This window comes from Cardiobacterium valvarum, assembly GCF_900460955.1.
Classification (GTDB): Bacteria; Pseudomonadota; Gammaproteobacteria; order Cardiobacteriales; family Cardiobacteriaceae; genus Cardiobacterium; species Cardiobacterium valvarum.
This window is the reverse complement of record NZ_UFUW01000001.1, coordinates 113,619-170,144: the sequence shown is the minus strand read 5'-3', so window position 1 is coordinate 170,144 and position 56,526 is coordinate 113,619. Positions and strand designations below refer to the sequence as shown.

The following is a 56,526-nucleotide window of genomic DNA, read 5'->3' as shown; positions in this document are numbered from 1 at the left end:
CGAGCAGCGCGCGCTGATTGCCGCCTGGCGCGCCGCCGATGATCCGGCGGGGCAGGACGAGCGCGATTACCGTCTCTACCACGAACTCAAAGCCCTGCGCGCGGGCAAAACGCCGACTGCGACCCGTCTGCCGCCGTGGTTCTACCCCTTTGCCCTCTTTGCCGTCGCGACCGCCATCGCCCTGTGGCAGCAGGCCGACCGTAACGGCGACCGCTGGCACAACCTGCAACAGCAACTCGCCCCTGCCCTCATGCGCAGCCAGTACCTCGGCGACATTGAGCGCGTGCCGCAAGAAAGTCTCGCCATCTACTGTCAGGCCTTGCAGGCGCGCATTGACCGCCGCGATCCTGCGCAACTCGGCACCCTTGCCCGCTGTTACAGCCGCAACGAGCAATACCCGCCGGCGGCGCAGATTTACGCCCGCGCGCACAGCCTCGCCCCCGATGACGCCGCCATCGCCCTCGACTACGCGCAGACCACCCTCTTTGCCTATCCCGACAAGCCCATGCCCGCCGATATTGAGGCCATCCTGCGCGCGCAAAGCGCCAACCCGCTCGCCAAAGTCCTGCTGGCAGCGGGTTACACACAAAGCGGCAAGGCTGATCTCGCCGCGCCGCTGTGGGCGGAACTGCGCCGCGACCTCGCGCCCGACCATCCGCTCTACCGTCTCATCCCGCCCGCCGCAGACGGCAAGGTAGCCGCCGCACCAACCATCACCGTGCATATCGCGGCGGACACGCTTGCTGCCCTGCCGGATAAAGCCCGTCTCTACGTCAGCGCCAGCCTGCCGGGCGAAAAAATACCGCTCGCTGTGCGCGCCCTCGCCCCTGCTGCCCGGCAAAGCATCGAGCTCACCGACCGCGACAGCATGACCGGCGAGAGCATCAGCCAGCATCCGCAGCTCACCTACCGCGCGATTTTGAGCGCCGATGGCAACGTCAGCGGCACCCGGGTGGCTGAAGCGGAAACGACCGCTGCCGGCGACGCCGCTGTGATGATCGAACTGCCTTAACCGCCTTGGGGCGCGTGATTGCGCCGCTTGGCAGCTTTATTCCCCCCTTCCGCCCTTCGGGCACCTTCCCCCGTAAACGGGGGAAGGGATATTGCACTGACGCGCAAAGCCTATTGCCGTCGCTTGGCAGGGTCTGTGTTTATCCCGCTTGACGGATCCAGTGTTTACACCGCTTGGCAGCATCGTAGGGTGGGCTTTAGCCCACCGAGCAGGCATCGCCTGCTTCTTGCGTTATCTCTTGCTCACCGCCGTCAATCCAGTATTTATCCCGCTTGGCGCCATCCGGACGAAATGGCTCACTACGCCACCCCGCGCCGCCACCGATATAATGCCGTCATCTTTCCGTCCGGTGTTCCTTATGCAAATCGTCCTCGCCTCCGCCTCTCCCCGCCGCGCTTTTCTCCTGCAAATGCTCGGTCTGGATTTCACCACCGCCGAACCTGCCATTGATGAAAGTGTGCTGGCGGGTGAGACTGCGCCGGAGCTGGTGCTGCGTCTGGCCTGTGCCAAGGCGGAGGCGGTCGCCCCTGATTTTCCCGACGCGCTCATCATCGCCGCCGATACGGTCGTTTCCTGCGACGGCGCCATTCTCGCCAAGCCGCAGGACAACGCCGAAGCGCTCGCCATGCTGCGTCAGCTTTCCGGACGGCAGCATCAGGTCTTCACCGGCCTTGCCATGCGCTGCCGCCATGAACGCTTCACCCACGTCGCATGCAGCAGCGTTACCATGCCTGAGCATCCCGACGCCCTCCTGCGCGCCTATCTTGCCAGCGGTGAATCGCTGGGCAAGGCGGGCGGCTATGGCATTCAGGGGCGCGGCGGCGTGCTGGTTTCCGCCATCACCGGTGATTTTTACAACGTGGTGGGGCTGCCGCTGCAAGCGCTGTGGCAGGGTTTCTGCGAGCTGGGTTGCAGCGGCGAGTTTTTGCAGGCGCTAGGGAGTTGACATGGCAGACAACGTAACGGCGAGCACCGAGATTCTCATCAACCATACTCCCTATGAAACCCGCGTCGCCTTGCTCGGCGACGGCGTGTTGCAGGATATTTTTGTCGAGCGTGAGCGCAAGCGCGGCATCGTCGGCAACATTTACAAAGGCAAGGTGCAGCGCGTCCTGCCGGGGATGGATGCCGCTTTTATCGACATCGGCCTGGAACGCGCCGGTTTCCTGCACGTCAAGAACGTGGTGCGGCGCGGCGACAAGCCGCCGACCCGCATCAGCGAGGTGATGCGCGAAGGGCAGTCGCTGCTGGTGCAGGTGCTGAAAGACCCCATCGGCAGCAAGGGCGCGCGGCTGACCATGGAAATCTCCATCCCCTCGCGTTTCCTCGTCTATCTGCCGACCGCCGAAGACATCGGCATCTCGGCAAAAATCTCCTCCGAAGAACAGCGGCAAAGCCTGCGCGAAGCCGTCGCCGGTTTCCACGAAGGCAAGCAGGGCGGCTTTATCGTCCGCACCGCGATTGAGTCTGCCGGTCTCTGGGCGATGCGCGCCGATATGCAATACCTGCAACGCGTCTGGGAAAACATCCTCTGCCAGCAGCGCCACTCCCGCCCCGGCACCCTCATCTACGGCGAACTGCCGTTGTATCAAAAAGTGCTGCGCGACTACGTCACCCCGGAAGTGCGCCGCATCGTGGTTGACCACCCCGACGCCTACAAACAGATGCGGGCCTTTGCCGACAACTTCCTCGGTAACATGGCGGCCAGCCTCGAACTCTACGACGGTGACCGCAGCCTGTTCGAGCGCTACGGTATCGAGGAGGAGATCGCGCTGGCACTGAAACGCCACGTCGCCCTCAAATCCGGCGGCTACCTCATCATCGACCAGACCGAGGCGATGACCACCATTGACGTCAATACCGGCGCCTTCGTCGGCAAACTCTCGCAAGACGACACCATCTACAAAACCAACCTCGAAGCAGCGCGCGCCATCGCCCGGCAACTGCGCCTGCGCAACCTCGGCGGCATCATCATGCTGGATTTCATTGACATGAACACCCCCGAACACCAGCAGGGCGTGATGGACGCGCTGCTTGACGCACTCGCCGGCGACCGCAGCAAATACACCATCAGCCCGCTCTCACCGCTGGGCATCATCGAAATGACGCGCAAGCGCACGCGGGAAAGTCTGCGCCAGGTGATGTGCGAACCCTGCCCCGCTTGTCAGGGGCGCGGCTATGTCAAAACCATCGAAACTATCGCCTACGAACTCTTCCGCGACCTCATGCGCGAGGCGCGCGACTTCAAGCCGAAGATGATGACCATCGTCGCCGCGCTGGATCTCATCGATTTCATCCGCGAAGAGGAATCGCTGACCTTCTCCGACCTGCAAGCGCTCCTGAAAATCCCCATCCGCCTGCAAGTGGATGCGGGCTACCGCTACGGCCAATACGACATCGCACTGGGGTGAACAGGCAGCGGCATGAAAAAAGCGGGGCGAACCCCGCTTTACCTTTGCCTGTGTGCATCTGCTTCGAGTTTCCGCATACAGTCACAGGATTTTGCCGCGACTATTCCCGAATAGTGATATGGATAGCGACCGTATCCGCCGCTGCACCTGCCGTGAAGTGGTGCCGTCCGTTGAAGGCGAAGGTATCGCCCGCGTGCAGCGTGTATTTTTCGCTGTCGTTCAGGACGACGGCTGACAGTATCCCGGCCGGGGTGCTTGTGGTGCGCAATGCTGTCTCCTTTTGCCAGGATGATGCGTTCGATCTCGCCGTGGCGGTTGGCCAAGGCTTCACCTTCGCCGCTCAGGACGGTACCTGATTGATTGCTCATCGCATCCTCCGTTAGTGGCTGTTCGCCTTATTCTTTAACCAGGGTGATGACAACCAGCGTGTCATCGGTTGCCTCCCCCGCAATGAAGTTTTTGCCGTTAAAGACGAGGGCGTCGCCCGCTTTCAGTTCATGCTCTTCGCTATCGTTCAGGGTGATTTTGATCGCGCCCTGCATGACGTTGAAGATGATGTCTTCGCCTTCGTGGTTGTGCCTGTCAATTTTCTCGCCTTTTTTCAGCGCCTTGCGTACTACTGTGCCGTGGCTGTTTTTAAAGACTTTACCTTCACCAGCAAGCACCTTGCCGACAGGTTCGGCGGCGAGGCCAGGCAGGGTGAGAGCAGCAATGGCGGTGGCGATCAGGACTTTTTTCATGGGATGGCTCCGGTTGTGAATGAAGACCTGACTATACGACTAAATGCGAATTTCTGACATTTACATTTATCAGCTGCGCTATACCGCATGCTGTTTCTCCTGTGGATACAGGCGGGTAATCAAGTTGAAATTGCGCATGGCCGTGCTTATTGTCACAATATCGGTTCTTATTTACTGAGTTGAATCCCATGACCTCCCTCCGCCATCTTCTCCTTCCCCTCTTTTTCCTTTGCTGCCTGCCTGTCTTTGCCCAGGATTATCGTGCTTTTGCCGAGGACATCGCCACACGGCTGGATGCTACCAACGAACTCTATCAGGCGGACAAGGTTGATGAGGCCAAGGAAAAAGTACAGATGGCCTATTTTGAGGTCTTCGAGAATCTGGAAGGGCCGATCCGTATCAATATTTCCGCGAAGAAGAGCGCCGAGATGGAAGCGGAATTTGGCGCCATCCGCCGCATGATCAGCCAGGGTGAGCCGAAAGACGCCGTCGCCGCCCGCCTGCAAGCGCTGCGCGACGAAGTGCGCGCGGTGGTACCGACGCTGGAAAGCGGGCACAAGCTGGTGGCGCACGGCGCGCATAGCGCACTGGAAGGCATTGACCCCGGCTGGGCGGCGGCGTATCAGGCGATGGATGACCATCTTGCCGCCGCCGTCAGCGCTTTTGAGAAGAAGAATCCCGCTGAGGCGAAGGCGCGCGTGCAACAGGCGCAGTACGACGGCTTCAAGAACAGTGACATGGAAACCACCATCCGCATGCAGAAATCGGCGCGCGCAGCGGAAGTCATCAACCGCAAATTCGCCGCGCTCATGAAGCAGGCAGAATCGGACGACAATATCAGCAGCTTTGGTTACAGCGTGACCACACTGCTGGATGACGTGCAAGAAGCGCTGCAAGACGTCCCCGCACCGGTCACTGCCGTGGCAGCAGATGATGCTGCCGCTACCGCCGATAGCGGTAAGGATTGGACGGCGGTGCGCGGTGAGCTCTTCACTGCTCTGGGTGGGGCGAAGGCGACCTATCAGGCAGGGGATACGAAAAAAGCGGTCAGCCAGGTGCAGGATGCCTACTTCGATGTTTTTGAGGCGAGCGGCATGGAAAACGCCATCGGCGCCCGCGATACTGCTTTCAAAACTGAGCTGGAAGGCCACTTCACCAAACTCGTTGGCCTGATGAACGCCGGCAAGGACGAAGCCGCCATCCAAGCCGAAATTACCGCCTTCTCCGTCAACATGGACAAGGCGATGGACATGCTCGGCGGCAGTACCACCGGCTTCGCCCTCTTCATCGCCAGCCTCACCATCATCCTGCGTGAGGGGCTGGAAGCGCTGCTCATCGTCGCCGCCGTCATCGCCTACATCCACAAAAGCGGTCATGGCGACAAGCAAAAAATTATCACCGGCTCGGTGTGGTGGGCGCTTGCCGCCAGCGTCGTGACCGCCCTGCTCTTCAAATGGCTGCTCGCGAACGCCGCTGCCGGGCGGGAGATCCTCGAAGGCGTCACCATGCTCATTGCCACTGTCATGCTCTTCGGCATGAGCTACTGGCTGCTCTCGAAAGTCGAGGCGCAGCATTGGAAAGCCTACCTCGAAAAGAAAATCGGCACCTCGCTCAGCCAGGGCTCGCTCATCGGCCTGTGGCTGACCAGCTTCCTTGCCGTCTATCGTGAAGGCGCGGAAACCGTCCTCTTCTACTTCGCCCTTGCCGCCGAAGCGAAAACCGCGCCGGATTACGGCTATCTTGCAGGCGGTTTCGCCGTTGGCGTCGTCATCCTCGCTGTCATCTACCTCATCATGCGCTACAGCGTGGTGCGCCTGCCGCTCAAACCCTTCTTCATGTTCACCGGCATTTTCATGTACCTGATGGCTTTCATCTTCGCCGGCAAAGGTGTCGCGGAGCTCATTGAGGGCAAAGCCTTCACTCCTACCCTCATCGGCGACGGCACCGCCATTCCCGCCTGGATGACCAACTGGCTCGGCATCGCGCCTTACTGGGAAACCCTCTTGCCGCAAATCGTGCTGCTGCTCGCGGCGCTCTTTGCACTGTGGGTGCTGTTTATCCGCAAACCGAAAGAATCTTCCAACCGCTCGTAAACCTTATAGGAGGTACCCATGAGCATCAAAAAAACCGCACTGGCTGCTGCCATGCTGCTGACCGCTACCGGCGCCTATGCCTTCACCGAATACCCGGCGGGCGAACCGCAAACCATCAACGAGATGGAAATCGCCGCCGTGTACCTGCAACCGGTCGAAATGGAACCGCGTGGCATGGGACTGCCTGCCGCAGAATCGGATATCCACCTCGAAGCGGACATCCACGCCACCAAAGGCAACAAGAACGGCTTTGGCGAAGGTGAATGGATGCCGTACCTGACCATCTCCTACACTCTGGAAAATCTTGACACCAAAGAGAAACAGGAAGGCATCTTCATGCCGATGGTCGCCAGCGACGGCCCGCACTATGGGCAGAACATCAAAATGCTCGGCGTGGGCAACTACAAAGTGACCTACCACATCGAGCCGCCGCCGAAGGCCGGCATGCACCGCCACACCGACGAAGAAACCGGCGTGGGCAAATGGTGGAAACCGTTTGACGTGTCCTACGAATTCAAATACACCGGCCTCGATAAGGACAAAGGTCAACCGTCGCCGAAAGTGAACAACTAAGCGGCACGGCTGCATAAAAAAACGGGCTTTGCGCCCGTTTTTTTGTTGCCCGTCCGCCGTTACGGCAGGAAGCGGAAGATGCCGAACGCACTGTCCACATGAAAGTCCGGCTGTGGCGTGTTCGGGTTGACCCACGAGATCCATTCCATCACCGGTTCCGCACTGCCGCTCGGCGAGAATTCGGCGCGGAAAACGCCGGTGCGCATGGTGCCATCGCGCAGCAGTTTCAGGTCTTGCAGGGTTTTCAGCGGGATTTTGCCTTCGACGCTGTAACCGTTTGCCGTCAGCTCGGCTTTGCTTTCCAGCCCCGGCAGGTTCCAGCTGCTGTCGAATTTGCGGTAGTAATCGATGGCATAGTCGTGCACCCGTCCCTGGGAATCGACTTCAATGGCGTAGTAGCGGCTCATGCCTGCTTCGCCCGGACGGTCAATCGGTTCACCTGCAAAGAAAAGTTCGACCCGGTCTTCGCCGTCCACGGTGCTTTCATCGCTCCAATGCTCGCTGGTAAGCACCTGCTTGTCGCTGACGACAAAGCTGAAATAGAAGTTCTCGCCATCGCTGAAAGCCTTGAAGACGGTTGCCGGGGCTTCTTTTTCCGCCCAGGGGTAGTGGAAACTGCCGGCCAGAGCGGGAATTTGCTCCCAGACGTCTTCATTGATTTTGCCATCCAGTGCAACGGCTTCGCTGCGCTTCACCACGTCGTATTGGCTCATGCCGTAATTCGGGCTGATCACCGGGGTGTGCGCGGCCCAAGCGGCAACACCGCCGCTGAGCAGGGCAGCAACAAGCAGGTAACGGTAGTTCGGATTCATGTGTTTCTCCTGATTAAGAGATGGGAATACGTCCCAAGCGGGGCGTCGGACGGATTATAGAACGCTTGGTAGGAGTGCTTAACCACTTCCCCCAAAAGTCCCTGACGTTCGTTGCATCGCCGCTTGAGCGGTCTTTTCCGCTTCGCAATGCTCTCGTGACGGCGAATCAGGTTTGCCGCCTGCCACTCATGGCTGGTGGCAGGCGGTGGAATCAGCAGCTGTAATAGAGCTCAAATTCAAGCGGGTGCACTTGCAGGCGCATCCGTTCGACTTCCTGGCGTTTGAGTTCGATGTAGCCGCGCAGCAGGTCGTCGTTGAAGACGTCGCCCTGTTTGAGGAAGGCGTTGTCCGCTTCGAGCGCATCCAGTGCTTCTTCCAGCGAGAAAGCGACTTGCGGGATGTTGTCCGCTTCTTCCGGCGGCAGGTCGTAAAGGTCTTTGTCCATCGCCTCGCCCGGGTGCAGTTTGTTTTTGATGCCGTCAAGACCCGCCATCAGCAGCGCGGCGAAGGCGAGGTAGGGGTTCGCAGTGGAATCCGGGAAGCGGATTTCGATGCGCCGCGCTTTCGGATTGGTGATGTAGGGGATGCGGATGGAGGCTGAGCGGTTGCGCGCGGAGTAGGCGAGCATAATCGGCGCTTCGAAGTGCGGCACGAGGCGTTTGTAGCTGTTGGTGGAGGGGTTGGTGAAGGCGTTCAGGGCGCGCGCGTGCTTGATGACGCCGCCGATGAAGTAGAGCGCCATGTCGGTGAGGCCGCCGTAGCCGTCGCCGCTGAAGAGGTTTTTGCCGTCTTTGTAGAGCGAGATGTGGACGTGCATGCCGGAGCCATTGTCGCCAACCAGCGGTTTGGGCATGAAGGTCGCGGTTTTGCCGGCGGCGTAGGCGACGTTATGGATGATGTATTTGAGCTGCTGGACTTCGTCGGCTTTGCGCACCAGGGTGTTGTAGCGCATCCCGATTTCGCATTGGCCGGTTGCGACTTCGTGGTGCTGGACTTCGACGCCCTGGCCGACCTGGGTCAGCAGTTCGCACATTTCGGCGCGCAGGTCGTGCAGGGAATCTACCGGCGCAACGGGGAAGTAGCCGCCTTTGATGTTCGGGCGGTGGCCGCTGTTGCCGTTCGGCAGGTCGGCAGCGCTGTTCCAGATGCCTTCTTCGCTGACGATTTCAAACATGACTTTGTGCATGCTGGTTTGGTATTTCATTTCGTCGAAGACGAAGAATTCGTTCTCGGGGCCGAAGTAGGCGGTGTCGGCCAGGCCGGTGGATTTGAGGTAGGCCTCGGCGCGACGGGCGAGGGAACGCGGGTCGCGGGCGTAACCCTGCATGGTGTCCGGCTCGATGATGTCGCAGGTGATGTTCAGGGTTTTTTCGGCGTAGAAGGGGTCAATGTAGGCGGTCGCCGGATCGGGCAAGAGGATCATGTCGCTGTTGTGGATGCCTTTCCAACCGGGGAAAGAGGAGCCGTCGAACATTTTGCCTTCTTCGAAGAAGTCTTCGTCAATGTCGGCGGGATAGGTGACATGGTGTTCTTTGCCTTTGCTGTCGGTGATGCGCAGGTCAAGGTATTTGACGTCTTCGTCGCGGATGAGGCCGAGGATGTCGCTGGGGGTCATGATGGGCTCCGGTTGGTTTGAAGCGCGGTATTATGCATGAATCCGCCTCAGGCGGGGTGCGCTACAATGGCGCCCGTTTTTTGTTTTTTTGTGAGGTTTTTATGGTTGTTACGCGTTTTGCCCCCAGCCCGACCGGCGATTTGCATATCGGCGGGGTGCGCACGGCTTTGTATTGTTGGCTGCACGCCCGGCAGCATCAGGGGACGTTCCGCTTGCGCATCGAGGATACGGACCGCGAACGCTCAACCGAGGCGTCCACACAGGTGATTCTCGACGGACTGAACTGGCTCGGTCTGCATCATGATGGCGAGGTTGTCTATCAGAGCCAGCGTTTTGACGCATACAACGCGATTATTGACGAGATGATTGCGCGTGGGCAGGCGTATTACTGCTGGTGTACGCCGGAGGAGCTGGACGCGATGCGCGAGGAACAGAAGCGGCTGGGGCTGCCGCAGCGTTATAACGGTAAATACCGTGATGGCGGCGAGCCGGTGCCGGGAGTGACGCCGGCGGTGCGTTTCAAGAATCCAACAGAAGGCAGCGTAACCTGGCATGACAAGGTACGCGGCGTAGTGACGGTCAATAACAGCGAACTTGATGACTGGGTCATCCGTCGCTCGGATGGTGCGCCGACGTACAATTTCTGTGTGGTGGTCGATGATGCGGCAGCGAAAGTCTCGCTGGTGATTCGCGGTGAGGACCATGTCAGCAATACGCCGAAGCAGATTAATTTGTACCGCGCACTGGGTTATGACGTGCCGGATTTTGCCCATGTGCCGATGATTTTAGGCGACGATGGCAAGCGTTTGTCCAAGCGGCACGGTGCAACAAACGTGCTGGATTATCGCCGCGAAGGCTATTTGCCGCCGGCCATTTTGAATTATCTGGTCCGCCTCGGTTGGGCACATGGCGATCAGGAAATTTTCAGCATGGACGAGATGTTGCGGTTTTTCCGTATCGAGGACGTGCACAGCGCCGCTTCCACGTTCAATACGGAAAAGCTGCGCTGGCTGAACCAGCATTATATGAAGGAAGCTACGCCTGCCGATTTACTGCTGCAGTTGTTACCGCACTTTGCCCCCCTCGGCATCACGCCGGATGAAGCGGTCGTGCTGCGCGCCATCCCGCATTATCAGGAACGCGCCAAGACCTTGAAGGAAATGGCGGAAAACATGGCCTGGCTGTTCCAGGCGCCGCAATCGTTCCCGCCGGACGCGGCGAAAAAGGCATTCAAGGGCGCAGATACCGTGCAGTTGTTGCAGGATTTACAGTCGCGCATTGAGACATTGACGGTAGTGAACGAGGAAACCTTGCATGATGCGGTCGCCGCTTGCGTGGAAGCCAACGGAGTCGGCTTTGGCAAAGTCGGACAACCTGCGCGTCTCGCTGTTACCGGAGGCGCGCCATCTCCCGATTTGGCCCTCACGCTATCGCTGCTTGATAAAGAAGAAATCCTGCGCCGCCTGCAATTTGCATCGGAATATGTCCTGAAAAATCAGGTATAAATAAAATTCTTCGTACAAGATAAATGTGAACCGTTGACGAAGGCGCGGTTTCTGCTAGAATGCGCGCCTTCCCGAATACGGGGCTATAGCTCAGCTGGGAGAGCGCCTGCATGGCATGCAGGAGGTCAGCGGTTCGATCCCGCTTAGCTCCACCAAATGTCCCCATCGTCTAGAGGCCTAGGACATCGCCCTTTCACGGCGGTAACAGGGGTTCGAATCCCCTTGGGGATGCCAATTCGGCATTACGTCATTTTGGGAATCCTCAAACCAAGTAGTTTCTATCACATTTTGTCCCCATCGTCTAGAGGCCTAGGACATCGCCCTTTCACGGCGGTAACAGGGGTTCGAATCCCCTTGGGGATGCCAAACGGTTATCCACGAAGCACGCATTAGCGTGTTTTTTATTGCCCATATTCTCTATTTCGAGCCACATTGCCGAAAATTATGCGGAAGCGTATATTGCCCGCTTCCAAAGCAGTCCACGTCTTTCATCATTTTCGGAGAAACCATGCGCAAAATCGGCAAATCGCACAAGCTGGACAATGTTTGTTACGACATTCGCGGCCCCGTTCTGGCGGAAGCGATGCGGATGGAGCGACAAGGCTACGACATCATCAAACTCAACATCGGTAATCCCGCCCCATTCGGCTTTAATGCTCCCGATGAAGTGCGTGAAGACTTGATTGCTAACCTTGCCAAGGCGCAGGGATACAGTGAATCCAAAGGCGTTTTTGCCGCACGCAAAGCCATCATGCACGAGACACAACGGCTTGGTATAAAAGGTGTGACGGTAGACGACATCATCTTGGGTAATGGCGTATCCGAGCTTATCGTGATGGCCATGCAGGCATTGCTAGACAGCGGCGACGAAGTCCTGATACCGATGCCCGATTACCCGTTGTGGACAGCGGCGGTCAATCTTGCTGGTGGACGGGCTGTGCACTACCTGTGTGATGAAGAAAACGGCTGGAATCCTGCCATAGATAACATTCGCGCCAAAATAAATGCCAACACCAAAGCCATCGTCATCATTAACCCGAATAACCCGACAGGAGCCGTGTACAGCCCGGAAATCCTACGCGAAATCGTGACCATTGCCGAAGAACATGGCTTGGTCGTTTTTGCTGATGAAATCTACGACAAAATCCTTTACGAAGACGCCAAACACACGCCGACTGCCTCTCTCGTCGAAAACACCCTTTGCGTGACCCTCAATGGTCTATCCAAGGCTTACCGTGCTGCCGGCTTTCGCTCCGGCTGGATGATTCTGTCCGGCAATCTGGCAATGGCGAAAGGCTACATTGAAGGACTGGAAATGCTGTCATCTATGCGTCTTTGTGCCAACGTCCCCGCGCAATACACTATCCAAACTGCCTTGGGCGGCTACCAGAGCATCTACGATCTTACCCGCCCCGGCGGACGGTTGCGTGAGCAACGTGATCTTGCCTACGAAAAAATCAGCGAAATTTCGGGGTTGTCTATGGTCAAGCCAATGGGTGCGTTATACGGTTTCGTCAAAATGGATACCAAACGCTTCGGTATTCATAACGACGAACGTTTCATTCTGGATTTATTGCGTAACAAACAAATCCTGCTGGTGCATGGTCGCGCCTTTAACTGGCATGCTCCGGATCACTTCCGTATCGTCTTCCTGCAATACAAAGATGACCTCAGCTCCGCATTAGACAAATTGGCCACATTCCTGAAAATTTACCAACAAAAATAGCTTATTGTGAAAATAGTCAAATACTTGCTTGACGGTAAAGGGCGAGCTGCTTAGAATGCGCCGCCTCAAATGTATTCCCCGATAGCTCAGTCGGTAGAGCAAGTGACTGTTAATCACTGGGTCGGCGGTTCGAGCCCGTCTCGGGGAGCCACATTTTTCCTTCTAGATATTTTCATTATTCCCCGATAGCTCAGTCGGTAGAGCAAGTGACTGTTAATCACTGGGTCGGCGGTTCGAGCCCGTCTCGGGGAGCCACAACGCGTTCATCCTCCATTGCCGCTTGTGAAAGCGGCGATTTTTTGTCTTTACACTTATCCGTTCGTGCGTCTTTGTGACGTCATAGAGAAAACGCATAATCAAGGCGAGCCAATACCATATCGGTTCTACTGGAAACTGACTATAAAAAAACGTCGCCTGCCGGTATGTCGCAACTAATCTCAAAGAATAGGCTTGCCTCGCCGTACCACCTTCTCACCTTGCAACCGAGATTGGCATCATTCAGTCAATTTTTGCCCGTTTCAGCCGCATCGCATTGCCCAGCACGGAGATGGAACTCAGCGCCATCGCCGCGCCGGCGATGATGGGATTGAGGTAACCGAGTGCGGCAAGCGGGATACCCAGCACATTATAGATGAAGGCAAAGAACAGGTTTTGTTTGATGCTTTTCAGGGTGGCACGACTAATGAGCAGCGCATCCACCAGTTGATTGATGCTGTGCTGCATCAGGGTTGCTGAAGCGGTGTGTGCGGCGACATCCGCCCCGCCCTGCATGGCGAAACTAACGTTAGCGGCGGCAAGTGCGGGCGCATCGTTGATACCATCACCGACCATTGCGACTACCTTTCCAGCAGCTTTGAGCGCCTGTACGGCGGCGGCTTTGTCACGCGGGCTCATGTCGCCATTGGCCTGGGCAATGCCGAGTTGGGAAGCGATGTGGCTGACGGTGTTTTGCGTGTCGCCGCTCATGATGTGTGTGGCAATGCCATGCGCGTGCAGGCGGGCAATGGCGGCGGCGCTATCGGCTTTCGGGATGTCGGCAAGGGCGAAGGCGCCAAGCGGGCAGTCGTCCACGGCGACGGCGACGATGCTGGCTGTCTGCCAGATGGAGTCAAGCCCGGCGGGCAGCTGCAGGCCACAATAGTCAGGTTTCCCGGCTTTGACGCTGCCGACGCCCACGATCTGTGCATGAATGCCTGCTCCAGCGTCAGTTTTGGCGTCATAGGTTTCCGGCAAGTCGAGGCCGCGCGTTTGTGCCGCTTGCACGATGGCACGGGCGAGCGGGTGCGCGGCGTGTTGTTCGACGGCAGCGGCGAGGCGGTAGAGATTGTCTTCGTCGCCAGCAGGCGTGTAGGCGGCAACAATACTGGGTTTCCCTTCGGTCAGGGTGCCGGTTTTGTCGAGGACGACGGTATTGACGTGCGCGGCTTCTTCCATCGCAGCGGCGTCTTTGTAACGGATGCCGCACTGTACGGCTTTGCCCATGCCGACCATGATGGCGGCGGGGGTGGCGAGGCCGAGGGCACAGGGACAGGCGATGACAAGCACGGCAACAGCGTGCATCAATGCGCGCGTCCAGTCGCCTTTAATGAAGCCGGTGAGGATGAAGGTGGCAACGGCGATGGCAACGACGGTCGGCACGAAGATGGCAGCGGTTTTGTCGGCGAGACGCGCGATCGGCGCTTTGCTGCCTTGCGCTTCGGACAGGGCGTTCATCATGTCGCCGAGCAGGGTGTGGCTGCCGAGCTGTTCGGCGCGGTAGGTAATACTGCCATCGCTCATCAGCGCCCCGGCAAGGACGCGGCTGCCCGCTTCTTTGGCTTCAGGACGCGATTCGCCGGTGAGGTGGCTTTCGTCCGCCCAGCCGCTGCCACTCTCGACGGTGCCATCGGCAGCGATACGCTCACCATGATTGGCGCGGATGTGGTCGCCGGTTTGCACTTGATCCAGCGGCAGGGTTTGCCAGTGGCCATCGCGCTCGACCATGACTTGCGGCGGGGTGAGTTTGAGCAAGAGACTGAGGCTGTTCAGGCTGGTCTTTTTGACGCGGTGTTCGAGGTATTTGCCGAGCGAGACAAAGCCGATAACCATCACCCCCGCCTCGAAGTAGATTTGCCCGCCATGCGCGTGGCCATGTTCGCCGAGCGGGACAAGGAAGAGCATGGCGGTGGAATAGGCGTAGGTAGCGACGGTACCGATGCTGACCAGTACGTCCATGTTGGCCAGTCCGCCCTTGATACTCGCCCAGGCGCTACGGTAAAACGGCACGGCGAGCCACAGTTGCACCACGCTCGCCAACGCAAACTGCCACCAAGGTGGCAGCATCCAGTCATGCCGCCCGATCAGCATCCCCGCCATTCCGATAAGGAAGGGGATGTTGATGGCAAAGAGCAGCCACAGCCGCCAACCGATATGCGTTTCTGGTGCGGCTTGTGGTAACTCGTCCGTTTTTTCCTGCGCACCGTAGCCGGTCTTCTGGATAACGGCGATGATGTCGGCGATGCTGGTTTTACTGTCGTCAAACGTGACCTGCGCCTCTTCACTGGCGAAGTTCACCCCCGCCGTGACGACGTAGTCTTTTTTGTTGAGGACTTTTTCGATGCGCGCGGCGCAGGCCTGACAGGTCATGCCGGTAATTTGAAAACGGGCTTTTTGTTGCATGGGATTCAGGGTTAGGTATAGGTATTTACAATCTTGCAGGGCAAGAAAATATCTTTAAAAACAGTGGGCAATCCCTCCTCTCCCCGCTTGCGGGGGGAGGTGTCGCGCTGTGACGGATGGGGTCGTCTTCCGCATCGTCCTGCGGACGAACACCCCCCACCCCAGCCCTCCCCCGCAAGCGGGAGAGGGGGCTTTCCTTTGATAATTAAAGATTTTTCCACGGAGAAAGATGGGCAGGCGCTGATGGTTTGCGGAAAACCCACATCACGCCCCCGTCCGCAAGGCGCCCATTTCGGCGACCAGTTGCGGATAACGCGCACGCAGGGCGCTGCCGTGCAGCGGTTCGCGGGCAAGGGCAAAATCGCCGTCGTCATAGCTGAGTTCGGGGGCGGCATCATAAGCGGCATCACGAATAGCATCTTCCTCCTCGCCGTGCGTTGCCGCATAGGCGTTGTCTGTCACATACAACATTCCTTCACCGTCACAGCGGGCAATATCGAAGCTGTAACCGCCGCTCACGAAGCGGTTGATGTCGGCACGCATATCGTCGCAAAACGCCTTGCCCTGCAACAGCATCCAGCAGCGGAAATACAGGAACATATCATCAGAAACATAGCCGTCGAAATCATAGCCCGCCTTGGTCGGCGTACATTCGCCCCAAACGACGGTATAAAACTCGATAATCTCGGCGGTATAAAGTCTGGCCAGCTCTTGACGCATCGTCAGCTCGAATTGCAGCAATTCCTCCTGATTCCAAGTAGCGAGGTGATCGGTCAATAACGCGATCTGCTCGTCCGGATCGTATTCTGACCAATGCGCGCCTTTCCAATGATGCGCGGTATCGATTGCCTGCCAGAAACGGGATTCATTGAACTGAGTCATCAATTACCTCCCTATAAAGACGCGTCATAACCGCCGTCTTCCACGGCGGCAATCAGCGCTTCGGGGCTGGTCTTCGCCGCATCAAACGCCACCTCGGCGCGCTTGTCAGCGAGGCTGACGGTGGCACTAACCACGCCGTCCACGCCTTGCAGGATTTTCGTGACGCTGGCGACGCAGCCGTTGCAGTTCATGCCGTCAATATTCAGGGTGATGTGTTGCATAAAAACCTCTTGAAAAACAAACTGAAAAGATGACGCGCGCTTGCATGCCCCATGCGTCGGGCGGCACTATAAACCTTTACCCGCAGACAAGGTCAACCCCCATGCACATCAGCGCTGCCGCCCGCCACACGGGTCTATCCGCCAAACAAATCCGCGATTACGAAAAACGCGGCCTGCTCACCCCCGCCACGCGCAGCGCCGCGGGCTACCGCAGTTACGACAGCGCCGACCTCGCCCGCCTGCACTTCATCCGCCACGCGCGCGCCGTCGGCTTCTCCCTGCAACAAATCGCCACCCTGCTGCGTTTGCAGGAAAACCCCGCCCGCCACGCCGGCGAAGTGAAAGCGCTCACCGCCGCACACATTGCCACCCTGCGCGCACAAATCGGTGACTTGCAGGTGATGGTGGCGGAATTACAGCGCTGGCACGATGCCTGCCACGGTGACGACACACCCGCCTGCGCGATTCTGGACGGCTTGCAGCAGGATGACCCGCAGGGAGCGGAGGCATAGGCTTCATCAAGCGGCGTAATGGCTGGGTTCGCGCAAAAGAAATCCGCCGCATTGCAGCGGATTTCTTTGTTTTCGCCAAGGCGAAAGATGCCGGCGTTTATTGGCGTTGCAACATTTCCTCGTTGACCTTGATCTTGGCGTGGCGGTAGAGCCAGTCGCCGTAGCTGTTGTAGGTCGTCGCCATGTCCTGTTGCTGCCAGGTGAAGGCAGCGCCCTGGCGAATGTTATCCGGCAGGGCTTTGATGTCGCCGTCGCGCACGCTATCGAGGCGGGCAATGATGAGGTCACCGTTGGCGCTTTTCTGGGTGCTGATGCGCGCCGGGTTTTCGAAGAGTGCCGGCACGATCGGGTTGTCGCTGAAGCGGTTAGTCGGCTCAAGGGTGAGGGTTTCCACACCGTATTCCCGCGTGAGTTTTTCGACTTCGTCGCGATTGTTCTCGCTGAGGGCTTTTTGCAGGGCTTCGCCGCGTGTTTGCAGGCCTTTTTCCGCCTCGGCATTGCGGTAGTCACGTTCGACGTCGTTTTTCACCTCGGCGAAGGGGCGCGGCTGCGGTTTTTCGCGGCGGGTGACGGTGAAGAAGACGGTTTGTTGCGGCGCAATTTCGACTGGGTCGGCGGTTTTATTTTCCGCCAGCGGTTTTTCGCCGAAGAGTTGTTCACGCACTTTCGGGTTTTGCAGCCAGGCGGCATCTGTACTGGCGGCGGTGATGTTTTTCAGGCTGGCGATGTTGCCGCCGGTGATGCCGGTGATGGCGGGCAGCGGCTGGCCGTTTTGCGCGGCGTCGAAGGCCTGGTTGGCACGGCTGTCGTAGGTGGCGAGGTTTTGTTGGGCGGCGAGGCGGCGCAGTTCGTCGTCGCTGAGGGAGCTGGCTTCGATGTTGCCGAGTTCGATCAGCATGTCGCCGTATTCGCTTTTGATGACAGGGCTGGTGTCGCCGCTTGCCGCCAGGGCAAAGAGGGCTTCGCCAATTTCCGGGGTCACGCTTTTGTCTTTGCTGGCGGGGTCGAGGGTGCCGGTTTCGCCGGCGGTGGTTTTGTCGGTAACGGCCTGCCAGTAGTCGGCGAAGGTTTTTTCGCCTGCCTGGATGGCAGCAGCAGCGTCAGCGGCAGTTTTACTGTCGTCAAAGATGATGTAGCGGCCACTACGTTTTTCACTGGCCTGGCGGGCAGCGGCGATTTGTTCGTCGCTCGCGCCGAGGTCGGCGATGTCGTAGAGGGTATAGTCGATGTCCACCGCTTCCGGCGTGGTGTAGTTATCTTGATGGGCGTTGTGGTAGGCATGCAGGGCATCGTCGCTGACGCTAACAGCCTCCGCCAGCGGTGCACGCGGCAAGGTGTAGAGGGTGTAGCCGCGTTCTTGTGCCAGCGTTTGCAGGTAGGATTGCAGGAGCGGGTGGTTATCGCCTGGGTCACTCAGCAGGGCACGGTAGTAGGCGGCAACGGTTTGTTCGTTGCGCACACTGTTCTGGTAGGTTTCGGCGCTGAGGTGGTTTTGTGTCAGCCATTGCTGGTATTGGGTGTTGTCGCCAAACTGGCTTTTGATGATGCGGTAGAGGGCGGTTTCCGGCAGGATGTAACGACTGTCGAGGGCATGCTGCTGGAAGAGGTTTTGCGTGATGAGGCGGCGCAGGGTGCGGGCTTTGGTCTCGGCTTCGCCCAGATCCGGGGCTTGCTGCTGTATTTCCCGGTAGACGTTGTTGTAGGCACTGATCGGGATGCTGTGGCCGTTGACGGTAGCGACGGTGGCGCGCTCTCCGCCCGGCTGGTTAAAGAAGGGAACGCCGATAAACAGCATGCCGATACCGGCGATGATGACGAGGGCGTAGGTGATGCGGTTGGTCTTTTTTTCGCGGATGTCTTCGAGCATGGGGTTTTCCGTGGGTTGGTGTGGGCGCGGATTGTATAGTGCGCCGGGAGATGTTGCCACCGGCGGCAGCCGCCTGTTCAGGTGGTCGGGCCGCTTTTGATGGCGATGATGTGGGTGTTGTCGGCGGTGGCGCGGATGCTGTGGGTTTCCAGCGGTGCGAGGCTGATGATGCGGTCCGGCAGCAGGGTTACCGTACTGCCGTCAACGCTGCTGTGAATTTCCGCGCTGCCGCTCAGGGTGATGAGGATGATGGTCGCCGGGCTTTGGTAGGGCGGGATTTCGTTACCCGCACGCAGGCGCATTTCGACGATTTGGTGCCGCTCGCTTTCTTCAAGGATGCCGCCGAGCGGGCCGCTGTGGTGCAGGGGCAGGGTTTGCATGGTCGCCTTCTTTATTCGGGCAGGTTAAGCAGGGTTTCGATGAGTTCCGGTGAGCCCGCTGTGTGCATGAGTTCCTGCGGGGTCAGGTATTTCAGCGCTTCGGCATAGTGCTGTGCTTCTTGCAGTTTGGCCTTGGCGGTGATGTGCAGCAGACGGTCTTTGGTGCTTTGCGGCGCGTTCAGGTCGAGGGCGGCGATATGGGCGGCGGCCAGGGCGCGGTCGCGGCCCAGTTCATGGATGCGGCGGCTGCGGCAGGCGGCAAAGGCGGTGCTGTTTGCCTCAGCAGCGGTCTCAATGGCCGGTGGGCTGGTTTCTTCGGGGATGAGCAGGATGTGTTTTTTTGCGAGCCAGCCACCCAGGCGGGTGTTGCCGCTGTGGCGCGACAGCCACGGCGAGAGGAAGAGGCCGATGATGATGGGCGAGAGCCAGATGATCTGGTTCGGCGCCTGCCAGATGAGGCCGCAGAGGACGATGGTGGCGATGGCGACGTAGAGCAGGTTGCGCTTGATGGCGTCTTTCCACGGCAGCAGGGCACCTTCGCGGTTTTGCGTGCGCCAGCCGCTGTCGCGGCCAAGGAAGATATCGATAACGTGCCGCGTCTGGATAAGCATGAGCAGCGGCGCGTAGAGGGTGGAGATGATGAGTTCGACGATGAAACCCTGGGTGACGGCAAGGGTGCCGCCAAAGGCGCGGCGGCGTTTGCTGCTGATGAGGACGCGGATCCAGCCGATGAATTTGGGCAAGAGCAGCAGGCTGATGGCGGCGAAGAAGAGCCACAGCATCCGTTCGGGATCGAAAGTCGGCCAGTCGGGGAAAAGCTGGCGCGCGCTGGTGAAGTATTTGGGCTTGGTAAAGAGGGTTTGCGCGGTGATGCCGGTACCGACGATGAGCATGATGAGCCAGATGGGGCTCATGATGTAGCTGGCGATGCCGATGAGGAAGTGGATGCGACTCGGCCAGCGCAGGCCTTTGCTGCCGATGATGCCGAGGTGCTGCATGTTGCCCTGCGCCCAGCGGCGTTCACGGCCAACGAGATCGTCCAGGGTCGGCGGCAGGCCTTCGTAGCTACCACCAAGATCGGGATCCATGCGCACGTGCCAGCCGGCGCGACGCAAAAGGGCGGCTTCGACGAAGTCGTGGCTCAGGATGTGGCCGCCGATAGGGTTGCGCCCGCGCAGGATGGGCAGGCCGCAGCTGTCGGCAAAGGCCTGGACGCGGATAATGGCGTTATGCCCCCAGTAGTTGCCGTCTTCGCCCTGCCAGGCGGCGACGCCGCGCGCGACGATGGGGCCGTAGAGGGCACCGGCAAACTGGATGGCGCGGGCAAGCAGGGAGTTGCCGCCGATGAGGCGCGGCATGGTTTGCAGCAGGCCGAGGCGCGGTTCGGCGTCCATGCGCGCGACCATTTCGACCAGGGTGTCGGCTTCCATCAGGCTATCGGCGTCCAGCATGATCATGTAGGCGTAACGCCCGCCCCAACGGCGTACGAAGTTTTCGACGTTGCCGGATTTGCGCCCGCTGTTTTGCGCGCGGCGGCGGTACCAGACGGGGAGCGGCGATTTTTCGCGCAGGACGTGCAGGGCGGCGGTTTCGCCCAGCCAGGCGTCGGGCTTTTGCGTGTCGGAGATGATGAAGATTTCGGCGCGGTCGGCGAGCGCGGTGTGGCTGAGTTCTTGTGCCATCGCCAGCAGTGCGGCGTGGGTCAGCGCCGGATCTTCGCCATAGACGGGCATAAGCAGGGCGACTTTACCGCCTTGCGGGTCAAGCCTGCCCTGGTGACGGCGCTGCGGTAATAACCCCGCGAGGCAAGCGGTAGTGGAAAAGGCAACCCAGTAGAAAGTGAGCGCGAAGAAGACAAACAGGATGTATTGCAACAGGGTGCTGCGTCCGTCGCCGAAAGCTTTGAGCATGTGCCAGCTGCCGAAGGTACCGATGGCGAGCGCGCCACCGAAGGCGACGAGGCGGGCAAGGTGGGTACGCAGCGGGGTGTGGATGGGCGGCCGGCCGGGTGCTTTGCGCAGGGACTGAACCCGCATGTTGAGCGGGGCTTCCGGCGGCACGGCGGGGATGGTGGTGTTCATGGAATCTAGGTTCAGGTGATGTTATATGGCATGAAGGCGGGCTGATGCCCGCCCTTTCTAGCCGATACCCTTACTTCCCCCTGCGGGGTTGGCGAGCCTCGCCGTACTCATTTGTACTGTCTTCGGCTCGCCGCCTTGCATTGAGAAAGCAATGGAGTCAGCTATGGCTTGGAATAGTGTTGCCTCAGAGCGGCACCCAGCGGTAGAACCAGCTTTCGGCGACAGGGACGCCGTTAGTATCAGTGAGGCGCAGTTGCAGCTCGGCCATGGTGTTGCTTTTCGGCTGGTAGTCGAAGGCGGCGCGCAGTCTGCCGCCTTCCGGCAGGCGGACGAGGTGAACGGCATGGATTTCACCGGCGCTGGCATTGGTCGCAAGTTTCAGGGTATCGGGATCCAGCGGAGCGCTGCCTTCGGGCATGGCGAAGTCCACGGTGAAGGTAAAGCGTTCGGGGTTGTTCACCGCCGCACCACTACGGGTGCCGACGATACGCGCGCGCCCGGAAAATTCGGGGCCGGCCTGCGACCAGGTAAGGTCGTAGGCGAAGTCGTGACGCTGCCCCGCTTTGAGCGGTTCGGTGGGCGACCAGAAAGCGATGATGTTGTCGTTAAATTCGTTGGTAACGGGGATTTCGACCAGTGAGACGCTGCCTTCGTCCCATTTGCCGCGCGGGGTGACCCAGGCGGAGGGGCGTTTGTCGTAGCGGGCTTCGGCGTCCTGGAAGTTGTCGAAGGCGCGGGCGCGCTGCAAGAGGCCGAAGCCTTTCGGGTTGTCGTCAATGAAGGCGGAGAATTGCAGATCGCGCGGGTTGCACAGCGGTCGCCACAGGCGCGCTTCGCCGCCGGTGTACATGGCTAGGCCGTCGTTATCGTGTACGGCGTTGCGGTAATCGTTGATGGCGGCGCGGCGGCTGGGGCTGAAGAAATACATCGACGTGAGCGGCGCGATGCCGTAGTGCTCGATATCCTTGCGCGGGAAGAGGCTGGCCTTGATGAGGAAGACGGTTTCCGCGCCGGGGATGATTTCCATCGCATAAGCGCCGGTGAGCGACGGACTTTCCAGCAGGGCTTCGAGGCGGATGCTGCGGTCGTTCGCTTCCGGCTGGTAGATCCAGAATTGGGTGAAGCGCGGAAATTCTTCGCCGCCCGGGCCACCGGTACCGAGGGCGAGGCCGCGTGCCGAGAGGCCGTAGAGGGTATCGCGGGCGATGGCGCGGAAGTAGCTCGCGCCCTGGAAGACGGCAAATTCATCCATGTAATCGGGCGAATTGATGGCGTAGCGCAGACGGAAACCCGACCAGCCGAGTCCCTGACGCACGTCGTCGGGGAATTCAAGTTTAGCGGCATCAAACAGGTTCGGATCGAAGTCGAAGGCGCCCGGATCAAAGGCAATTTCTTCGGCCTTGCCGCCTTTGACGAGATGAATGCGCACGCGGTCTTTATAGAAGAAGCCGGGCGGCAAGAGGTCGAGGCCAAACTGGGAGTTGGCGTTCGCGGCGTGGATGGGATCAGCTTCACGACGGAAGCGGATGCCCCGGTATTGATCGTAGGTCAGGTCGGAAAAGATGCCACCGAATCTGTATTGCTCAGGGTTATCGGGGCTTTTGGCGCGTTCTTGCGCGAGGGTGATGACGCGCCCGAAACTGTGCACATCAGCTTCGGCTTGTTGGGGATTGTCCTGAGCGAAGGTTTTGCTGCTGAGTACGGCGGCACCGATAGCACCGGTGGCGGTGATGAAATCCCGTCTGTTCATTGTGAAATGCTCGTGATGGTGTGGGTTTCTTGAGGCGCGCGAGTATAGCATGTTTGTAATGTAACGGTTTTGCCCTCTGGACACGTTTTTTCCCTTCTTTTGCGGGAAGTTGCGCGTTTTTACACTACCCGTTCAAGCACAAAAAAGCGACAGCCGGGAGCTGTCGCTTGGATCAGGCGGGCGATGTCAGGATTTCGCCGGAGCATCTGACGGCGGTGCCCCGTCCTGCCCTGCCGGAGCAGGCGGCGGTGGAGGCAGTGGCGGTGCGGCCTGTTCTTCCTGTTGCAACACCTCAGCGGCATCTGCCGCATTCGGCGGCACGATGGGCTTGCTGCCGCGCAGGATTTTGCCGTCATCGGCGCTGATCTCGGCGAAGTAGCGTCCACCGTCAGCGGCCAGCAGCTTGACTTCGTACACCAGTCCCTGACGGCGGCCTTCGAGTTCGGCGTCAATCACTTTCGCGCCCACTTCTTTTTCGGCCGTTTCTATCGCCTGGCTCAAGGTCACAGTAGCGTAGCGCGGCATGTTTTTTTCGTACTCGCTTTCGCGCTTGATGATCTCACCGTTCGTGGCATCAATGCGGAATTCGTGTTCCTGCTTGTCGTCACGCAGGTCAATGTCATAAACGGGGCGACCCCGTTTCATTTCCAGCTCAATGTTATCAGCACGTGCACCGCTTTCTTTCTCGGCGATGGCCACGGCTTGAGCGGCACTGATTTTGCTTTGCTGCAAGGCCTGGAACAGTTCGCGGTGCGGACCGTGCGGGCCGGGGCCACGGTGTCTGCCGTGGTCATTATCGCCTTTGGCAGCGGCTACACCGCTTGCAAGCAGTATGGCGAGGCCGAGCGGGGCAAGGATGGTTTTTTTCATAAGGTTCTCTCCGCTTGTGAAATAAAGGAAATGGCTATGGAATTTTCTGCATCGACAGGTCCCTCACTTCCTGCCGATGGCGCGCATTGTAGGGAGAGAGATTTAGGGAAAAATTAGGGCGCGTTTTTACCGCCTGCGCCTGAACGCCGCTTGGCGGCTTTTTCACGGCAGGAAAAACAAAAAAACGCCGTACTTTGTGGATATTGCGTGGACTTGTGTTTACAAACTGTAAGAAAGTGATAATGTGCGCTTGATATTCCTCAACCCAAAGGTGCATCATGAGCTTAATTATCGGTTTTCTCACCATTTTTCTGGTGGGCTATCTCATCATTCGCGGCTATAACGCCAAGGGCGTGCTCTTCGTCGCCGGTGTGGCATTGATGCTGTTTGCCGTGGCTTTCCTCGGCAAACCCATCGGCGGCGAGAAGGCGACGGGACTGTTTTACGTCGATATCAGCAACCTCATCTACAACCTGATGGCGAACCGGGGCGGCGGTCTAGGCCTGCTCATCATGGTGCTCATCGGTTTTTCCGCCTACATGTCGCACATCGGCGCAAACGACACCGTCATCCGCATCCTCTCGCACCCGCTCGGCTACATCCGCTCGCCGTATGTGCTGATGATCGGCGGTTTCTTCATCGGCAGCCTGCTCTCGTTCGCCATTTCTTCAGCAACCGCGCTTGGCGCCTTCCTGATGGCGACACTGTTCCCCATCCTCACCAGTCTCGGCATTTCCCGCCCCAGCGCGGCAGCCGTCTGCGCCACCACGGCAATGATGACCCTCGCGCCAACCGCGCCGGATGTGGTACTCGCCGCCGAACAGGCGCACATCTCGGTGAAAAGCTACGCCTTCACCTACATGATCCCGATGAGCGTGCTCGCTATCCTCGCCACCGCCGTCGCCCACTTCTTTTGGCAACCCTTCTGCGACCGCCGCGAAGGCCTCGTCAGCCAAAGCAGCGGCGAACGCGTCAGCATGGACCTTTCCACCCTGAAAAAGGCGCCGTGGTTTTACATGCTGCTGCCCTTCCTGCCGATTGCCGGCATGCTCATCTTCGACGGCAAAATCGAAATCGGCGGCCGGGTCATGCCGGAAATGTCGCTCGGTGCGGTGGTCGTGCTCACCCTCATCATCAGCCTCGTCATCGAATACATCCGCAGCCTTTACCACCGCTGCAAAGGCGAACAGCAAGGCTCAGGCGCCAAGGCACTCTACGAAGGGCTTGAAGTTGCCTACCGCGAAATGGGCGCAGCATTTGCCGGCGTGGTCATCCTCTTGATCGCCGCCGGCGTGTTCTCGGAAGGACTGAGCAGCATCGGCTTCGTCAATGACATGATTGCGCTGGTGGAAAAGAGCGGCTCGGCAGCGACCATCATGATGCTGGCACTGGTCGGCATCACCCTGCTGGTGGTGGTGGCTTCCGGTTCCGGCAACGCGGCATTTTATTCCTTCGTGGAAATCGCACCGAAACTGGCGGACAAACTCGGCATCAACCCCGCCTACCTCATCCTGCCAATGCAACAGGCCTCGAACGTTGGCCGCACCCTGTCGCCGGTATCAGGCGTCATCGTCGCGGTGAGCGGCGCGGGCAACCTCTCGCCGATGCTCCTGGTCAAACGCACGTCTGTCCCGACGCTGGCCGCCCTGACCGTGGTCATCGTCTATACGCTCGTTTTCGTGCCGCTGCATCTGCCAACCTAAGCGAAAGAAAAAGCGGGGCCTGCCCCGCTTTTTTATTGCCTCTGCGCCGCCTGTGGATTTCCCCCGGGAAGCGGCATACCCTGTGGCGACGCGAACCTATCATTCACAGCCATGCTCAACAAACACACCGATACAGCCCCGCCCGACATCCGCCTGCGCCCGCTCGAACGCGGCGACCTCTACTTCGTGCACCGCCTAGACAACAACGCCAATGTGATGCGCTACTGGTTTGAAGAACCCTACGAAACCTTCGACGAACTGACGCACCTCTACGACGAACACATCCGCGACCAGCGCGAACGCCGCTTCGTCATCGAATACGGCCCGGACGAAGGCGGCAAACGCAACAACATCGCCGGCCTGGTCGAACTTGTCGAAATCGACCATATCCACCGCCGCGCCGAATACCAAATCATCGTCGCACCCGACCATCAGGGCAAAGGCATCGCCACCCGCGCCACCGAACTGGCACTGGAATACGGCTTCAGCGTGCTGAACCTCTACAAAATCTACCTCATCGTTGATGTGGAAAACGCGGGCGCCCGGCACGTGTACGAGAAAATCGGCTTTCAGGCCGAAGGCACCCTGCGCCACGAATTCTTCATCAACGGCCAGTACCGCGACGTCACGCGGATGTGCCTCTTCCAGCACGAATATCTGCAACGCGTGCTAACGGCAAACCCCTGACCACGCGGCAAGCTGCCAAGCGGGATAAAACCTGGTTTTTTATTCCCCCCTTCCGGCCTTCGGCCACCTTCCCCCGCAAGCGGGGGAAGGGATTTTTTCGTGCACGATTCAGGCTTGGACGCGCGCCAAGCGGATAAACACTGGCCTCGTGGACAGCCGTCAAGCGGGATAAATACTGGGCTCGCGGGCAGCCGCCAAGCGGAATAAACACTGGCCTCGCGGACAGCCGCCAAGCGGGATAAATACTGGCCCCGTCAAGTGGCGTATTTGCTGGGCCCACCAAGCGGGACAAATACTGGCCCCTACCAAGCATAAAAAACCCGCCTTACGGCGGGTTTTTTGTTGGCTGCGGTGGCATCAGGCGGGGTTCTGATTTTGCGCCGCTTTGGCTTTTTCCCGTGCCACCAGTTCGCGGCGCAGGATTTTGCCGACGTTGGATTTCGGCAGTTCGTCGCAAAATTCATACACCTTTGGCCGTTTGTAGGCGGTGAGGTTGGCACTGGCGAATTTTTGCAGCGCTTCTACCGTCGGCTTCGCGCCCGCACGCGGCACGATGAAGGCTTTGACTTTCTCACCCGAGCCTTCGTTCGGCACGCCGATGCACGCCACTTCCAGCACGTCCGGATGTTGCGCCAGCACGGCTTCAACTTCGCTGGGGTACACGTTGAAGCCGGAGACGAGGATCATGTCTTTTTTGCGGTCAACGATTTTCAGCGCGCCGTCCGGCTGCATCTGCGCGATGTCGCCCGTTTTCAGCCAGCCGTCCTGCATGGCGCGGCGGGTTTCCTCTTCATGGCGCCAATAGCCTTTCATTACTTGCGGACCGCGCACCCACATTTCTCCTGGCTCGCCCAGCGGCACAAGCTTGCCGTCGTCGTCGCGCAGGCTGACGTCGGTGCCGGAAATGGGGTAGCCGATGGTGCCGTTGTAGGCCTTGGTGTCCATCTGGTTGACGCTGATGAGCGGCGAGGTTTCGGTCATGCCGTAGCCTTCAACGATGATGTTGCCGGTGAGCTGCTGCCATTCGTCCGAGACGGTTTTTTCTAGCGGCATTCCGCCTGCAATCACGAAGCGCAGGCGCGAGAAGTCGAGGCGGCGGAAGTCTTTGGTGTTAAGCAGGGTTTTGAAGAGGGTGTTGACGCCGGTCAGCATGGTTGGCGGGTGGCGGCGCAGGATGGTGATGAAGGATTTGATGTCGCGAGGGTTCGTCACCAGCACGGAATGCGCGCCGCGCCCGCTGAAGGCGATGCTGTTAATGGTGCAGCAGAAGATGTGGTAGAGCGGCAGCGCGGTGATGAGGACGTCATCCGGGCCGATGTTGTACGAGCCGATCCACAGGTTGATTTGGGCGGCGTTCGCGAGCAGGTTGGCGTGGGTGAGCATCGCGCCTTTGGCAACGCCGGTCGTGCCGCCGGTATATTGCAGCATGGCCATGTCATCCGGCGCGGCCTGGTGCGGGGCATAGGGCAGGCAGCGCCCTTTGCGCAGGGCTTTTTTGAAGGCGATGACGTCCGGCAGGTAGTAAGGCGGCACAAGTTTGCCGATGTGGCGCACGTAGAAATCAACGATGGGCGACCAGAACCAGCCCATTTCATCGCCGTAGCAGGTAACGATGATGTCTTTGAGCCCCGGCACTTGCGGGCGCACTTCGGCGACGCTGCGGGTGAAGTTTTCCGCCAGCACGATGCCGCGCGCGCCGCTGTCGTTCAGCTGGTGCTCAAGTTCGCGCGCGGTGTAGAGCGGGTTGACGTTGACGACGACCACGCCCGCCAGCATGCAGCCGTAGAGGCAGATGGGGAATTGCAGGATGTTCGGCATCATCAGGGCGAGGCGGTCGCCGGGCTGGTAGCCGAGGTCGTGGCGCAGGTAGGCGGCGAATGCACGGGCGCGTTCGCCGATTTCGGCGAAGCTCAGGGTGCGGCGGAAGTTGCTGAAGGCAGGCAGCGCCGCATGGCGGGCGAACATGGCTTCAAGGAAGGCGGCAAGGTTTGGGTATTCGCCACCCGCACAGTCGTGCGGGACTTCAGCGCGGTAGCTCGCCAGCCACGGGCGGGGGATGTCGTCTGTCGTCGTCATGGGAGTCCTTTGTAAACGGTGGTTGAGTAGGCCGCTGCAATGTCCGCCAGAGCAGCGATGAGGGCTTTGCGTTCGGCACGTTTCAGGCGGCCGATGTTGCTGAGTTCGGTGTCAAAGGGCACGGTCTCGCTGCCGTCTTTGGGAGCAAAGGCAAGGATACGTTTAACGGGTAAATGGTTTTTCACCGCCCGACGGATGATGGCGGGGCTGTCTTTGAATGGGTCTTCGATATTCAGGTTTTTGTCGTACTCGGCAAGCAGTGTCAGCGGCATGGCGTCATTTTCGACATACCACCACGACAGGCTGTAATTTCTGTCAAACGCCAGCACCACGCGGCGGGGGGTGCCATGAATGCTGGGGAAATAGGCAATGCCACCCAATTCCAGTACATCCACAACGGTTAGCCACCACGGGTAGGCACCGCGACGGTTCAGCGCTCCGGCCAATATCCGTTGCCGCCTCAGGTTAATAAAAAACATGAGGGCCGGTGTGAGCAGGAACAGCAGGATGCAGCACAATCCACCAATGGCGTAAAAGACACGCCGCGTCAGGGTCTCGATGGCATGATCAATGGTGATGCGGCTTCCCCGCGCATCTGTCAGCCTGATGGCCTGGGCATCACGACCGTTATCCGCCATCCTGCCGAGATAGCTGAAATTCCCTTCTATGCTGATGCCCTTGTAGTGCACGGTGTAGCGGTATTCTGTGCTGAAAATACCGCTTTTCCGTTCGCTGGAAACGGTGGCCTGTGCCAGCGGTGTGGCGGTATGCCTGGCCTGATAGTCATCGTAAATATCGCGAAATGTCTGGAAATTTCCCTTGCCGACGTAATAGACCAGGCAGAACAGCAACAGAACCATCAATTCGTGGAAAAGAAAGGTATAGCGCCCGAACCGCCTGATTTTCAGCGGACGGGCGGGTAATTCGATATCAATGATTTCCATACGGGGGCTATTGACCGCTGATGCGTTCGAGTTCGGCGATCAGTGCCTGCCGCTCGCTTTTGTTGAGGCCGCCGATGGTTTTGAGTTTGCGGTCAAACGGCACGGCCGCCCCGCCGTCGGCAGGTGCGAAGGCGAGGAGGCGGGCGGTATCACCGCTCACGTCCAGCAGCCACGGTTCCATTTTTTTGCCGAAACTAAACGTTATTTTGCGCTCCGTGCCATGGATATCGACCATGTAGTGTTTGATTTTGTCGTCATCCACAAACGCATCTATAGTGGTTAACTGCCACGGCTGGGCGTCTGCACGGTTCAAGCCACGCAAAAGAGCGCTGATACGAGACCTGTCAATAAAGGCGCGATAAAAAGCAAAACTAATACAAACAAGGCCGACTCCGGCAACGCATAGGGCAAAAATCAGGCGATTGATGGCTTTATCGGCAGCGAGGCTGAGCGTGATTTGATCGGAGCTATTATCGGGCGCGATGGCATAGACGCTGTAGTCATCAAAACTGAGGTCGAAGAAGGCAAAATGTTTGTCCAGCGTCTGGCTATCGGTACGGATCTTGGTATCACAAATGGTCAGGATATAAGCATGGGCCTCACATTTCCCGTCAATATCGGCCCCCGGCACGATGTGATGTGGTCCTCGCTGAATTTGGTAGTCCGTATATGCAGAGCGGGCGAGGTTATTTGCCCACCAGAAAATACCGGCAGCGAGGAGCAATAAAAAGAGCGCGCCAATAATCATGTTCGATGGCGTTTCGGCAAATACAGCCTTCATTTTCAGGTGCTTGTCGGGAAGGCTGAGGCTGAAGTCGGTCATGGAGATTTCCGGTTGGTGAATGAAGGGCAATATTGTAAGCGAGCTTGGCAGACAGCTAAATCGTCCGCATGGTGCCCCCATGTCGGCAGGACGTCAGCACGTTGAACGGAAAAACGTGCGGCGGATTTTTGCATCCACCAGCGACGGTTCTCTTCATCATGATTTTTAGCGCCACTCTACAGTCGCTTTGCTAGAATAAGCGCTCACGTTACTGTTTGTTTATCCATCGCCATGTTACTCACCAAACGTCAATTTCTGAGCCGCAGCGGGATGCTCGGCCTCGGTGCCGCACTGCCGCTTTCCGCTCATGCCGCTACGCCACTCGAACAGGCCATCAATGAACGCGTGCAGCAATTGCGCGCGGAAGGTCGTCTGGCAAGCGATGAACGTACCGCTTGGCTGGTGCATGATTTGGTTGCCAACCGCCCACTGGCGCAAATCAATGCCAATACGCCGCTGCAATGCGCCAGCCTGGTCAAACCGTTTGTCATCCAGGCCTATCTGCTAACCCATTTTGTGAAAGATGCTGCTCTCTATCCAATGAGCGAGCGGGTGCAAAACGAAATGCGCGGCATGGTGGTCTCCAGCAACAACGAGTTCACCAACCATCTCTTCAAACGCCTCGGCGGGCCGGAAGGCGTGCAGTGGATGCTGAAAAAACAGGCTCCACAGATTTTCCGCAATATTCAAATCGTCGAGAATATTCCCGCTCAGGGACGTACTTACCGCAATCGTGCCTCCGTCGCTGACTATGACCGTTTCCTCCGCGCCATGTGGGCGAATCAGCTGCCCGGTGCACAGTTCCTGAAACAGATCATGTCCATCCCCAATCCCGACCGTATCCGCTCGAAAACACAGTTCGTGCCACAAACCGCTACGGTGTACGACAAAACCGGCTCTACCGCGATGCTCTGCGGCAATTTCGGCGTCATCGAATGCAAGGCAAACGGCCGCAGCTACCCCTACACGATTTCCGCCGTTATCGAAAAGGGCACCGCGGCGGGAAATTATTCGAGCTGGATTACCAGCCGCAGTAATGTCATCCGCGAAATTTCGGATATTGTGTACCTGCATTTTGCAGCCAACCATCAGATTGGCTAGGATTTATCGCTTTGACAGCCCAAAATGTTGAGAGTATGATGCGCCACCCTGCGACCCCGCCGTTACGGCATTTTGACCCATGGGCATATGCCAAAAACCGTTGCCGTGATTCCGGCACACTGCCACTGGCAGAAACGGAAACATTGCGACAATGGACGGGGACGCGCGATGACGTCGTGCACTACACCCTTGAAGGACAGATCGACAAGCACGGACAAACCCGTTTAAGCGGTGATGTGCGTGCTGTCTTGCATACCGAATGTCAGCGTTGCCTAGAGCCGCTGGAGCTTACCGTTGATCATGACTTTGATTATGTCCTGATTCGGGACCAATCTTTGGAAGATAGAGTGGCCGATGGCAGCGAAACCCTGATTTGCGCCGGGGACGAACTGGACTTGGCGTGGTTTATTGAAGAAGAAGTCCTGCTGGCGATGCCGATGATTGCCAAGCATGATAATTGCAGCCTGCCGCAGATCGGCGCGCAAGACCCCCTGCCGCAGGCAGACGCGCAACCCAATCCGTTTGCGGCTTTGAAAGACTTACTGGAAGCTAAGGAGAATTCTCATGGCCGTTCAACAGAATCGTAAAACCCCCTCAAAACGCGGCATGCGCCGTGCCCACGACGCTCTTACCGGTAAAACTATTTCTACCGACAGAGCCAGCGGCGAGCATCACCTGCGTCACCACATTACTAAAGATGGTTTCTATCGCGGCCGTCAAGTCATTGTCCGCGCCAGCAACAAACAGATTGATATCGAAGAATAAAATCTGCCTGCGCCATGAGCACGCACAAGCCGCCCGTCATTGCCATTGATGCAATGGGCGGCGATATCGGTTTGGACGTAACGCTGACCGCTATCGCCCTCATCCAAAAGCGGCATAACGACGTTCATATGCTGATCGTCGGCGATGAGATCGCCATCCGCGCCCACAAAGCCTTCCCCGCCATTGATGACGGGCGTATCTGTATTCGTCATACCACCCAGGTTGTTGCCATGGACGAGGCACCTGCCAGTGTGCTGCGTCATAAAACCGATTCCTCTATGTGGAAGTCAATTGAGGCAGTACGTGATGGTGACGCGCAGGCCTGTGTCAGTGCCGGTAATACCGGCGCGTTAATGGCAAGCAGCCGTTACATCCTAAAAATGCTGCCCGGTATCTCACGCCCCGCCATCTGTGCGGTAGTGCCTTCGCGTGGCGGTCATGTGCACTGGCTGGATCTTGGTGCAAATGTTGATGCCAAACCCGATCAGCTGGTGCAATTTGCCGTGATGGGTTCGGAGCTGGTTAAGGCGGTGGATGAGAAAGCGCAACCGATCGTCGGTTTGCTCAATATTGGCGAAGAAGCCATCAAAGGCAATGACATCGTCAAGGAAACCAGCAAGCTGCTAGAACAAACCGGCCTCAATTACTGCGGTTTTGTGGAAGGCAACGACATCTTCCTCAAAGAACATTTGGATATCGTGGTTTGTGACGGCTTCGTTGGCAACGTTGCCCTGAAATCCGTCGAAGGTATCGCCAAATACATCCAGACCACCTTGGAACAAGAATTCCGGCACAGCATCTTCAGCAAAATCGCCGCACTCTTTTCCCTACCGGTTTTGCGTCGCACCAAACGCCGCATCGACCCACGCACCTACAACGGCGCTACCCTGCTCGGTTTGCAGGGTATCGTTATCAAAAGTCACGGTAATGCCGACGCTTTTGCCTTTGCCAATGCTATTAACGTCGCGCGTCTAGAAATCACCAACGGCATCATCGGTCACATTCGTAAGCAACTCGAACAACCGCAACCCCGCATTCCGGCAGAAGATACCCCTGCATGATTTATAGCAAAATACTCAGCACTGGCAGCTATCTGCCACAGCAGGTCATGACCAATCATGACTTTGCCGAGCGGATGGATACATCCGACGAGTGGATTCGTACCCGCACTGGCATCGAACAACGCCATATCGCAGCGGCCAACGAAAGCAGCACCGATCTCGCTTACTACGCCGCACGTGATGCCCTGCAAGTGGCGAATATTGATCCCGCCAGCATTGACCTGATCATTGTCGCCACTTCCACACCGGAACACCTTTTCCCCAGTAACGCCAGCCAACTGCAAATGCGCTTGGGCTGCGGCAACATCCCGGCTTTTGACATGCAGGCAGCCTGCTCGGGCTTCGTCTTCGCTCTGGCTACAGCTGACAATTTCATCCGCGCGGGCAGCAGCAAACGCGCCTTGGTTATTGGTGCAGAAGTCTTCAGTAACATTCTGGACTGGAGTGACCGTAGCACCGCCATTCTGTTCGGTGACGGCGCCGGTGCTGTCATCCTTGAAGCTTCAGATACCCCCGGTATTCATGGCTCCGTGTTGCACAGTGATGGACGCTACAAGGACCTACTGCTGGTGCCACGCGGCAGCGGTTCCCCGGCAGACAGCCTTGCTGACCGTTTGCCTTTCATCCATATGGAAGGACGCGAAGTCTTCAAAGTTGCCGTGCGCACGTTATCTGGACTGGTGGGTGAATTGCTTGAGCAACAACACATGCAAGCGGAAAATATTGATTTTCTCATCCCGCATCAGGCCAATCTGCGCATCATCAAGGCGACTGCAGAGCACCTCAACCTCCCGATGGAGAAAGTCATCCTCACCGTGGCCGAACACGCCAATACATCCGCCGCATCCATCCCGCTGGCATTGGACTATGGCATTAAAAACGGTACGATACAGCGCGGCCACAAACTACTGCTGGAAGCCTTTGGCGGCGGATTCGTTTGGGGCGGAAGTATTATTACCTACTAAAGAGGAGCGTATATGACCACCATCGCACTCATCTTCCCTGGGCAAGGTTCACAAAGCGCCGGTATGCTCAAAGAGCTGGCCACAGTCTATCCTGCCGTACAACGCCGTTTTGTTGAGGCCTCTGACGTCCTCGGACTCAATTTGTGGCACATATCCCAAGAAAACCCAAGCGGTGAACTGGATCAAACCGCCATCACCCAGCCCGCCCTGCTTGCCGCCGGTATTGCCTGTGCTGATATCCTGCATGAAACCTGCGGCATCACTGCGTCTTACATGGCGGGACATTCCCTAGGTGAATACACCGCGCTGTGTGCAGCGAGTGCCATGACCTTTGCCGAAGCGATACAACTTGTGCACATGCGCGGCAAAATTATGCAGGAGGCTGTCGCCACAGGCGAAGGCGCCATGGCAGCTATCCTGGGGCTGGACGATGAAGACGTTATCAGCGTCTGCAACCGCACCCCTGGTAAAGTAAGTGCCGCCAACTTCAATTCCCCCGGACAAGTAGTGATTGCCGGCGAAGCCAAAGCCGTTGCTACAGCAATAGAGAATGCCAAATTGGCGGGTGCCAAACGAGCCGTCCCGCTCACCGTCAGTGTTCCTTCACACTGCGAACTGATGCGCGCTGCTGCTGCGCAACTCAGCCTGCACCTCAACAAAATCAACTGGCAACCGACAAACGCCGTCATCATTCACAACGTGGATGCCAAGCCCCGCGATACCGCGACCGGTGTTGAAATAGCGCTCGGCGCCCAGCTCTACCAGCCCGTGCGCTGGGTAGACTGCATTGAGGCGCTCGCTGCGCACGGTGCTGACCTCTTCATTGAGGCCGGCCCCGGCAAAGTTCTGACCGGTCTGAACAAGCGTATTAATAAGAATCTGCGCACTATCGCCTTTGATCACCCTGACAGCGTCGCCGCCGTACGACAAGCCCTGGAGACAGCATGAACCTGCATAATCAAGTTGCCCTTATCACCGGTGCCAGTCGTGGCATTGGTCGCGCCATTTTAGATGTGCTTGCCCAAGCGGGTGCTACCATCATTGGCACGGCCACCAGCGATAGCGGTGCAGAAGCCATCAGCCATTACATCGCTGAAAAAGGCTATCAGGGTAGCGGTAAAAAACTGCTGGTCAATGACAACGATGCCGTTGAAACCCTCATCAAAGAGATTGCCGCAGAATTCGCTCCCGTCGCTATCCTTGTCAACAATGCCGGTATCACCCATGACAACCTGCTGATGCGGATGAAACCGGAAGAATGGGACAAGGTCATTGATACCAACCTGAGCAGCGTGTACCGCCTCAGTAAAGCTGTGCTGCGTGACATGATGAAAGCCCGCTGTGGCCGTATCATCAATATCACGTCGGTGGTCGGCATCATGGGCAACGCCGGCCAAACCAATTACGCCGCTACCAAAGCGGGACTTATAGGTTTTTCCAAATCCCTGGCCCGCGAAGTCGGCTCACGCGGTATTACCGTCAACTGCGTCGCTCCGGGTTTTATCCAGACCGACATGACCGATAAATTGCCGGAAGAGCAAAAAGCCCAGCTTGCCGCGCAAATCCCGCTGGCAAAACTTGGCCGGGTTGAAGACATCGCCGAGGCCGTCCTCTTCCTTGCCCAGGCTGATTACGTTACCGGCGAGACCATCAACGTCAATGGTGGTATGTATATGGTATAAAGCCGCTCTGTGGCAAACACCCCCCAAACCTTTTACAATGCACCCCTCAATCACAACCTAGGAAAAAACACACCATGAGTAATTCAATCGAAGAACGCGTCATCAAAGTGATCGCAGAACAACTGAGCGTTGATGAAGCACAGATCAAACCCGAAGCTGCCTTCATCGATGACCTTGGCGCCGATTCCCTTGACCTCGTAGAGCTCGTTATGTCGCTGGAAAAAGAATTCGACTGCGAAATCCCTGACGAAGACGCCGAAAAAATTACCACCGTGCAAACCGCCATCGACTACGTCAAAGCCAACAGCTAAGCGGGTCGAAAGGCAAGCCACGGTAGTACCCACTGCTGTGGCTTTTTTTATATCCCTTAACGGCAGAAACACATGACGCAACAAACTACCCACAGAGCCATACCTCGTGTCGTCGTGACCGGCATGGGCATCATTAGCCCCGTCGGCAGCAGCATCGCCAGCGCATGGGACAACATCCTCGCAGGCAAAAGCGGCATCACCCCTATCACCGATTATGACCCGTCGGCATTGCCCGTGCGTTTTCGCGGTTCCGTGCAGGGATTTGACCTCACCCGCTACCTGGACGCCAAAGAAGCCCGCAAAATGGACAGTTTTATCCACTACGGCTACGCCGCAGCGGTAGACGCCATCACAGACAGCGGCCTTGATTTCAGTAACAACTCCACCCTGCGCGAGCGCACCGGTATCATCATTGGCTCCGGCATCGGTGGCCTGCCTGGCACCTTGGACGGTTACCGCGAATTCCTGGAGCGCGGCGCCCGACGTGTCTCGCCTTTCTACGTCCCGCGTAACATCATCAACATGATTGCGGGCAACATCTCTATCCATTACGGCATCACCGGCGCGACCCTTGCTACCGTTACTGCCTGCGCCAGCGCCACCCATTCCATCGCCCAGGCCTACCGCATGATCCAGATGGGAGATGCCGATGTGATGATTGCAGGAGGCGCAGAAAGTGCCGGTAACGACATGGGTATCGCCGGCTTTGCCGCTGCCAAAGCCCTCTCAACCCGCAACGACGCTCCCGAACAGGCCTCACGCCCGTGGGACAAAGACCGTGACGGCTTCGTCCTCGGTGACGGTGCCGGCGTCATCATCCTCGAATCCCTGCCACATGCTCTTGCACGCGGTGCCACTATCTACGGCGAAATCATCGGCATGGGCATGAGCTCGGACGCCCACCACATGACCGCCCCATGCGAAGACGGCTCAGGTGCAGCACGCTGCATGGCCCTGGCCCTGGCAGATGCGGGCATCGCCCCCGAAGACGTGCATTACATCAACGCCCACGGCACCTCGACCCCGGCCGGCGATATTGCCGAGACCCGCGCGATTAAAAAAGCCTTTGGCGACTACGCCTACAAACTGGCAGTGAGCAGTACCAAATCCATGACCGGTCACACCCTCGGCGCAGCGGGCGGTCTCGAAGCCATCTTCACCCTGCTCGCCCTGCGCGATCAAACCGCCCCGCCGACCATCAACCTCGATAATCCCGGCGAAGGCTGCGATCTGGATTACGTCCCGCACCAAGCCCGCCCGATGCTCATTGACATTGCCCTGTCCAATTCCTTCGGCTTCGGCGGCACCAACGCCAGCATTCTCTTCCGGCGGTATGCGGCATGAAGCGCCTGCTGCTCAACCTCTTCCTCACCATCATCCTGCTTGTCGGCTGGGGGGCAGGCATCTTCTACCTGCAATACCAAAAAACCCTGAATGCCCCGCTCGTTGCCGAAGGCGACGGCATCGTCACCGTCAAGCGCGGTGATACCCTAGCCACGCTCAACCGCGAACTCATTCGCCGGGGTATCATCAGTGGCAGCGACTGGGTACTGCCGCTCTACGCCCGCCTCAACCCGCAAGCTGCCAATATCAAAGCAGGCGACTACCGCATTGACGAGAACGCCACCCTGCCATCGCTTATCAACGACATCACCAACGGCAAAGTCGTCGTGTATAGTGTCACCGTCATCGAAGGCAAAACCTTCAAAGACCTGCGCGAGACCCTCAGACAGACCGCCGGCCTTGAACACACCCTGAACAGCAAGACCGATGCGGAAGTTGCCACCCTGCTTGGCCTGCAAGGCAACCCCGAAGGATGGTTCCTGCCTGAGACCTACCAGTTCAACCGGGGCACGACCGACCTCGACATGCTGAAGCGCATGTACGACGAAATGCAGCGTACCCTCGAAAAAGCCTGGGCAAGCCGCGCCGAGGGCCTGCCGCTTGCGACCCCCTACGAAGCACTTATCCTTGCTTCCATCATTGAAAAAGAAACCGGCGTCGCTGCCGAACGTCCGCAAATATCAGGCGTCTTCACCCGCCGCCTGCAAAAAAACATGCTGCTGCAAACCGACCCGACCGTTATCTACGGCGCGGCAGACTACCACGGCGACCTCACCCGCAAACACCTGCAAACCGACACCCCCTACAACACCTACATCAACAAAGGTCTGCCACCGACCCCCATCGCCCTGCCCGGCAAAGCCAGCATCGAAGCGGCACTGCATCCGGCAGACGGCGACAGCCTTTACTTCGTCGCCGACGGCACAGGTGGCCACACCTTCAGCGCCACCTATGAAGAACACCAACAAGCCGTCGCTGACTACCTGAAAAAACAACAAAACAAACCATGAACGGTCGCTTCATCACGCTGGATGGCGGCGAAGGCGTCGGCAAAACCACCCAACTCGCCCACATCCGTGCGTGGTGCAGCGCCAACCATATCGAAGCCTGCTTTGGCCGCGAGCCGGGCGGTACCCCCTTTGGTGAACAACTGCGCGCCATCCTGCTTGACCCCGCCACCCACGCCGACCCCATCAGCGAACTGCTGCTCATCCTCGCCGCCCGCCGTGCCCACCTCGAACAAACCATCCTGCCCTGCCTCGCGCGTGGCGCGTGGTACATCAGCGACCGCTACCGCGACGCCACCTATGCCTACCAGCACTACGGACGTGGTATCCCCGCCGCTACCATTGCTACTCTTGAACAGGCAAGCGGCACCGACCGCGTCCCCGATCTCAGCCTCATCCTTGGCAGCAGTAGTTCCACCGCGCGTGACCGCCTGAGCGGACGTGGGCAAAGCGCCGACCGCTTCGAAAACGAAAACAGCGACTTTCATGCCCGCGTCGCCGCCGGTTACCGCGCCCGCGCCACCGCGCCACACGCCCGCTGGATAGATGCTGAAGGCGATCCGGATACCGTCTTCGCCCGTATCCGCCCGCATCTTGAAGCCCTGCTCCCCTGAAGCGGAAGGCATCAAGCGAGATAACCGCGCATAGCGCAATAAACCCCTCCCCGTGGGGAAGGGATGGGATAGGAGCATTCGTCCGCAGGACGAAACCTCAGATGAACCACTTAACTCAAACCCCAATCAACACATGCCCCTGCCTTGGACTGACCTGCACTATCGCGGCCTGGACCGCCTGGCCGACAACCTGCCCTCCACCCTGCTCCTGCTTGACCCGCAGCGCGGTAACGCTGACGACATGGCAGACGCCATCATCCGGCGCACCCTCTGCCTTGATCCTGCCGCCCGCCCCTGTGGTCACTGCAAAAGTTGTCACCTGCTCGCGCAAGGCACCCATCCTGACACGGCGAGCTACTACGAGCCTTGCAAAATTGAAGACATCCGCACCATCGGCGACACCGTACAAACCACCCCCGCTATCGGTCGCCAGCGCCTCATCTACCTTGGCGCCATCGACAACTACAACCCTTACGCGCTGAACGCCCTGCTCAAAACCCTGGAAGAACCGCCGACGCACAGCCGCTTCATCCTCAGCGCCACCAACCGCCGCGCCGTGAAAGCTACCATCCTCAGCCGCAGCCACATTGTCACCCTGCCCAAACCCAGCTACCAACAGGCACACGACTGGCTGATTACCGCGCACCACTTCACCCCCGAACAAGCCGACGCCGCCCTCAACCTGCACCACGACAACCCACACCGCGCTGCCGCCCACCCTGACGCGCCTGACCCCATGGCCGACATCGGCGAACTCATCGCTTACCTTGCCAACCCGCAGACAGCGACCGCTTACCTGCACCGTCTTGACCGTCTGAAAGACAACCAGAGCAACGACTACCTGCAAAACCAGCTGCACGCCCTCATCGCCTACCGCCAACTGGACACCCATGGGCAAACTTGGCACAATCGCCTGCGCGAACACGACGCAGCCCTGCAAGGACTCGACCTGAACCGCCTGCACACCCTCAACGCACGCCTCAGCGAACTGCGCCGTCCGGACCGGCAACAAATCGGGCAAACCCTGAACATCAAAGCCCTGCTGCTGGAAACCTACGACAAAAGGAACCACACACTATGAGTGAACCCGCTCCGGCCACCCAAGGCCAATCCAAACTCAAACAGGGTGTCATCAAAGTCAACATTGACGACCTCAAAGACCTCTATCAATACTACATGCCCTACGTGGATGGCTGCGGCATCTTTGTTCCCACCGAAGAAACCTACAGCCTTGAGCAGGAAGTCTTCATCTTCCTCAAACTGCCGGGCGACCTCGGCAAATTCGCCGCCTCTGGCCGCATCGTCTGGCTCAACCCGCCGAAAAAAGCCTCACGCCGCATGCCCGGCGTCGGCGTTCAGCTCAGAGGCAAAGAAGCGCCGCGCATCCGCGAAATCATCGAAGCGGGGCTCGGCAAATCACTCGCCAGCGGACTACCGACGGCTACCATGTAAAAACCGAACACCACCAACCAATACCCATCCCGGGAATTAAGCTGATAAGGCTGCGCGCCGCAGACAGAAAGTGTCAAAGGCGCGCTAACACACGCAGATTCTTTTCCGGGACTGGTATAAAACCAAAGGGCGGTAAAGGATGACCCCACATCCCTTACCGCCCTTTATCGTTGCCAATCCAAAAACTGGAGCTCACCATGCAAAAGACCCTTCTCATCACCGCCCTCGCTGCCGCGACCATCGCCACGAGCGCCCAGGCGGATACCACGGCTGTGCCAGACGGCTACAAACTCGAAAAAGCCGTCATCCTCAGCCGTCACGGCATCCGCGCCCCGCTCATCGGCTATGGCAGCGCGCTGGCAGACGCCACCCCGCACACCTGGCCGACCTGGAAAGCTGAAGGTGGCCACCTCACCACGCGCGGCAGCGAACTCGAAACCCGCATCGCCCACTACGTCCGCACCTGGCTTGATGACACCGGCCTGACCAGCAAAGACAGCTGCCCGACCAAAGATGACCTGCTTATCTACACCAACAGCCTGCCGCGCACTATTGATACCGGCAAAAGCTTCGTCAAGGGAGCCTTCCCCGGCTGCGACCTGCCCGTCCACAATCTTGAAGAAGTGGGCAAAATGGACAACACCTTCAACCCCATCGTGCGCAGCCCTGTTGACGACGCTTTCACCGCCAAGGCTGAAAAATCCATCGACGAGATGCTCGGTGCGGGCGGTTTCGCAGACATTAACCAACGCCTTGCGAAAAACTACCAAATCCTCGAAAACGTGCTGGATTACGACCATTCCGCCACCTGCGAAAAAGAAAAACAGTGCGACCTCGACAAAATCAAAAACAGCCTGAGTTTCGCGCAAAATAAAGAACCCGGCACCAAAGGCCCGCTGCGTAACGGTACCGGCGCCGCCGACAGCTTCATCCTGCAATACTACGAAGGCTACCCGGAAACGGATGTCGCCTGGGGCAAAATCAAGACGGCCGAAGAATGGCAGGCCATCGTGGATCTCAAAAACATCTACACCGATGTCCTCTTCACCTCACCGGTGCTCGCCAAAGAAGCCGCTTCACCGCTGCTTGCCTTCATCCAGAACAGCTTTGCCGACCACGGCTACGACCACCCGCTCATCAAGGATGCGCAAAAAGCGCGCACCGTGCTGCTGGTTGGCCACGACTCCAACGTCGCCTCGCTGCTGGCACTGCTGAATGCCGCTCCCTACCAACTGCCCGACCAGTACGAAAAAACACCGATCAGCGGCAAAGTGCTGTTTGAACAATGGCGCGACAAAGACGGCAAAGCACTGATGAAAATCGAGTACCTCTACCAAAGCACGCAACAACTGCGCGACGACAGCGTACTGGACGAGAAAAACCCGCCACAGCGCGTCACCCTGAAACTGACCGACTGCCCGACCGACGCCAACGGCTACTGCCCGATGGACGACTTCAACCGCATCGCCAGCGCCGCCCTCAAGCCCTGAGGCTGCATGCGCAAAAATCCCCGCTCAGGCGGGGATTTTTTATGCCCAAACGTCGTCGTCATCAACACGCATCAGGCGGAGACATGCTTCTTACTGTTAGCCGCCAGCAGGGCATCCAGTTCGGCTTTGGTCGAGGTGCCTTCCATCGGCCCGACGCAGGTCACGGCGCGGGCGCCGGCGGCGTTGGCGTAGCGCAGGGCGGTCGCGATGCCCGCGCCGTTTTTGCGGAGGGCGATGTAGGCGCCGCCAAAGCTGTCGCCGGCACCGGTCGGGTCGGTCTCTGTCACGTTATGTGCGGCGATGTCCACGCGGCCTGCCTGGCTGTAATGGCTCGCGCCCGCTGCACCGCGTTTGAGGATGATTTCCGCGATGCCGCGCGCCAGCAATTCGGCTATCGCTTCTTCTTCGTTTTGTGCGCGGGTGAAAAGGTAGAGCTCGTCGCCGGAGGGCAGGAAGATGTCGGTGTGCGCCAGGGTTTGTTGCAGGGCTTCATGCAGGCCGGGGGTGTCAAGCAGTTCGCGGCGCAGGTTGGGGTCAAACGATATGCTGCCGCCGCGCGCTTTGATGGTGTGCAGGGCATCAAGGGCGAGGGCGCGCATGCCGGGGGCGGCCAGGGCGCTGCCCATGAGGTGCAGGTGGCTGCATTCGTGGATGAGGTCGGCGGCGGCCCGGGTTTTTTCGAGGCGGCCACAGGCGCTGTGCGCGATGTTGAAGACGAAGCGGCGGCTGCCGTCTTCGCGGTAGCGGACGAAGGCGCTGCCGGTGCTTTCGCCGGGCGCGATGGCGATGCCGTTGGTGTCAACGCCGTCCGCAACGAGGCGGCGCAGGTTGAGGGTGCCGAAGTCGTCATCGCCGACGCGCGAGATGATGGCGCAGGCGGCGCCAAGTTTGCCGACCTGGTCGATGAAGATGGCGGGCGCGCCGGAGGGGTAGGGGCCGGTGAGGGGTTGGGCTTCGAGGAAGCCGTCGCCTTTGGTTGTCGCGACGATTTCGACGAGGATTTCGCCGATGGTGAGGATTTTTGTGGGCATGGGTTAGTCCTTGCGTTGTTTGGCGCGCACATCCAGCCAGACGGCGACGAGGATGACCACGCCTTTGACGACAAGCTGGATGAAGTAGTGTATGGAGAGCATGTTCATGCCGTTGTTGAGGACGCCGATGATGAGCGCGCCGATGAGGGTGCCGGGGATGGTGCCGACGCCGCCGGAAAGGCTGGTGCCACCGAGAACGGCGGCGGCAATGGCGTCGAGCTCGTAGCTCACGCCGGCGTTGGTCTGCGCGGAGTAGAGGCGCGAGGAGAGGAGGATGCCGGCGATAGCGGACATGATGCCGGATAGGGTAAAAACGATGATTTTCACGCGCCCGACGCGGATACCGGAGTAGAGCGCGGCTTCGCGGTTGCCGCCGGTGAGGTAGGTCTGCCGCCCGAAGACGGTCATGGAGAGGGCGATGTGGTTGGCGAGGAAGAGGATGAGCAGTATCCAGATGATGAGCGGCAGACCAAGGAAGCTGCTGGCGCCGATGGCCTGCCAGTTGCTGTCGCTAATCATCGCCGGAGCGCCGCCGGTGGGCAGGCTGACGAGGCCGCGATAGATGCTCATGGTGGCGAGTGTGACGATGAAGGAGGGCAGGAGGAGGCGGGCGGTGAGGATGCCGTTCACCGCGCCAAGCAGGGCACCGGCGGCGATGGTGAGGAGCAGGGCGAGCGGGAAGCCGGTGCCGAGGGCAAGGGCTTGGGCGCCGACCATGCCGGCGACGGCGATGATGGAGCCAACGGAGAGGTCGATTTCGCCGAGGAGGATGACCCAGGTCATGCCGAAGGCGGCGATGGCGACGACGGCAACTTGCTGGAAGATGTTCATGAAGTTCGCCAGCGTCAGGAAGCGGCTGTTGCTGAGGGCGAAGACGGTGCAGAGGACGATGAGGGCGATGATGATGCCGCCGTATTGGCGCATCAGGCGGTGCAAGGTGGGGTTAAGGGCTGGGGCTGACATGGAGTTGTCCTGTGGCGGCGGCCATGATGGTTTGCGGGTTGAAGTCGGCCTGGGCGAGGGTGGCGCTTTGTGTGCCTTCGTGCATGACGATGATGCGGTCGGCAAGGCCGGTGAGTTCGGGCAGTTCGGAAGAGATGAGCAGGATGGCGGTGCCTTCGGCAGCAAGCTGGCGGATGATGCGGTAGATTTCGTATTTCGCGCCGACGTCCACGCCGCGCGTCGGTTCGTCGAGGATGAGGACGTGCGGGTAGGTGCCAAGCCATTTGGCGAGAACGATTTTTTGCTGGTTGCCGCCGGAGAGGGTTGCCGCTGCCGCTTCGAGCGAGGCGGTGCGGATGGCAAGCCGGGCGACTTCGCCTTGTGCAGCCTGTTTTTCGGCGGCAAAGCGCAGGAAGCCGAGGCGGGCGGCAAAGCGTTTCAGCGCCGCCATGCTGATGTTGCTGCGGACGGGGTGGCTGAGGACAAGCCCCTGTTCTTTGCGGTTTTCGGTGACGAAGCCGATGCCGTAGTGGATGGCTTCTACCGGATTTTTGATGTGCACGGTTTCGTCATCGAGGCGGATGGTGCCGCTCGCGGACAACATGCCGAAGATGGCGTTCATCACTTCGGAACGGCCTGCGCCGACGAGGCCGAAGAAACCGAGGATTTCGCCGGGATGCACAGCGAAGTTGATGTCGCGGAAGGCGTGGGCATGGCTGAAATGCTGCACTTCCAGCGCGGGCGGGACGCCGTCTGTGGCAGGTGTCTGCGGCAGACGCGGCGGGTACATTTGTTCCATCCGCCGTCCGACCATGAGGCGGATGAGTTCGTCCACCGTGGTTTTTTCGCGCGGCAGGGTGGCGATGTATTCGCCGTCGCGCATCACGGTGATGGCATCGGAGAGGCGCATGATTTCTTCCATGCGGTGCGAGATGTAGATGACAGCTTTCCCCGCCGCTTTGAGGCGGGCAATGATGGCAAAGAGGATTTCCGCTTCGGCGTCGGAAAGTGAGGAGGTCGGTTCGTCGAGGATGATGACGCGGGCGTCGTGACTGAGGCCTTTGGCGATTTCTACCAGCTGCCGCTGCGCGATGGAGAGGTCGGCAACGCGCGCTTCCACGTCTATCGGCAGGTTGAGGTCTTGCACCAGTTCACGGGCGCGGCGGTACAGCGCTTTGCGGTTGATGATGCCGTAACGCGCCGGTTCGCGGGTGGCGAGGATGTTTTCCGCCACGGTCAGGTTGTTGCACAGGCTGAGTTCCTGAAAGACTACGGCGATACCGCGCGCTGCCGCTTGCCGTGGATTGGCGGGGCGGTATGGCGTGCCGTCCAGCAGCATCGTGCCGCTGTCGGCCTGATGCACACCGGCTAAGATTTTGATGAGGGTGGATTTGCCCGCACCATTCTCGCCGAGCAGGGTGTGCACCTGCCCGGCGTGGATGGTGAGGTTGATGCCCCTGAGCGCGGCAACGCCTGTGAAGCTTTTGCTGATGTCGCGCAAATTCAAAAGGGCAGGCGCTGCCGCTGTCATGGCATTACTGCGCTTTGCCGGTGTACACGCCCGGTTCGATCGGCTGCTGCGCCGGAACGGTTTCGCCCTTCATGACGGCGACAGCCGTTTCTACCGCTTTCTTGCCCATCTGGTCGGGATATTGGCGGATGACACCGACCATGACCGGGTCGTTATCAACCGCGTCGCGCGCTTCTTGCATGCCGTCAAAACCGATGACTTTGACTTTGTCCTGCAATCCGGCGGATTTCACCGCGACCGCAGCAGCCAGCGCGGCGTCGTCACCAAAGCCGAAGATACCATCAATATCGGGGTTCGCCTGCAACATGTTCTGCACGGCAGCCAGCGCTTCAGCACGGGTGATGCCGGTCTGTTCGGCGACGATTTTCACCTCGGGATGGCCTTCCAGCGCTTTCTTGAAGCCGTCAATACGCGAGACCACCGATTGCACCGTCGGGTAATTGATGATGGCAACTTCGCCCTTGTTGTTCAGCACCTGTGCCATCAATTCGCCCGCTTTTTCGCCGCCCTTGTAGTTGTCGGTGCCGACGTAGGACAGCACTTCTACCCCTTCGGCGGGCACGTCAACGGTGATGACCTTGATACCTGCCTTCTGCGCCTTCTGAATGGCGGGCAGTACACCCTTGCTGTCCACCGGCGAGACGACCAGCACGTCCACGCCCTTGACAATCATGTCTTCAATATCGGCGAGCTGCTTGCTGAGATCCTGGTTGGCAATGGCGACTTCCAGCGGCACGTTCTGCGCCTTCGCTTCCGCCTTCATCGCATCGGCGAGCTCAATATAAAACGGGTGCTGCTGGGTGAGCAGGGACGCACCGATACCGTCCGCCCAGGCAGAGCTGGAAGCGCAGGCGAGGAGGGTTGCCGCCGCCAGCGTGGTCATTTTGCGTAGAGATTTCATGATGTTGCCTTCTATTGTGAGAGTCAGGAAAACGCTGCCGCGCCGTGCGTGACAACGCTGGGGCTAATGTAGCAGCAAGAAGCGTGGCGATTAAAGGATTGTTGAGGATTACCGTGATAAACGCATGATTATTCGGATGATTTTTTGTGGAATTTGGTTAATGATTTTGCCAACTGGTTGAACACATCCAGCAAAAGCCTGTTATTACAGGTTTTAATGCTGGGTTTTATGATTAAAAGAACTCGTGCACAACAAAAAACCGTCGCTTGCCAAGCGTTGTCGTTACCGGTCCGCAGGCGCCACAGGGATTTTGCCGCACACGAAGCGTGCAGGAGAAGCAGAGGCTTCATCCTGTGGTTATTTGTGGTTGCTGCACGCTTTTTTGTGAATGCTTCTCCTGCACGCCTGCTGCAGTTTTACCCACAAGTTATGCACAATGCCAGCAGCGACGCGGCCCGGCAATTTTGCAACCGGAAAAAACGTTGTCAGAACAGAATGCTTAGCGTATCCATATGTTTTCAGTGGAGTTTTTATTTTTACCCATCACAGTCGCGCCGCGCGCAAGTCATGGGCGGCATTGAAAATTTCGCCGTTATCCGCAGGTTATACACAGAGTTATCCACAATGCAGCCGCCTGTGGATTGCTGCGCCAGGGGGAGTAAGATGCCGTTTCTTGTCTGAATCTTGAGGTCATCATGGAAACCATTGTTGCCACGGCGATTACCCTGTTCTTCATCATGAATCCGCTGGGGAATGTGCCGGTATTTCTCATCGTCCTGACGCCGGTCAGGGAGGCGCGGCGCAGTCGCATCATCCTGCGCGAGCTGCTGATTGCACTCGTAGTGATGCTGATTTTCCTCTTTGCAGGTCCGGCGATGCTGCGCGCCATCGGCGTGTCCCGCGAGGCGGTGGCGATTGCCGGCGGGCTGGTGCTGATGATTATCGCCATCCGCATGATTTTCCCGCTACGCGGTAGCTCGATTATGGGCGATGACGACTCGGACGGCGAGCCACTGATCGTGCCGCTGGCCGTGCCGCTGCTTGCCGGACCGTCGCTGCTCGCCACGCTGATGCTGCGCGCGGGACAGGACGATTTGTTGCACCACACCCTGCCGGCGCTGCTGCTCGCCTGGGCGGCTTCGGCCCTGATTCTGCTCTCCTCGCCGTTTTTGTACCGTATTTTCGGCAACCGCGGCCTGAAAGCGATGGAGCGGCTGATGGGCATGGTGCTCATCTGTATCTCCGTGCAGATGCTGCTGAACGCGTTTGCCCACATTCTCCGCTGAGTCCTACAATGCGCGGCTTCCTGATTGACTGGAGGCCGCTTGTGAACCCGCTATCCCTCACGCCGCGCGTGGAATTTATCCGTGGCATCCGCGAAAGCGGGCCGCTGCTCATCGGCCTCTTGCCGTTTGCCCTGATTCTCGGCATGCAGGGCGGGCAGAAGGGCATGAGCTGGTTGGAAATGCTTTTGATGACCGGCATGAATTTCGCCGGCGGTTCGGAATTTGCTGCTGTGAATGCCTGGGTGCATCCGCTGCCAATCGCGCTGATCGCCGGGATGACGCTGATGATCAACTCCCGCCACATCCTGATGGGAGCGGCGCTGGCACCGTATCTGCGCCATCTGCCGATGAAAAAAATCCTGCCGGCGCTGTTTTTTATGTGCGACGAAAGCTGGGCGATGGGCATGGCGGAGGCACGGAAGCGGCGCGCGCTGGGGCTGTCGGCGGCGTTCAACCTGCCTTATTACGCGGGGGTGTGCTTCATCCTCTACACGACCTGGATTTCGTTTGCCGCCTGCGGTGCAGCGCTGGGGCCGAAACTGGGCGATGTCGCCGCCTGGGGCTTCGGCATGGCCTTTCCGGCGGTGTTTCTGGTGCTGATTCGCGGCATGTGGCGCGGGGTCAGACCTGCCCTGCCGTGGCTGGTGAGCCTGATTGTCGCCGCCGTGGTGTATCGCGTGTTCGGCGGCGCGTGGTATGTGCCGGCGGGCGCGGTGGCGGGGCTCACCACCGCCTGGCTGATGGGCGCGGAAGCGGAGGCGGCATGATTGCGTTCAATTCTTTCCTGCTCTTCCTCGCCATGCTGACGGCGACGTATTCCACCCGTCTCATCGGCTTTTTTGCCCTGCGCAAGCGCACGTTGAGCAAGCGGGCGACGGCGGTGATGGAAGCGGCGCCGGGCTGTGTGCTGATTGCGGTGATTGCGCCGTATTTCGTCTCCGACAAACCGCAGGAAGTCATCGCCATTCTCTTGACCGCTCTCGCCGCCAGCCGCTTTGCCATGCTGCCAACGGTACTGGTGGGAGTGGTGTCTTCCGGGGTACTGGGGTATTTACTGCGCTGAACACGCCGGTTTTACGCCGCTTGGCGGCTGCCCGTCATAAAAAACCGCCCAGGGCGGTTTTTTTATTGCAAACGTTACGGCAGCTCGCCGCTTGTCAGATAGCGAAAGGTGGTTGGCGGTACCAGCGGGCGGATAGCCTCCATGTCGCCCGCAGCCAGCAGGCGGCGTACACGCGAGGCGCTGATAACGTCGCCATCCGCCTGCTGCCGCTCAACGATGACGAGTGCCGGCTGCCCGGCGAATTCGCGTTGCAGCGCGGCGTTGTAGATAGCGGTCGCGGGACTGAGCGGCTCGCTGCCGACGTAGCGTTTCGTGATGCCAAGCGCGGGGGCGATGTGCTCTTTGAAGATGCGGGCATCCAGCCGCGCCTGGATTTCCGTGATGTTCGCGTCTTCGCGCAGAAAGTAGGCGGGGAAGGTCGCCGCCGAGATGATGTAGTCGCCGGTCGGGTGAACGTGAACGTTGGCAAGATCCGCCGTACCCGCCTTGACCAGTGCGAGGCGTACCGCACCAGGAAATTGCGACAGGTCTTCACTCAGCACGAAGAGGTGCACCACGTTGTTTTCCTTCGCCGCTTTTTCCACGAGGTAGCGGTGACCGTTGGTAAAGGGGTTGGCGTTCATGACGATGACGGCGATACGGCTGCCCGCCACGTACTGCCCGCGCAGCGCTTGCAGGTAATGCGGCAGGCCGCGCACGGCGTTTTCGAGGAAGTAGAGGGTGTCGTCCACATGGGCGATGTCGCAGAAGCCGAGATGACGGAAGGCATCACTGGCATCGGCTTTGGTATAGACGTAGCAGGCACGGTGGCCACATGCGAAAACGTCGCGCATCAGGCCGCTCATCAGTTCGTTGAAGAGGCTGCCGCCCTGGTGGGCGCGATCAATAGCGATACATTTCAGGATGTTGCGGTAGCGGGCGCCGGTGGCAATCAAGGCACCGTCGTCGCTGTAAATGCCGTACACGGCATCAAGATTGGCCTCGTCCCGGATGCCTTCGCGTTGCAAGAGTTCAAACCAGGCAGCGCGGTCAGTGGCGATACGGGCGGGGAAAAGCTGCTGCATCAGCGCCAACGCCGCTTGCGTTGCGGGTAGATGTTGAATTTGACCCAGCGGTGCTCTTCGCTTTCCGGATCAATGGTGACGATTTTGCCGCAGAGGCGGTCGCAGTCGCCGAGCAGGTTGTTCAGTTCACGCGCGTATTCGCCGGGAACGTAGCCGATTTTGTTGTTGTGCCAGAAGATCATGATGGCGTGGGCGTCGTGTTCGTTATCCGGTTCGCGACGCAAATCAAGCAGGTCACCCCGGTGCATTAGCGTCGCCAGGTCTTCGGCGCGGTAGTAGGCCAGCCCCGCCACCGGCACTTGCGCGACTACCGGCTGCGGCGCACGGCGAAACCATTTTTTCAATTTTTTCCACATGGCGGTTCCTAAAAATGAACATTTGTTTATCGTGAAAATCATAGCGAAAAACGTGCCAAATGGCGACAAAGGCGGCGTATTTTTGCCGTCCGGCGATATAATTCCGCCCCGTTTTTCAGATCATTAAGGAATTTCGCATGAGCCACACCCGTGTTCTCACCGGCATCACCACCACCGGCATCCCGCACCTCGGCAATTATGTCGGCGCCGTCCGCCCCGCCATCACCGCAAGTCAGGCAAGCGGCGAAGAATCCTTCCTCTTCCTCGCCGATTACCACGGCATCATCAAATGCCACGACCCGGAGCAAATCCACCGCTCCACCCTCGCCGTTGCCGCTACCTGGCTCGCCTGCGGCCTTGATCCGGAACGCATCACCTTCTACCGCCAGTCCGATATCCCGGAAATCCCCGAACTCACCTGGATATTCAACTGCGTCTGCGCCAAGGGCCTGATGAATCGCGCCCACGCCTACAAGGCAGCGGTGGACGCCAACGTCGCCGAGGGCAACAACGATCCCAACCACGGCGTCTCCATGGGGCTGTTTTCCTATCCGGTGCTGATGGCCGCCGATATCCTGATGTTCAACGCCACCCATATCCCGGTCGGGCGCGACCAGATTCAGCACGTCGAAATGGCGCGCGACATCGCCGGGCGCTTCAACCACCGCTACCGCGAGCTGTTTGTCCTGCCGGAAGCGGTGGTGGACGACGACGTTGCCCTCCTCACCGGTCTCGACGGGCGCAAGATGAGCAAAAGCTACGGCAACACCATCGCCCTTTTTGAAGAAGAAAAGGCTCTGCGCAAGCAAATCATGAAAATCGTCACCAACTCGCAGGCGCCGGGCGAGCCGAAAGACCCCGACGAATCCACCATCTTTGAAATCTACCGTGCCTTTGCCGGTGAAGCCGAACAGGCAGAAATGCGCGCACGCTACGCCGCCGGCATCGGCTGGGGCGAAGCCAAACAGGCCTTGTTTGAGCGCATCAACGCCGAACTCGGCGAGCCGCGCGAACGTTTCCGCGAACTCACCGCCAATCCGGCACGCATCGAAGACATCTTGCAGGCCGGCGCAGCAAAGGCACGCAAACACGCGCGTCCGTTCCTGGATGAAATCCGCGACGCCGTCGGTATCCGCAAGTTGGGCTGAGGCGTCGGCGGGGCGGGGTTATGGCACACATACAACAAAACCGCATGGTTGTCGCTTTTTTGATACGTTCTCTGTGTCGCTTTGGTAATGAATCTGCTACGATAGCGAAAAACCCCTATAAATAGCGCCAACTAAGCAACTGCAACTGTAAGGACGATATACGTGTACAGACGCCACTACCCCGAAGAACATTCCCCGGTGCTGATGCAGGCCGGCTGGGTCACATGGACGGTGCTCATCCTGAGCCTCGTCGTGACCCTCTCCACCTGGGTTGGCACCAACAGCCTGACCAACTGGTTGCGCTGGTCGGCGCACGACATCGCCGCCGGCCAATGGTGGCGCACCATCACCCCCGCCTTTCTGCATTTCAAATCCTTCGATTCGCTCGTCACCCACTTCCTGTTCAACGCCCTGTGGTGGCTGACCCTCGGCGGCCTGATTGAAACGCGCGAGGGCCCGCTGCGCCTCATCCTGCTCTTCCTCCTTGCCGCCGTCATCGGCAACACTACCGGCGGCTACTTCTACGGCAGCTACTTCGGCGGCCTCTCCGGTGTCTGCTTCGCGCTCATCGGCTATGTCTGGCTGCGAGGCTACCAGATTGCCGCCTACCGCGCCGTCGTTAAACCGGGGTTGTTCTACGCCAGCGTGGTTTTCATGCTGGCGGGCTTCGTCCACCTCATCGGCGGCATGGCAGACTGGGTACACGCCGCCGGTCTCACCACCGGCCTGCTCATCGCCCTACCCTACTACCTCATCACCACCCGCTGGCCGCAGCACCAGGAGCAAGAGTGAAGGAAACCCCGCCCCGGCGGGGTTTGTCATTTCCGCGTCTACGCCACCCCTCACGCAGAAGCGTACAATCGCGCGCTTTTCCGCCACGGCCCCTCATCATGTCCGAAACCACCCCTGAAAAATCCGCCAATATCCACACCAACGACCCTTTCGGCAGCCTGCTCGGTTACGCGCCGGGTGGCATCGCCATCTATTCCTCCGACTACGACAGCGCCGACGAGAGCGAGTTTCCCGACGATGCCGCCTACCGCAGTTACCTCGGCGACGAATACATGGGCTACAAATGGCAATGCGTTGAGTTCGCCCGCCGCTATCTGTACCTCAATCACGGCATGGTCTTCACCGATGTCGGCATGGCTTACGAAATCTTCTCGCTGCGCTTCCTGCGCCAAGTCGTCAACGACGCGCTCTTACCACTGCAAGCCTATGCCAACGGCAGCCGTAAGCGGCCTGAAGCGGGGGCACTACTGATTTGGGACGAAGGCGGCGAATTCGAGCGCACCGGCCACGTCGCCATCATCACCGAGGTGTTGCCCGGCTGCATCCGTATCGCCGAGCAGAACGTCATCCACTCGCGCCTGCCCAGCGGCCAGCAATGGACGCGCGAACTGCCGCTGACCGTGGACGCGTCGGGCGGCTACACCCTGCATGACACCTTCCCCGACACAAAAATCCTCGGCTGGATGATTCAGACCTCCGACTCCGCACACAGCCTGGCGCAGCCCGTGCCGCCGCCGGAACTACTCACCCTGCACAGCGCCCGCCTGCCGGAGCGCGGCCAGTTTGCGCAGCCATGGCTGAATGAGGCCGACCCGCTCGAAGGCGCCTTTGTCGCCGCGATGGGCGGACAGCAACTGATCGGCGGCGACCCCTACCGCTACTACACCCTTTCGGAAAGCGCCCAGCACGAACTCATCCGCGCCACCAACGAAGTGCACCTGATGTACCTGCACGCTACCGACTGCGTCCTCAAAGATGACCGCCTGCTGCAAAACTTCAACATCCCTCGCCTGCTCTGGCCGCGCCTGCGCCTGTCGTGGCAAAACCGCCGCCACCAAACCATTACCGGGCGGCTGGACTTCTGCCTTGACGCGCGCGGCCTCAAATCCTACGAATACAACGCCGATTCCGCCTCCTGCCACGCCGAAGCGGGCGCCATCCTCGCGCGCTGGGCGGCGGCGGGCAGCCTGCACACGGGTACAGACCCGGGTCGCGGCCTGAAAAACGCGCTCACCGACTGCTGGAAACACCGCAACCACGCGCCGCTGGTGCACATCCTGCAAGACCACGACAGCGAAGAAACCTACCACGCCCGCTTCATGCAAGCCGCGCTCGAGAGCGCGGGCATCTGCACCAAAACCGTGTACGGCACCGAAGGTCTGCACTGGGACAGCCGGGGTCGCCTGCGCGATGACGAAGAACAGCAAATCCTCTCCGTGTGGAAAACCTGGGCCTGGGAAACCGTGCTGGAACAACTGCGCGAAGACGCGGATGGCCGCGAAGTCGCCCCGCCTATCCGCACCGGCTACCCCGGCGATACCGTGCGCCTCATCGACGTGTTGCTGCGTCCGGAAGTGCTGGTATACGAACCGCTGTGGACGGCGATTCCCAGCAACAAAGCCATCCTGCCCGTATTGTGGGAACTCTTCCCCAAACACCGCTACCTACTCGATGCTGACTACCACCTCACCCCGGAACTTGCCGGTGAAGGCTACGCGAAAAAACCTATCGGCGGCCGCTGCGGCGACAACGTTACCCTGATTGGCACCGACGAACTGGATGCCACCGCCGGCAAATTCGGCGCCCAAGAACACATCTACCAGCAACTGTGGTGTCTGCCCAAAGTCGGCGATAACTACCTGCAAATATGCACCTTCACCGTCGGCGGCCACTACGGCGGTTGCTGCCTCAGAAGCGACCCGACACGCATCATCACCGGCGACAGCGACATCGCGCCGCTGCGCATCCTCAGCGACGAGGCCTTCCTTAAAGAAGAGGCGTGATGGAGACACTTGGCGGCCCGGCAGGCGTAGTCTGCTTTTCCCGTTTCGGGAGGGAAGCCGCCAAGCGGGGAAACGGCGCGTTTTTTGTCCCTTTAAGACGTTGCAGACAACGTCTCTACGAAACCCAGTATTGACGCCGCTGGGCGGCATTTTTGCATCTACCAAGCCCCGTTCCGGCACATCCTTGGGCGGTATCGGCACGCCTCAGCAGCGCTGCCGTCTGCCCCGCGTGATTGCCGGGATTGGTATTACAATACCCCCTCATTTTTGACCACCGGAAACCCACATGGCCGAAGCACTCAACTTCCAAAACATGATCCTCACCCTGCAACGCTTTTGGGCGGAGCAGGGCTGCGTCCTCCTCCAACCCTACGACATGGAAGTCGGCGCGGGCACCTTCCACACCGCCACCTTCCTGCGCGCCGTCGGCCCGGAACCGTGGAATGCCGCCTACGTCCAGCCCTCGCGCCGCCCCACCGACGGCCGCTACGGTGACAACCCCAACCGCCTGCAACGCTACTACCAGTTCCAGGTCGTGATGAAACCCTCGCCACCGCGCTTCCAGGACCTCTACCTCGCCTCCATGCGCGCCATCGGCATTGACCCCGCCATCCACGACATGCGTTTCGTCGAAGACAACTGGGAATCGCCGACCCTCGGCGCCTGGGGACTTGGCTGGGAAGTGTGGGTGAACGGCATGGAAATCTCGCAATTCACCTACTTCCAGCAGGCGGGCGGCCTCGAATGCAAACCGGTGATGGGCGAACTCACCTACGGCCTCGAACGCATCGCCATGTACCTGCAAGACGTGGACAGCGTCTATGACCTCGTCTGGACCGAAACCCCGCAAGGCATCGTGCGCTACGGCGACGTGTACCAGCAAAACGAACGCGAACAATCCGCCTACAACTTCGAACACGCCGACGTGGCCGATCTGCTCGCCCAATTCGACGCCGCCGAAAAAATGGCACACAAACTCGCCGGACTCGGCCTACCGCTGCCCGCCTACGAACAGGCGCTGAAAGCCTCGCACACCTTCAACCTGCTTGACGCGCGCCGCGCCATCTCCGTCACCGAACGCCAGCGCTACATCCTGCGCGTGCGCGCGCTATCCAAAGCCGCCGCCGAAGCCTACTACAAAGAACGCGAAGCCCTCGGCTTCCCGCTCTGCCGCAACCCAGGAGCCGCCGCATGACCACCACCCTGCTGATTGAAATCGGCGTCGAAGAACTGCCGACCAAAGCCGTCACCGCCCTCGCTGCCGCCGGACGCGACCTGTGGACCCAAGCCCTCAGCGATGCCGCCCTTGCCCACGGCAACATTGACACCTTCGCCACCCCGCGCCGCCTCGCCTGGCGCATCCACGACCTTGCGGAAAAACAGCCCGACCAGAAAATCGAGCGCAAAGGCCCGTCGCTGGCTGCCGCCAAAGACAAAGACGGCAACTGGACAAAAGCCGCGCTCGGCTTCGCGGCAAGCTGCGGCGTCGCCGTTGATACCCTCGGTGTCGAAGAAACCGGCAAAGGTGCCTGGCTGACCTACCACGGCGAACAGGCGGGACAAACGCTGGAAACCCTGCTGCCCGAACTCTTCCGCCACGTCTGCGACAACCTGCCCATCGCCAAAAGAATGCGCTGGGGCGACAACGAACAAAGCTTTGTCCGCCCCGTGCTGACCCTCGTGGCTCTCGCTGACGAACGTATCCTGCCGCTCGACTACTTCGGCGTGCGCGCCGGCCGCGACACCCTCGGCCACCGCGTCCACCACCCTGAACCCGTCAGCATCCAGAGCGCTGCGAGCTACGAAGCCGACCTGCGCGCCGCCCACGTCATCGCCAGCCACGCTGAACGCATGGAACGCATCCGCGAGCAGGTCGAAAAAGAAGCTGCTGCCCTCGGCGGAAGCGTCATCCTGCCCGAAGCCCTGCTGATAGAGAACGCCAGCCTCACCGAATGGCCGGTCGCCATCAACGGCAGCTTCGACGAACGCTACCTCGCCGTCCCGCAAGAAGTCCTCATCACCACCATGCAGGACAACCAGAAAACCTTTGCCGTCGTTGATGCCAGCGGCAAAATCCAGCCGCACTTCATCGCCATCGCCAACCTCGAAAGCCAAGACCCCGCCACCGTGCGCAAAGGCAACGAAAAAGTCATCCGCCCGCGCTTCGCCGACGCCGAATTCTTCTGGCAACAAGACCTCAAACACCGCCTGGCCGACTACCTGCCGCGCCTCGAAGCCGTCACCTACCAGGACAAACTCGGCTCACTCGCCGACAAAACCCGCCGCCTCGAAGCACTCGCCCGCGAACTCGCTGCCGTGACCGGAGCGGACGCCGAACACGCGGCGACCGCCGCCCGCCTCTCGAAAAGCGACCTCCTCAGCGAAATGGTGATGGAATTCCCCGAACTGCAAGGCATCATGGGGCGCTACTACGCCGCTGCCGAAGGCCTGCCCGCCGACATCGCCGCCGCCATCGACGAACAATACTACCCGCGCGGTGCAGGCGGCGAACTGCCACAAAGCCCGACAGGACTAACACTGGCGCTCGCCGAAAAACTCGACACCCTCGTTGGCGGCTTCGCCATCGGCGCCAAACCGACCGGCAGCAAAGACCCCTACGCCCTGCGCCGCATGGCCATCAGCCTCATCCGCCTCATCAACGAAAACAACCTGAAC

The 56,526-nt window shown here is 59.3% G+C and carries 54 protein-coding genes and 5 tRNA genes (2 of these 59 running past the window's edge); 38 read left to right on the top strand and 21 right to left on the bottom strand.

What is annotated here, in order from left to right:
* The 3 genes from DY250_RS00845 to DY250_RS00835 form a co-directional block, all read left to right on the top strand.
* Nucleotides 1-1,012, top strand: the 3' portion of a protein-coding gene (locus DY250_RS00845) for a tetratricopeptide repeat protein (RefSeq protein ID WP_147293425.1). Its footprint begins 98 nt before the window's first position; 1,012 of the gene's 1,110 nt are visible here — the last part of the coding sequence; the start codon falls outside the window, past its left edge; its stop codon occupies nt 1,010-1,012.
* 226 nt (nt 1,013-1,238) lie between these two features.
* Nucleotides 1,239-1,958 carry a Maf family protein gene (locus DY250_RS00840; RefSeq protein WP_218565517.1) on the top strand — a complete coding sequence of 240 codons (720 nt, stop codon included), beginning with the start codon at nt 1,239-1,241 and terminating at the stop codon, nt 1,956-1,958.
* A gap of 1 nt (nt 1,959) precedes the next feature.
* Nucleotides 1,960-3,423, top strand: a complete 1,464-nt coding sequence (locus DY250_RS00835; RefSeq protein ID WP_115610502.1) for an Rne/Rng family ribonuclease — start codon at nt 1,960-1,962, stop codon at nt 3,421-3,423.
* 100 nt (nt 3,424-3,523) lie between these two features.
* On the opposite strand, the gene DY250_RS13835 is transcribed toward DY250_RS00835, so the two are convergent.
* Both DY250_RS13835 and DY250_RS00830 read right to left on the bottom strand, forming a co-directional pair.
* The gene (locus tag DY250_RS13835; RefSeq protein ID WP_172542123.1) at nt 3,524-3,691 is read right to left on the bottom strand and encodes a hypothetical protein; all 168 of its coding nucleotides are present in this window, start codon (nt 3,689-3,691) and stop codon (nt 3,524-3,526) included.
* Nucleotides 3,692-3,818: 127 nt separating this feature from the next.
* Nucleotides 3,819-4,163 (bottom strand): cupin domain-containing protein, encoded by a 345-nt coding sequence (locus tag DY250_RS00830; protein ID WP_115610501.1) that lies wholly within the window; start codon nt 4,161-4,163, stop codon nt 3,819-3,821.
* A gap of 188 nt (nt 4,164-4,351) precedes the next feature.
* Between DY250_RS00830 and DY250_RS00825 the strand changes: the two genes are divergently transcribed.
* Both DY250_RS00825 and DY250_RS00820 read left to right on the top strand, forming a co-directional pair.
* Nucleotides 4,352-6,256, top strand: coding sequence for an FTR1 family iron permease (locus tag DY250_RS00825; RefSeq protein WP_115610500.1), 1,905 nt, complete (start codon nt 4,352-4,354; stop codon nt 6,254-6,256).
* A gap of 18 nt (nt 6,257-6,274) precedes the next feature.
* Nucleotides 6,275-6,829 (top strand): iron transporter, encoded by a 555-nt coding sequence (locus tag DY250_RS00820; protein ID WP_115610499.1) that lies wholly within the window; start codon nt 6,275-6,277, stop codon nt 6,827-6,829.
* A 59-nt stretch (nt 6,830-6,888) separates the two neighbouring features.
* On the opposite strand, the gene DY250_RS00815 is transcribed toward DY250_RS00820, so the two are convergent.
* Both DY250_RS00815 and glnA read right to left on the bottom strand, forming a co-directional pair.
* A complete protein-coding gene (locus tag DY250_RS00815) occupies nt 6,889-7,641 on the bottom strand; it encodes a carbohydrate-binding family 9-like protein (protein WP_115610498.1) in 753 nt (250 codons plus the stop codon).
* 211 nt (nt 7,642-7,852) lie between these two features.
* Complete coding sequence (gene glnA / locus DY250_RS00810; protein ID WP_115610497.1) at nt 7,853-9,256, bottom strand: type I glutamate--ammonia ligase; 1,404 nt, start codon at nt 9,254-9,256, stop codon at nt 7,853-7,855.
* A gap of 32 nt (nt 9,257-9,288) precedes the next feature.
* Between glnA and gltX the strand changes: the two genes are divergently transcribed.
* The 7 genes from gltX to DY250_RS00775 all read left to right on the top strand — a co-directional run bounded on the left by gltX (nt 9,289) and on the right by DY250_RS00775 (nt 12,742).
* Nucleotides 9,289-10,761 carry a glutamate--tRNA ligase gene (gene gltX, locus DY250_RS00805; protein WP_218565516.1) on the top strand — a complete coding sequence of 491 codons (1,473 nt, stop codon included), beginning with the start codon at nt 9,289-9,291 and terminating at the stop codon, nt 10,759-10,761.
* 79 nt (nt 10,762-10,840) lie between these two features.
* Nucleotides 10,841-10,916 (top strand) — tRNA-Ala (locus DY250_RS00800).
* Nucleotides 10,917-10,919: 3 nt separating this feature from the next.
* Nucleotides 10,920-10,995, top strand: a tRNA-Glu gene (locus DY250_RS00795).
* 56 nt (nt 10,996-11,051) lie between these two features.
* A tRNA-Glu gene (locus tag DY250_RS00790) sits at nt 11,052-11,127 on the top strand.
* A gap of 142 nt (nt 11,128-11,269) precedes the next feature.
* Complete coding sequence (locus DY250_RS00785) at nt 11,270-12,487, top strand: pyridoxal phosphate-dependent aminotransferase (protein WP_115610495.1); 1,218 nt, start codon at nt 11,270-11,272, stop codon at nt 12,485-12,487.
* A 75-nt stretch (nt 12,488-12,562) separates the two neighbouring features.
* Nucleotides 12,563-12,638 (top strand) — tRNA-Asn (locus tag DY250_RS00780).
* A gap of 28 nt (nt 12,639-12,666) precedes the next feature.
* A tRNA-Asn gene (locus DY250_RS00775) sits at nt 12,667-12,742 on the top strand.
* Between the two features lie 243 nt (nt 12,743-12,985).
* Here the strand turns inward: DY250_RS00775 and DY250_RS00770 are convergent.
* The 3 genes from DY250_RS00770 to DY250_RS00760 form a co-directional block, all read right to left on the bottom strand.
* A complete protein-coding gene (locus tag DY250_RS00770) occupies nt 12,986-15,145 on the bottom strand; it encodes a heavy metal translocating P-type ATPase (RefSeq protein WP_115610494.1) in 2,160 nt (719 codons plus the stop codon).
* A 264-nt stretch (nt 15,146-15,409) separates the two neighbouring features.
* Nucleotides 15,410-16,027, bottom strand: a complete 618-nt coding sequence (locus tag DY250_RS00765) for a DUF4240 domain-containing protein (RefSeq protein WP_115610493.1) — start codon at nt 16,025-16,027, stop codon at nt 15,410-15,412.
* Between the two features lie 11 nt (nt 16,028-16,038).
* The gene (locus DY250_RS00760) at nt 16,039-16,248 is read right to left on the bottom strand and encodes a heavy-metal-associated domain-containing protein (protein ID WP_115610492.1); all 210 of its coding nucleotides are present in this window, start codon (nt 16,246-16,248) and stop codon (nt 16,039-16,041) included.
* 101 nt (nt 16,249-16,349) lie between these two features.
* Here DY250_RS00760 and DY250_RS00755 point away from each other — a divergent pair, with 101 nt between their 5' ends.
* Nucleotides 16,350-16,760, top strand: a complete 411-nt coding sequence (locus DY250_RS00755; RefSeq protein WP_115610491.1) for a MerR family DNA-binding protein — start codon at nt 16,350-16,352, stop codon at nt 16,758-16,760.
* Between the two features lie 97 nt (nt 16,761-16,857).
* Here DY250_RS00755 and DY250_RS00750 read toward each other — a convergent pair whose 3' ends face one another.
* The 5 genes from DY250_RS00750 to DY250_RS00730 form a co-directional block, all read right to left on the bottom strand.
* Entirely contained in the window at nt 16,858-18,627 is a 1,770-nt protein-coding gene (locus DY250_RS00750; protein ID WP_115610490.1) for a peptidylprolyl isomerase, read from the bottom strand.
* A 77-nt stretch (nt 18,628-18,704) separates the two neighbouring features.
* Nucleotides 18,705-19,007, bottom strand: coding sequence for a cupin domain-containing protein (locus tag DY250_RS00745; protein ID WP_115610489.1), 303 nt, complete (start codon nt 19,005-19,007; stop codon nt 18,705-18,707).
* Nucleotides 19,008-19,018: 11 nt separating this feature from the next.
* Complete coding sequence (gene mdoH, locus DY250_RS00740; protein WP_115610488.1) at nt 19,019-21,088, bottom strand: glucans biosynthesis glucosyltransferase MdoH; 2,070 nt, start codon at nt 21,086-21,088, stop codon at nt 19,019-19,021.
* A 184-nt stretch (nt 21,089-21,272) separates the two neighbouring features.
* Nucleotides 21,273-22,838 (bottom strand): OpgD/OpgG family glucan biosynthesis protein, encoded by a 1,566-nt coding sequence (locus DY250_RS00735; protein ID WP_115610487.1) that lies wholly within the window; start codon nt 22,836-22,838, stop codon nt 21,273-21,275.
* Nucleotides 22,839-23,024: 186 nt separating this feature from the next.
* Nucleotides 23,025-23,708, bottom strand: coding sequence for a PepSY domain-containing protein (locus tag DY250_RS00730; protein WP_115610486.1), 684 nt, complete (start codon nt 23,706-23,708; stop codon nt 23,025-23,027).
* A gap of 278 nt (nt 23,709-23,986) precedes the next feature.
* Here DY250_RS00730 and dcuC point away from each other — a divergent pair, with 278 nt between their 5' ends.
* Both dcuC and speG read left to right on the top strand, forming a co-directional pair.
* Nucleotides 23,987-25,411: an anaerobic C4-dicarboxylate transporter DcuC gene (dcuC, locus tag DY250_RS00725; protein ID WP_172542121.1), complete on the top strand. Its 1,425-nt coding sequence runs from the start codon at nt 23,987-23,989 to the stop codon at nt 25,409-25,411.
* A 111-nt stretch (nt 25,412-25,522) separates the two neighbouring features.
* Nucleotides 25,523-26,098: a spermidine N1-acetyltransferase gene (speG, locus tag DY250_RS00720; protein ID WP_115610484.1), complete on the top strand. Its 576-nt coding sequence runs from the start codon at nt 25,523-25,525 to the stop codon at nt 26,096-26,098.
* Between the two features lie 357 nt (nt 26,099-26,455).
* Here speG and DY250_RS00710 read toward each other — a convergent pair whose 3' ends face one another.
* The 3 genes from DY250_RS00710 to DY250_RS00700 are packed head-to-tail and all read right to left on the bottom strand — an operon-like array spanning nt 26,456 to nt 29,941.
* Nucleotides 26,456-28,156: an AMP-binding protein gene (locus DY250_RS00710; RefSeq protein ID WP_172542402.1), complete on the bottom strand. Its 1,701-nt coding sequence runs from the start codon at nt 28,154-28,156 to the stop codon at nt 26,456-26,458.
* Between the two features lie 14 nt (nt 28,157-28,170).
* Nucleotides 28,171-29,118: a hypothetical protein gene (locus DY250_RS00705; RefSeq protein ID WP_115610481.1), complete on the bottom strand. Its 948-nt coding sequence runs from the start codon at nt 29,116-29,118 to the stop codon at nt 28,171-28,173.
* Nucleotides 29,119-29,125: 7 nt separating this feature from the next.
* Complete coding sequence (locus tag DY250_RS00700; RefSeq protein ID WP_115610480.1) at nt 29,126-29,941, bottom strand: hypothetical protein; 816 nt, start codon at nt 29,939-29,941, stop codon at nt 29,126-29,128.
* A gap of 231 nt (nt 29,942-30,172) precedes the next feature.
* Here DY250_RS00700 and DY250_RS00695 point away from each other — a divergent pair, with 231 nt between their 5' ends.
* From DY250_RS00695 to agp, 14 genes are all read left to right on the top strand, one after another.
* Nucleotides 30,173-31,042, top strand: a complete 870-nt coding sequence (locus DY250_RS00695; RefSeq protein WP_115610479.1) for a serine hydrolase — start codon at nt 30,173-30,175, stop codon at nt 31,040-31,042.
* A 176-nt stretch (nt 31,043-31,218) separates the two neighbouring features.
* Nucleotides 31,219-31,629 carry a YceD family protein gene (locus DY250_RS00690; protein ID WP_245950984.1) on the top strand — a complete coding sequence of 137 codons (411 nt, stop codon included), beginning with the start codon at nt 31,219-31,221 and terminating at the stop codon, nt 31,627-31,629.
* Nucleotides 31,607-31,807 carry a 50S ribosomal protein L32 gene (gene rpmF, locus DY250_RS00685; RefSeq protein ID WP_115610477.1) on the top strand — a complete coding sequence of 67 codons (201 nt, stop codon included), beginning with the start codon at nt 31,607-31,609 and terminating at the stop codon, nt 31,805-31,807. The genes DY250_RS00690 and rpmF overlap by 23 nt, the downstream gene beginning before the upstream one ends.
* A 14-nt stretch (nt 31,808-31,821) precedes the next feature.
* Nucleotides 31,822-32,868: a phosphate acyltransferase PlsX gene (gene plsX / locus DY250_RS00680; protein ID WP_115610476.1), complete on the top strand. Its 1,047-nt coding sequence runs from the start codon at nt 31,822-31,824 to the stop codon at nt 32,866-32,868.
* Nucleotides 32,865-33,833: a beta-ketoacyl-ACP synthase III gene (locus DY250_RS00675; protein WP_115610475.1), complete on the top strand. Its 969-nt coding sequence runs from the start codon at nt 32,865-32,867 to the stop codon at nt 33,831-33,833. The genes plsX and DY250_RS00675 overlap by 4 nt, the downstream gene beginning before the upstream one ends.
* A gap of 12 nt (nt 33,834-33,845) precedes the next feature.
* On the top strand, nt 33,846-34,781 hold the full coding sequence (gene fabD, locus DY250_RS00670; protein ID WP_115610474.1) for an ACP S-malonyltransferase: 936 nt from the start codon (nt 33,846-33,848) through the stop codon (nt 34,779-34,781).
* Complete coding sequence (gene fabG, locus DY250_RS00665) at nt 34,778-35,515, top strand: 3-oxoacyl-ACP reductase FabG (protein ID WP_115610473.1); 738 nt, start codon at nt 34,778-34,780, stop codon at nt 35,513-35,515. The genes fabD and fabG overlap by 4 nt, the downstream gene beginning before the upstream one ends.
* 74 nt (nt 35,516-35,589) lie before the next feature.
* Entirely contained in the window at nt 35,590-35,826 is a 237-nt protein-coding gene (acpP, locus tag DY250_RS00660; protein ID WP_006985227.1) for an acyl carrier protein, read from the top strand.
* Between the two features lie 72 nt (nt 35,827-35,898).
* Nucleotides 35,899-37,170, top strand: a complete 1,272-nt coding sequence (gene fabF, locus DY250_RS00655; protein ID WP_115610472.1) for a beta-ketoacyl-ACP synthase II — start codon at nt 35,899-35,901, stop codon at nt 37,168-37,170.
* Nucleotides 37,167-38,180, top strand: a complete 1,014-nt coding sequence (mltG, locus tag DY250_RS00650; RefSeq protein WP_115610471.1) for an endolytic transglycosylase MltG — start codon at nt 37,167-37,169, stop codon at nt 38,178-38,180. Before fabF ends, mltG begins: the two co-directional genes overlap by 4 nt.
* Nucleotides 38,177-38,791: a dTMP kinase gene (gene tmk, locus DY250_RS00645; RefSeq protein WP_115610470.1), complete on the top strand. Its 615-nt coding sequence runs from the start codon at nt 38,177-38,179 to the stop codon at nt 38,789-38,791. Before mltG ends, tmk begins: the two co-directional genes overlap by 4 nt.
* Before the next feature lie 133 nt (nt 38,792-38,924).
* Nucleotides 38,925-39,872 (top strand): DNA polymerase III subunit delta', encoded by a 948-nt coding sequence (locus DY250_RS00640; RefSeq protein WP_115610469.1) that lies wholly within the window; start codon nt 38,925-38,927, stop codon nt 39,870-39,872.
* Entirely contained in the window at nt 39,869-40,243 is a 375-nt protein-coding gene (locus DY250_RS00635; RefSeq protein WP_115610468.1) for a PilZ domain-containing protein, read from the top strand. Before DY250_RS00640 ends, DY250_RS00635 begins: the two co-directional genes overlap by 4 nt.
* Before the next feature lie 197 nt (nt 40,244-40,440).
* A complete protein-coding gene (agp, locus tag DY250_RS00630) occupies nt 40,441-41,733 on the top strand; it encodes a bifunctional glucose-1-phosphatase/inositol phosphatase (protein WP_115610467.1) in 1,293 nt (430 codons plus the stop codon).
* Between the two features lie 71 nt (nt 41,734-41,804).
* Here the strand turns inward: agp and DY250_RS00625 are convergent, their stop codons facing one another.
* The 4 genes from DY250_RS00625 to DY250_RS00610 are packed head-to-tail and all read right to left on the bottom strand — an operon-like array spanning nt 41,805 to nt 46,138.
* Nucleotides 41,805-42,764, bottom strand: coding sequence for a tagatose kinase (locus tag DY250_RS00625; protein ID WP_115610466.1), 960 nt, complete (start codon nt 42,762-42,764; stop codon nt 41,805-41,807).
* Between the two features lie 3 nt (nt 42,765-42,767).
* Entirely contained in the window at nt 42,768-43,727 is a 960-nt protein-coding gene (locus tag DY250_RS00620) for an ABC transporter permease (protein WP_115610465.1), read from the bottom strand.
* The gene (locus tag DY250_RS00615; protein ID WP_115610464.1) at nt 43,708-45,237 is read right to left on the bottom strand and encodes a sugar ABC transporter ATP-binding protein; all 1,530 of its coding nucleotides are present in this window, start codon (nt 45,235-45,237) and stop codon (nt 43,708-43,710) included. The genes DY250_RS00620 and DY250_RS00615 overlap by 20 nt, the downstream gene beginning before the upstream one ends.
* A 4-nt stretch (nt 45,238-45,241) precedes the next feature.
* The gene (locus DY250_RS00610) at nt 45,242-46,138 is read right to left on the bottom strand and encodes a substrate-binding domain-containing protein (protein ID WP_115610463.1); all 897 of its coding nucleotides are present in this window, start codon (nt 46,136-46,138) and stop codon (nt 45,242-45,244) included.
* 144 nt (nt 46,139-46,282) lie between these two features.
* On the opposite strand from DY250_RS00610, the gene DY250_RS13560 reads away from it, so the two are divergent.
* From DY250_RS13560 to DY250_RS00595, 4 genes are read left to right on the top strand one after another with little or no spacing between them, the layout of a single operon-like run.
* The gene (locus DY250_RS13560; protein ID WP_147293424.1) at nt 46,283-46,819 is read left to right on the top strand and encodes a hypothetical protein; all 537 of its coding nucleotides are present in this window, start codon (nt 46,283-46,285) and stop codon (nt 46,817-46,819) included.
* A 14-nt stretch (nt 46,820-46,833) separates the two neighbouring features.
* Entirely contained in the window at nt 46,834-47,424 is a 591-nt protein-coding gene (locus DY250_RS00605; protein WP_006985242.1) for a MarC family protein, read from the top strand.
* Nucleotides 47,425-47,432: 8 nt separating this feature from the next.
* Nucleotides 47,433-48,191: an AzlC family ABC transporter permease gene (locus DY250_RS00600; RefSeq protein ID WP_218565515.1), complete on the top strand. Its 759-nt coding sequence runs from the start codon at nt 47,433-47,435 to the stop codon at nt 48,189-48,191.
* Nucleotides 48,188-48,487, top strand: a complete 300-nt coding sequence (locus DY250_RS00595) for an AzlD family protein (protein ID WP_115610462.1) — start codon at nt 48,188-48,190, stop codon at nt 48,485-48,487. The genes DY250_RS00600 and DY250_RS00595 overlap by 4 nt, the downstream gene beginning before the upstream one ends.
* 74 nt (nt 48,488-48,561) lie before the next feature.
* Here DY250_RS00595 and citC read toward each other — a convergent pair whose 3' ends face one another.
* Both citC and DY250_RS00585 read right to left on the bottom strand, forming a co-directional pair.
* Nucleotides 48,562-49,551: a [citrate (pro-3S)-lyase] ligase gene (gene citC / locus DY250_RS00590; protein ID WP_115612729.1), complete on the bottom strand. Its 990-nt coding sequence runs from the start codon at nt 49,549-49,551 to the stop codon at nt 48,562-48,564.
* Nucleotides 49,551-49,907, bottom strand: a complete 357-nt coding sequence (locus DY250_RS00585) for an HIRAN domain-containing protein (RefSeq protein WP_040389073.1) — start codon at nt 49,905-49,907, stop codon at nt 49,551-49,553. Before DY250_RS00585 ends, citC begins: the two co-directional genes overlap by 1 nt.
* A gap of 137 nt (nt 49,908-50,044) precedes the next feature.
* On the opposite strand from DY250_RS00585, the gene trpS reads away from it, so the two are divergent.
* The 5 genes from trpS to glyS all read left to right on the top strand — a co-directional run.
* Nucleotides 50,045-51,055 carry a tryptophan--tRNA ligase gene (gene trpS, locus DY250_RS00580; RefSeq protein WP_115610461.1) on the top strand — a complete coding sequence of 337 codons (1,011 nt, stop codon included), beginning with the start codon at nt 50,045-50,047 and terminating at the stop codon, nt 51,053-51,055.
* A 162-nt stretch (nt 51,056-51,217) separates the two neighbouring features.
* A complete protein-coding gene (locus DY250_RS00575) occupies nt 51,218-51,847 on the top strand; it encodes a rhomboid family intramembrane serine protease (protein WP_245950983.1) in 630 nt (209 codons plus the stop codon).
* 98 nt (nt 51,848-51,945) lie between these two features.
* Entirely contained in the window at nt 51,946-53,850 is a 1,905-nt protein-coding gene (gss, locus tag DY250_RS00570; RefSeq protein ID WP_115610460.1) for a bifunctional glutathionylspermidine amidase/synthase, read from the top strand.
* Nucleotides 53,851-54,136: 286 nt separating this feature from the next.
* Nucleotides 54,137-55,045, top strand: a complete 909-nt coding sequence (glyQ, locus tag DY250_RS00565; RefSeq protein WP_115610459.1) for a glycine--tRNA ligase subunit alpha — start codon at nt 54,137-54,139, stop codon at nt 55,043-55,045.
* Nucleotides 55,042-56,526: the 5' portion of a glycine--tRNA ligase subunit beta gene (glyS, locus tag DY250_RS00560; protein ID WP_115610458.1), read on the top strand. The gene runs 579 nt beyond the window's last position; only the first 1,485 of its 2,064 coding nucleotides appear in the window; it begins with the start codon at nt 55,042-55,044; its stop codon lies beyond the right edge, outside the window. The genes glyQ and glyS overlap by 4 nt, the downstream gene beginning before the upstream one ends.

Excerpts from the sequence above, each read along its gene's own strand:
- DY250_RS00825 (WP_115610500.1), top strand. The coding sequence starts at position 4,352 with ATGACCTCCCTCCGCCATCTTCTCCTTCCCCTCTTTTTCCTTTGCTGC.
- glnA (WP_115610497.1), bottom strand. The coding sequence starts at position 9,256 with ATGACCCCCAGCGACATCCTCGGCCTCATCCGCGACGAAGACGTCAAA.
- fabF (WP_115610472.1), top strand. The coding sequence starts at position 35,899 with ATGACGCAACAAACTACCCACAGAGCCATACCTCGTGTCGTCGTGACC.
- DY250_RS00600 (WP_218565515.1), top strand. The coding sequence starts at position 47,433 with ATGCGCGGCTTCCTGATTGACTGGAGGCCGCTTGTGAACCCGCTATCC.
- DY250_RS00610 (WP_115610463.1), bottom strand. The coding sequence starts at position 46,138 with ATGAAATCTCTACGCAAAATGACCACGCTGGCGGCGGCAACCCTCCTC.
- DY250_RS00830 (WP_115610501.1), bottom strand. The coding sequence starts at position 4,163 with ATGAAAAAAGTCCTGATCGCCACCGCCATTGCTGCTCTCACCCTGCCT.
- citC (WP_115612729.1), bottom strand. The coding sequence starts at position 49,551 with ATGCAGCAGCTTTTCCCCGCCCGTATCGCCACTGACCGCGCTGCCTGG.
- DY250_RS00745 (WP_115610489.1), bottom strand. The coding sequence starts at position 19,007 with ATGCAAACCCTGCCCCTGCACCACAGCGGCCCGCTCGGCGGCATCCTT.
- plsX (WP_115610476.1), top strand. The coding sequence starts at position 31,822 with ATGAGCACGCACAAGCCGCCCGTCATTGCCATTGATGCAATGGGCGGC.
- DY250_RS00640 (WP_115610469.1), top strand. The coding sequence starts at position 38,925 with ATGCCCCTGCCTTGGACTGACCTGCACTATCGCGGCCTGGACCGCCTG.
- DY250_RS00635 (WP_115610468.1), top strand. The coding sequence starts at position 39,869 with ATGAGTGAACCCGCTCCGGCCACCCAAGGCCAATCCAAACTCAAACAG.
- DY250_RS00700 (WP_115610480.1), bottom strand. The coding sequence starts at position 29,941 with ATGACCGACTTCAGCCTCAGCCTTCCCGACAAGCACCTGAAAATGAAG.
- gltX (WP_218565516.1), top strand. The coding sequence starts at position 9,289 with ATGCATGAATCCGCCTCAGGCGGGGTGCGCTACAATGGCGCCCGTTTT.
- DY250_RS00705 (WP_115610481.1), bottom strand. The coding sequence starts at position 29,118 with ATGGAAATCATTGATATCGAATTACCCGCCCGTCCGCTGAAAATCAGG.
- DY250_RS00820 (WP_115610499.1), top strand. The coding sequence starts at position 6,275 with ATGAGCATCAAAAAAACCGCACTGGCTGCTGCCATGCTGCTGACCGCT.
- tmk (WP_115610470.1), top strand. The coding sequence starts at position 38,177 with ATGAACGGTCGCTTCATCACGCTGGATGGCGGCGAAGGCGTCGGCAAA.
- DY250_RS00675 (WP_115610475.1), top strand. The coding sequence starts at position 32,865 with ATGATTTATAGCAAAATACTCAGCACTGGCAGCTATCTGCCACAGCAG.
- DY250_RS00735 (WP_115610487.1), bottom strand. The coding sequence starts at position 22,838 with ATGAACAGACGGGATTTCATCACCGCCACCGGTGCTATCGGTGCCGCC.
- DY250_RS00760 (WP_115610492.1), bottom strand. The coding sequence starts at position 16,248 with ATGCAACACATCACCCTGAATATTGACGGCATGAACTGCAACGGCTGC.
- fabG (WP_115610473.1), top strand. The coding sequence starts at position 34,778 with ATGAACCTGCATAATCAAGTTGCCCTTATCACCGGTGCCAGTCGTGGC.
- fabD (WP_115610474.1), top strand. The coding sequence starts at position 33,846 with ATGACCACCATCGCACTCATCTTCCCTGGGCAAGGTTCACAAAGCGCC.
- acpP (WP_006985227.1), top strand. The coding sequence starts at position 35,590 with ATGAGTAATTCAATCGAAGAACGCGTCATCAAAGTGATCGCAGAACAA.
- glyQ (WP_115610459.1), top strand. The coding sequence starts at position 54,137 with ATGGCCGAAGCACTCAACTTCCAAAACATGATCCTCACCCTGCAACGC.
- DY250_RS00620 (WP_115610465.1), bottom strand. The coding sequence starts at position 43,727 with ATGTCAGCCCCAGCCCTTAACCCCACCTTGCACCGCCTGATGCGCCAA.
- DY250_RS00835 (WP_115610502.1), top strand. The coding sequence starts at position 1,960 with ATGGCAGACAACGTAACGGCGAGCACCGAGATTCTCATCAACCATACT.
- DY250_RS00770 (WP_115610494.1), bottom strand. The coding sequence starts at position 15,145 with ATGCAACAAAAAGCCCGTTTTCAAATTACCGGCATGACCTGTCAGGCC.
- DY250_RS00755 (WP_115610491.1), top strand. The coding sequence starts at position 16,350 with ATGCACATCAGCGCTGCCGCCCGCCACACGGGTCTATCCGCCAAACAA.
- dcuC (WP_172542121.1), top strand. The coding sequence starts at position 23,987 with ATGAGCTTAATTATCGGTTTTCTCACCATTTTTCTGGTGGGCTATCTC.
- DY250_RS00765 (WP_115610493.1), bottom strand. The coding sequence starts at position 16,027 with ATGACTCAGTTCAATGAATCCCGTTTCTGGCAGGCAATCGATACCGCG.
- speG (WP_115610484.1), top strand. The coding sequence starts at position 25,523 with ATGCTCAACAAACACACCGATACAGCCCCGCCCGACATCCGCCTGCGC.
- mdoH (WP_115610488.1), bottom strand. The coding sequence starts at position 21,088 with ATGAACACCACCATCCCCGCCGTGCCGCCGGAAGCCCCGCTCAACATG.
- DY250_RS00595 (WP_115610462.1), top strand. The coding sequence starts at position 48,188 with ATGATTGCGTTCAATTCTTTCCTGCTCTTCCTCGCCATGCTGACGGCG.
- DY250_RS00615 (WP_115610464.1), bottom strand. The coding sequence starts at position 45,237 with ATGACAGCGGCAGCGCCTGCCCTTTTGAATTTGCGCGACATCAGCAAA.
- DY250_RS00605 (WP_006985242.1), top strand. The coding sequence starts at position 46,834 with ATGGAAACCATTGTTGCCACGGCGATTACCCTGTTCTTCATCATGAAT.
- trpS (WP_115610461.1), top strand. The coding sequence starts at position 50,045 with ATGAGCCACACCCGTGTTCTCACCGGCATCACCACCACCGGCATCCCG.
- DY250_RS00815 (WP_115610498.1), bottom strand. The coding sequence starts at position 7,641 with ATGAATCCGAACTACCGTTACCTGCTTGTTGCTGCCCTGCTCAGCGGC.
- agp (WP_115610467.1), top strand. The coding sequence starts at position 40,441 with ATGCAAAAGACCCTTCTCATCACCGCCCTCGCTGCCGCGACCATCGCC.
- gss (WP_115610460.1), top strand. The coding sequence starts at position 51,946 with ATGTCCGAAACCACCCCTGAAAAATCCGCCAATATCCACACCAACGAC.
- mltG (WP_115610471.1), top strand. The coding sequence starts at position 37,167 with ATGAAGCGCCTGCTGCTCAACCTCTTCCTCACCATCATCCTGCTTGTC.
- rpmF (WP_115610477.1), top strand. The coding sequence starts at position 31,607 with ATGGCCGTTCAACAGAATCGTAAAACCCCCTCAAAACGCGGCATGCGC.
- DY250_RS00695 (WP_115610479.1), top strand. The coding sequence starts at position 30,173 with ATGTTACTCACCAAACGTCAATTTCTGAGCCGCAGCGGGATGCTCGGC.
- DY250_RS00585 (WP_040389073.1), bottom strand. The coding sequence starts at position 49,907 with ATGTGGAAAAAATTGAAAAAATGGTTTCGCCGTGCGCCGCAGCCGGTA.
- DY250_RS00625 (WP_115610466.1), bottom strand. The coding sequence starts at position 42,764 with ATGCCCACAAAAATCCTCACCATCGGCGAAATCCTCGTCGAAATCGTC.
- DY250_RS00750 (WP_115610490.1), bottom strand. The coding sequence starts at position 18,627 with ATGCTCGAAGACATCCGCGAAAAAAAGACCAACCGCATCACCTACGCC.
- DY250_RS00785 (WP_115610495.1), top strand. The coding sequence starts at position 11,270 with ATGCGCAAAATCGGCAAATCGCACAAGCTGGACAATGTTTGTTACGAC.
- DY250_RS00730 (WP_115610486.1), bottom strand. The coding sequence starts at position 23,708 with ATGAAAAAAACCATCCTTGCCCCGCTCGGCCTCGCCATACTGCTTGCA.